The sequence below is a fragment of the Lactiplantibacillus songbeiensis genome (assembly GCF_005405125.1).
GTDB lineage: Bacteria > Bacillota > Bacilli > Lactobacillales > Lactobacillaceae > Lactiplantibacillus > Lactiplantibacillus songbeiensis.
In genome coordinates, this window is record NZ_BJDL01000023.1 from 1 (window position 1) to 57671 (window position 57671).

62 protein-coding genes, 7 tRNA genes, 1 pseudogene and 1 riboswitch (1 of these 71 running past the window's edge) are annotated in these 57671 nt (G+C 43.9%); of the genes and pseudogenes, 10 read left to right on the forward strand and 60 right to left on the reverse strand.

From position 1 onward, the window contains the following. Positions 1 to 775: 775 nt before the first annotated feature. The gene (gene pplA / locus FFM77_RS09360; RefSeq protein ID WP_137635512.1) at positions 776 to 1702 is read right to left on the reverse strand and encodes an extracellular electron transfer flavoprotein PplA; all 927 of its coding nucleotides are present in this window, start codon (positions 1700 to 1702) and stop codon (positions 776 to 778) included. Positions 1703 to 1989: 287 nt separating this feature from the next. Here pplA and FFM77_RS09365 point away from each other — a divergent pair, with 287 nt between their 5' ends. The 4 genes from FFM77_RS09365 (at position 1990) to FFM77_RS09380 (ending at position 6057) form a co-directional block, all read left to right on the forward strand. Next, positions 1990 to 3897 carry an NAD(P)/FAD-dependent oxidoreductase gene (locus FFM77_RS09365; RefSeq protein WP_137635513.1) on the forward strand — a complete coding sequence of 636 codons (1908 nt, stop codon included), beginning with the start codon at positions 1990 to 1992 and terminating at the stop codon, positions 3895 to 3897. 93 nt (positions 3898 to 3990) lie between these two features. Further along, positions 3991 to 4485 carry a NusG domain II-containing protein gene (locus FFM77_RS09370; RefSeq protein WP_137635514.1) on the forward strand — a complete coding sequence of 165 codons (495 nt, stop codon included), beginning with the start codon at positions 3991 to 3993 and terminating at the stop codon, positions 4483 to 4485. 6 nt (positions 4486 to 4491) lie between these two features. Further along, positions 4492 to 5061: a Gx transporter family protein gene (locus FFM77_RS09375; RefSeq protein WP_137635515.1), complete on the forward strand. Its 570-nt coding sequence runs from the start codon at positions 4492 to 4494 to the stop codon at positions 5059 to 5061. 6 nt (positions 5062 to 5067) lie between these two features. Then, a complete protein-coding gene (locus FFM77_RS09380; protein WP_137635516.1) occupies positions 5068 to 6057 on the forward strand; it encodes a polyprenyl synthetase family protein in 990 nt (329 codons plus the stop codon). Positions 6058 to 6280: 223 nt separating this feature from the next. On the opposite strand, the gene rplQ is transcribed toward FFM77_RS09380, so the two are convergent. The 32 genes from rplQ to rpsL form a co-directional block, all read right to left on the reverse strand. Next, positions 6281 to 6664 (reverse strand): 50S ribosomal protein L17, encoded by a 384-nt coding sequence (gene rplQ, locus FFM77_RS09385; RefSeq protein ID WP_137635517.1) that lies wholly within the window; start codon positions 6662 to 6664, stop codon positions 6281 to 6283. A 21-nt stretch (positions 6665 to 6685) separates the two neighbouring features. After that, entirely contained in the window at positions 6686 to 7630 is a 945-nt protein-coding gene (locus tag FFM77_RS09390; protein WP_137628537.1) for a DNA-directed RNA polymerase subunit alpha, read from the reverse strand. Positions 7631 to 7716: 86 nt separating this feature from the next. Further along, complete coding sequence (rpsK, locus tag FFM77_RS09395) at positions 7717 to 8106, reverse strand: 30S ribosomal protein S11 (protein WP_003641266.1); 390 nt, start codon at positions 8104 to 8106, stop codon at positions 7717 to 7719. A 24-nt stretch (positions 8107 to 8130) separates the two neighbouring features. After that, positions 8131 to 8496, reverse strand: coding sequence for a 30S ribosomal protein S13 (gene rpsM, locus FFM77_RS09400; protein ID WP_130845138.1), 366 nt, complete (start codon positions 8494 to 8496; stop codon positions 8131 to 8133). A gap of 29 nt (positions 8497 to 8525) precedes the next feature. Continuing rightward, positions 8526 to 8645, reverse strand: a complete 120-nt coding sequence (rpmJ, locus tag FFM77_RS09405) for a 50S ribosomal protein L36 (RefSeq protein ID WP_003638083.1) — start codon at positions 8643 to 8645, stop codon at positions 8526 to 8528. A 35-nt stretch (positions 8646 to 8680) separates the two neighbouring features. Next, positions 8681 to 8899, reverse strand: coding sequence for a translation initiation factor IF-1 (infA, locus tag FFM77_RS09410; protein WP_003638082.1), 219 nt, complete (start codon positions 8897 to 8899; stop codon positions 8681 to 8683). Positions 8900 to 9076: 177 nt separating this feature from the next. Further along, positions 9077 to 9727, reverse strand: a complete 651-nt coding sequence (locus FFM77_RS09415; protein WP_307722449.1) for an adenylate kinase — start codon at positions 9725 to 9727, stop codon at positions 9077 to 9079. A gap of 68 nt (positions 9728 to 9795) precedes the next feature. Then, complete coding sequence (secY, locus tag FFM77_RS09420) at positions 9796 to 11091, reverse strand: preprotein translocase subunit SecY (protein ID WP_137635519.1); 1296 nt, start codon at positions 11089 to 11091, stop codon at positions 9796 to 9798. Between the two features lies 1 nt (position 11092). Then, positions 11093 to 11524, reverse strand: a complete 432-nt coding sequence (gene rplO, locus FFM77_RS09425; RefSeq protein WP_137635520.1) for a 50S ribosomal protein L15 — start codon at positions 11522 to 11524, stop codon at positions 11093 to 11095. A gap of 31 nt (positions 11525 to 11555) precedes the next feature. Beyond that, entirely contained in the window at positions 11556 to 11738 is a 183-nt protein-coding gene (gene rpmD, locus FFM77_RS09430) for a 50S ribosomal protein L30 (protein WP_137606036.1), read from the reverse strand. Positions 11739 to 11751: 13 nt separating this feature from the next. Beyond that, a complete protein-coding gene (gene rpsE, locus FFM77_RS09435; RefSeq protein ID WP_137635521.1) occupies positions 11752 to 12252 on the reverse strand; it encodes a 30S ribosomal protein S5 in 501 nt (166 codons plus the stop codon). A 20-nt stretch (positions 12253 to 12272) separates the two neighbouring features. Next, on the reverse strand, positions 12273 to 12638 hold the full coding sequence (gene rplR, locus FFM77_RS09440) for a 50S ribosomal protein L18 (RefSeq protein ID WP_307722472.1): 366 nt from the start codon (positions 12636 to 12638) through the stop codon (positions 12273 to 12275). A 34-nt stretch (positions 12639 to 12672) separates the two neighbouring features. Continuing rightward, a complete protein-coding gene (rplF, locus tag FFM77_RS09445; RefSeq protein WP_137635523.1) occupies positions 12673 to 13209 on the reverse strand; it encodes a 50S ribosomal protein L6 in 537 nt (178 codons plus the stop codon). Positions 13210 to 13238: 29 nt separating this feature from the next. Further along, positions 13239 to 13634 (reverse strand): 30S ribosomal protein S8, encoded by a 396-nt coding sequence (gene rpsH, locus FFM77_RS09450; RefSeq protein ID WP_137635524.1) that lies wholly within the window; start codon positions 13632 to 13634, stop codon positions 13239 to 13241. Positions 13635 to 13667: 33 nt separating this feature from the next. Further along, on the reverse strand, positions 13668 to 13853 hold the full coding sequence (locus tag FFM77_RS09455) for a type Z 30S ribosomal protein S14 (RefSeq protein WP_137635525.1): 186 nt from the start codon (positions 13851 to 13853) through the stop codon (positions 13668 to 13670). A gap of 20 nt (positions 13854 to 13873) precedes the next feature. Next, entirely contained in the window at positions 13874 to 14416 is a 543-nt protein-coding gene (rplE, locus tag FFM77_RS09460; protein WP_137606041.1) for a 50S ribosomal protein L5, read from the reverse strand. 31 nt (positions 14417 to 14447) lie between these two features. Next, on the reverse strand, positions 14448 to 14759 hold the full coding sequence (gene rplX / locus FFM77_RS09465) for a 50S ribosomal protein L24 (protein WP_137635526.1): 312 nt from the start codon (positions 14757 to 14759) through the stop codon (positions 14448 to 14450). Positions 14760 to 14792: 33 nt separating this feature from the next. Then, positions 14793 to 15161: a 50S ribosomal protein L14 gene (rplN, locus tag FFM77_RS09470; RefSeq protein ID WP_137635527.1), complete on the reverse strand. Its 369-nt coding sequence runs from the start codon at positions 15159 to 15161 to the stop codon at positions 14793 to 14795. A gap of 42 nt (positions 15162 to 15203) precedes the next feature. Then, the gene (rpsQ, locus tag FFM77_RS09475) at positions 15204 to 15473 is read right to left on the reverse strand and encodes a 30S ribosomal protein S17 (protein ID WP_137635528.1); all 270 of its coding nucleotides are present in this window, start codon (positions 15471 to 15473) and stop codon (positions 15204 to 15206) included. A 22-nt stretch (positions 15474 to 15495) separates the two neighbouring features. Continuing rightward, positions 15496 to 15690 carry a 50S ribosomal protein L29 gene (gene rpmC, locus FFM77_RS09480; RefSeq protein WP_003638068.1) on the reverse strand — a complete coding sequence of 65 codons (195 nt, stop codon included), beginning with the start codon at positions 15688 to 15690 and terminating at the stop codon, positions 15496 to 15498. Beyond that, positions 15680 to 16114, reverse strand: coding sequence for a 50S ribosomal protein L16 (rplP, locus tag FFM77_RS09485; RefSeq protein ID WP_137635529.1), 435 nt, complete (start codon positions 16112 to 16114; stop codon positions 15680 to 15682). The genes rpmC and rplP overlap by 11 nt, the downstream gene beginning before the upstream one ends. A 2-nt stretch (positions 16115 to 16116) precedes the next feature. Next, positions 16117 to 16773 carry a 30S ribosomal protein S3 gene (gene rpsC, locus FFM77_RS09490; protein ID WP_137635530.1) on the reverse strand — a complete coding sequence of 219 codons (657 nt, stop codon included), beginning with the start codon at positions 16771 to 16773 and terminating at the stop codon, positions 16117 to 16119. 12 nt (positions 16774 to 16785) lie between these two features. Beyond that, positions 16786 to 17133, reverse strand: a complete 348-nt coding sequence (gene rplV / locus FFM77_RS09495; RefSeq protein ID WP_137635531.1) for a 50S ribosomal protein L22 — start codon at positions 17131 to 17133, stop codon at positions 16786 to 16788. An 18-nt stretch (positions 17134 to 17151) separates the two neighbouring features. Beyond that, on the reverse strand, positions 17152 to 17427 hold the full coding sequence (gene rpsS / locus FFM77_RS09500; protein WP_024624524.1) for a 30S ribosomal protein S19: 276 nt from the start codon (positions 17425 to 17427) through the stop codon (positions 17152 to 17154). 40 nt (positions 17428 to 17467) lie between these two features. After that, positions 17468 to 18307, reverse strand: a complete 840-nt coding sequence (rplB, locus tag FFM77_RS09505; RefSeq protein WP_137635532.1) for a 50S ribosomal protein L2 — start codon at positions 18305 to 18307, stop codon at positions 17468 to 17470. Positions 18308 to 18331: 24 nt separating this feature from the next. Next, positions 18332 to 18628, reverse strand: coding sequence for a 50S ribosomal protein L23 (gene rplW, locus FFM77_RS09510; protein ID WP_137635533.1), 297 nt, complete (start codon positions 18626 to 18628; stop codon positions 18332 to 18334). Continuing rightward, on the reverse strand, positions 18628 to 19251 hold the full coding sequence (rplD, locus tag FFM77_RS09515; RefSeq protein WP_137635534.1) for a 50S ribosomal protein L4: 624 nt from the start codon (positions 19249 to 19251) through the stop codon (positions 18628 to 18630). Before rplD ends, rplW begins: the two co-directional genes overlap by 1 nt. An 18-nt stretch (positions 19252 to 19269) precedes the next feature. Further along, on the reverse strand, positions 19270 to 19899 hold the full coding sequence (gene rplC, locus FFM77_RS09520) for a 50S ribosomal protein L3 (RefSeq protein WP_137635535.1): 630 nt from the start codon (positions 19897 to 19899) through the stop codon (positions 19270 to 19272). Positions 19900 to 19932: 33 nt separating this feature from the next. Further along, the gene (rpsJ, locus tag FFM77_RS09525) at positions 19933 to 20241 is read right to left on the reverse strand and encodes a 30S ribosomal protein S10 (protein WP_137635536.1); all 309 of its coding nucleotides are present in this window, start codon (positions 20239 to 20241) and stop codon (positions 19933 to 19935) included. A gap of 797 nt (positions 20242 to 21038) precedes the next feature. Continuing rightward, entirely contained in the window at positions 21039 to 23138 is a 2100-nt protein-coding gene (gene fusA, locus FFM77_RS09530) for an elongation factor G (RefSeq protein WP_137635537.1), read from the reverse strand. 142 nt (positions 23139 to 23280) lie between these two features. Next, positions 23281 to 23751: a 30S ribosomal protein S7 gene (rpsG, locus tag FFM77_RS09535; RefSeq protein WP_137635538.1), complete on the reverse strand. Its 471-nt coding sequence runs from the start codon at positions 23749 to 23751 to the stop codon at positions 23281 to 23283. A gap of 13 nt (positions 23752 to 23764) precedes the next feature. After that, complete coding sequence (gene rpsL, locus FFM77_RS09540) at positions 23765 to 24178, reverse strand: 30S ribosomal protein S12 (protein WP_137635539.1); 414 nt, start codon at positions 24176 to 24178, stop codon at positions 23765 to 23767. A gap of 334 nt (positions 24179 to 24512) precedes the next feature. Here rpsL and FFM77_RS14315 point away from each other — a divergent pair. Then, positions 24513 to 24662: pseudogene (locus FFM77_RS14315) on the forward strand (prepilin peptidase); the annotation flags it as partial. 48 nt (positions 24663 to 24710) lie between these two features. Further along, positions 24711 to 25133, forward strand: a complete 423-nt coding sequence (locus tag FFM77_RS14255; protein WP_263390727.1) for a hypothetical protein — start codon at positions 24711 to 24713, stop codon at positions 25131 to 25133. A 398-nt stretch (positions 25134 to 25531) separates the two neighbouring features. Here FFM77_RS14255 and rpoC read toward each other — a convergent pair whose 3' ends face one another. The 20 genes from rpoC to FFM77_RS09645 all read right to left on the reverse strand — a co-directional run bounded on the left by rpoC (position 25532) and on the right by FFM77_RS09645 (position 47959). Then, positions 25532 to 29173 (reverse strand): DNA-directed RNA polymerase subunit beta', encoded by a 3642-nt coding sequence (gene rpoC / locus FFM77_RS09550; RefSeq protein ID WP_137635540.1) that lies wholly within the window; start codon positions 29171 to 29173, stop codon positions 25532 to 25534. A 17-nt stretch (positions 29174 to 29190) separates the two neighbouring features. Continuing rightward, complete coding sequence (rpoB, locus tag FFM77_RS09555; RefSeq protein WP_171001596.1) at positions 29191 to 32811, reverse strand: DNA-directed RNA polymerase subunit beta; 3621 nt, start codon at positions 32809 to 32811, stop codon at positions 29191 to 29193. 236 nt (positions 32812 to 33047) lie between these two features. Next, positions 33048 to 33647 (reverse strand): TetR/AcrR family transcriptional regulator, encoded by a 600-nt coding sequence (locus FFM77_RS09560; RefSeq protein WP_137635542.1) that lies wholly within the window; start codon positions 33645 to 33647, stop codon positions 33048 to 33050. Positions 33648 to 34119: 472 nt separating this feature from the next. After that, positions 34120 to 36633: an ATP-dependent Clp protease ATP-binding subunit gene (locus FFM77_RS09565; protein WP_137635543.1), complete on the reverse strand. Its 2514-nt coding sequence runs from the start codon at positions 36631 to 36633 to the stop codon at positions 34120 to 34122. A gap of 17 nt (positions 36634 to 36650) precedes the next feature. Continuing rightward, positions 36651 to 37118, reverse strand: a complete 468-nt coding sequence (locus tag FFM77_RS09570; protein WP_137635544.1) for a CtsR family transcriptional regulator — start codon at positions 37116 to 37118, stop codon at positions 36651 to 36653. 430 nt (positions 37119 to 37548) lie between these two features. Then, a tRNA-Pro gene (locus FFM77_RS09575) sits at positions 37549 to 37622 on the reverse strand. Between the two features lie 55 nt (positions 37623 to 37677). Continuing rightward, positions 37678 to 37751: transfer RNA gene (locus FFM77_RS09580), tRNA-Pro, on the reverse strand. A gap of 7 nt (positions 37752 to 37758) precedes the next feature. Beyond that, positions 37759 to 37832: transfer RNA gene (locus FFM77_RS09585), tRNA-Arg, on the reverse strand. Positions 37833 to 37841: 9 nt separating this feature from the next. Further along, positions 37842 to 37927: transfer RNA gene (locus tag FFM77_RS09590), tRNA-Leu, on the reverse strand. Positions 37928 to 37935: 8 nt separating this feature from the next. Continuing rightward, positions 37936 to 38007, reverse strand: a tRNA-Gly gene (locus FFM77_RS09595). 25 nt (positions 38008 to 38032) lie between these two features. Beyond that, positions 38033 to 38105: transfer RNA gene (locus FFM77_RS09600), tRNA-Thr, on the reverse strand. 7 nt (positions 38106 to 38112) lie between these two features. Further along, positions 38113 to 38194: transfer RNA gene (locus FFM77_RS09605), tRNA-Leu, on the reverse strand. Between the two features lie 953 nt (positions 38195 to 39147). Next, positions 39148 to 40425, reverse strand: a complete 1278-nt coding sequence (gene serS, locus FFM77_RS09610; protein WP_137635545.1) for a serine--tRNA ligase — start codon at positions 40423 to 40425, stop codon at positions 39148 to 39150. 283 nt (positions 40426 to 40708) lie between these two features. Continuing rightward, positions 40709 to 41344, reverse strand: coding sequence for a deoxynucleoside kinase (locus tag FFM77_RS09615; RefSeq protein ID WP_137635546.1), 636 nt, complete (start codon positions 41342 to 41344; stop codon positions 40709 to 40711). A 110-nt stretch (positions 41345 to 41454) separates the two neighbouring features. Next, entirely contained in the window at positions 41455 to 42225 is a 771-nt protein-coding gene (locus FFM77_RS09620; protein WP_137635547.1) for a M15 family metallopeptidase, read from the reverse strand. Between the two features lie 298 nt (positions 42226 to 42523). Then, positions 42524 to 43972 carry an amino acid permease gene (locus tag FFM77_RS09625; protein ID WP_137635548.1) on the reverse strand — a complete coding sequence of 483 codons (1449 nt, stop codon included), beginning with the start codon at positions 43970 to 43972 and terminating at the stop codon, positions 42524 to 42526. A gap of 135 nt (positions 43973 to 44107) precedes the next feature. After that, a riboswitch (Lysine riboswitch) is annotated at positions 44108 to 44292 on the reverse strand. Between the two features lie 40 nt (positions 44293 to 44332). Next, a complete protein-coding gene (locus tag FFM77_RS09630; RefSeq protein WP_137635549.1) occupies positions 44333 to 44980 on the reverse strand; it encodes an acetolactate decarboxylase in 648 nt (215 codons plus the stop codon). Positions 44981 to 45001: 21 nt separating this feature from the next. Further along, entirely contained in the window at positions 45002 to 46684 is a 1683-nt protein-coding gene (gene alsS, locus FFM77_RS09635; protein WP_137635550.1) for an acetolactate synthase AlsS, read from the reverse strand. A 188-nt stretch (positions 46685 to 46872) separates the two neighbouring features. After that, complete coding sequence (locus tag FFM77_RS09640) at positions 46873 to 47397, reverse strand: Rrf2 family transcriptional regulator (RefSeq protein ID WP_137635551.1); 525 nt, start codon at positions 47395 to 47397, stop codon at positions 46873 to 46875. Continuing rightward, complete coding sequence (locus FFM77_RS09645) at positions 47384 to 47959, reverse strand: GNAT family N-acetyltransferase (RefSeq protein WP_137635552.1); 576 nt, start codon at positions 47957 to 47959, stop codon at positions 47384 to 47386. The genes FFM77_RS09640 and FFM77_RS09645 overlap by 14 nt, the downstream gene beginning before the upstream one ends. 63 nt (positions 47960 to 48022) lie before the next feature. Between FFM77_RS09645 and FFM77_RS09650 the strand changes: the two genes are divergently transcribed. Further along, positions 48023 to 48823 carry a lp_1002 family arylesterase gene (locus FFM77_RS09650; RefSeq protein WP_137635553.1) on the forward strand — a complete coding sequence of 267 codons (801 nt, stop codon included), beginning with the start codon at positions 48023 to 48025 and terminating at the stop codon, positions 48821 to 48823. A 465-nt stretch (positions 48824 to 49288) separates the two neighbouring features. On the opposite strand, the gene FFM77_RS09655 is transcribed toward FFM77_RS09650, so the two are convergent. Beyond that, positions 49289 to 49951, reverse strand: a complete 663-nt coding sequence (locus FFM77_RS09655; protein WP_137635583.1) for a phosphatase PAP2 family protein — start codon at positions 49949 to 49951, stop codon at positions 49289 to 49291. A gap of 265 nt (positions 49952 to 50216) precedes the next feature. Between FFM77_RS09655 and FFM77_RS09660 the strand changes: the two genes are divergently transcribed. Then, positions 50217 to 51233 (forward strand): LCP family glycopolymer transferase, encoded by a 1017-nt coding sequence (locus tag FFM77_RS09660; protein ID WP_137635554.1) that lies wholly within the window; start codon positions 50217 to 50219, stop codon positions 51231 to 51233. A gap of 329 nt (positions 51234 to 51562) precedes the next feature. Here the strand turns inward: FFM77_RS09660 and FFM77_RS09665 are convergent, their stop codons facing one another. The 5 genes from FFM77_RS09665 to FFM77_RS09685 all read right to left on the reverse strand — a co-directional run bounded on the left by FFM77_RS09665 (position 51563) and on the right by FFM77_RS09685 (position 55648). Continuing rightward, positions 51563 to 52018: a threonine/serine exporter family protein gene (locus FFM77_RS09665; protein WP_137635555.1), complete on the reverse strand. Its 456-nt coding sequence runs from the start codon at positions 52016 to 52018 to the stop codon at positions 51563 to 51565. 199 nt (positions 52019 to 52217) lie between these two features. Further along, positions 52218 to 53369: an RNA-guided endonuclease InsQ/TnpB family protein gene (locus tag FFM77_RS09670; RefSeq protein ID WP_137635556.1), complete on the reverse strand. Its 1152-nt coding sequence runs from the start codon at positions 53367 to 53369 to the stop codon at positions 52218 to 52220. A gap of 263 nt (positions 53370 to 53632) precedes the next feature. Beyond that, complete coding sequence (locus FFM77_RS09675; protein WP_137635584.1) at positions 53633 to 54376, reverse strand: threonine/serine exporter family protein; 744 nt, start codon at positions 54374 to 54376, stop codon at positions 53633 to 53635. Between the two features lie 168 nt (positions 54377 to 54544). After that, positions 54545 to 54745 (reverse strand): cold-shock protein, encoded by a 201-nt coding sequence (locus tag FFM77_RS09680; RefSeq protein ID WP_137617075.1) that lies wholly within the window; start codon positions 54743 to 54745, stop codon positions 54545 to 54547. Between the two features lie 255 nt (positions 54746 to 55000). Next, positions 55001 to 55648, reverse strand: coding sequence for a metal-dependent transcriptional regulator (locus FFM77_RS09685; protein ID WP_137635557.1), 648 nt, complete (start codon positions 55646 to 55648; stop codon positions 55001 to 55003). 734 nt (positions 55649 to 56382) lie between these two features. Here FFM77_RS09685 and FFM77_RS09690 point away from each other — a divergent pair. Next, complete coding sequence (locus tag FFM77_RS09690; RefSeq protein WP_137635558.1) at positions 56383 to 56727, forward strand: hypothetical protein; 345 nt, start codon at positions 56383 to 56385, stop codon at positions 56725 to 56727. 35 nt (positions 56728 to 56762) lie between these two features. Here the strand turns inward: FFM77_RS09690 and FFM77_RS09695 are convergent, their stop codons facing one another. Continuing rightward, on the reverse strand, positions 56763 to 57413 hold the full coding sequence (locus FFM77_RS09695) for a Crp/Fnr family transcriptional regulator (RefSeq protein WP_137635559.1): 651 nt from the start codon (positions 57411 to 57413) through the stop codon (positions 56763 to 56765). 87 nt (positions 57414 to 57500) lie between these two features. On the opposite strand from FFM77_RS09695, the gene FFM77_RS09700 reads away from it, so the two are divergent. Then, positions 57501 to 57671 carry the 5' portion of a hypothetical protein gene (locus tag FFM77_RS09700; protein WP_137635560.1) on the forward strand. 387 nt of this gene lie beyond the right edge of the window, so only the first 171 of its 558 coding nucleotides appear in the window; its start codon is at positions 57501 to 57503; the stop codon falls past the right edge of the window.

Below are 57671 nucleotides of genomic sequence, written 5' to 3' on the forward strand. Positions count from 1 at the left end.
CTGAACGACTTATCACCAGTAGTGTTCGAACAACAAACTGTTAAATTATAAGTTCCAACTTTTGGGGTACGCCTCAAAATCGGTCTTCAAAGCTGGCCTTGGCCTAAGTCCGAACAGACCACTCGCACTAAGGGCTGAGCATTTTAGAATCCAACCTCTCGGCTAAATAACTGAACTTTAAATAATCAATTATTAATTTTTTGATTCCCATTAGTTAACGTCGGGCGGCCCAGCATTGGCTCAGTGGTGTCGTTTATCTTAGTCGGTGATTTTCCGACTTAGATAAAGTCCGGCTTTCGAGACCGCACTTCGGCTCGAAACCGTGGCCACCACGTTCCAGCCGATTCTGGGCCAACCAGCGTGACAATTTAAATCAACTAGCACCAAACGTGATAATTAATTTCATCAATCACTAACAACGAGAATAGCTTACTTACTGTCAAACACAACACTAAATCAAAAATTAGCTTGCTTTAACCAAACCATCGTCCAAGAACCAACCTAACGCAGGGCGAACTGAATTGATGCTCAGTGGTGTCGTTTATCTTAGCTGGTGATTTTCCAGCTTAGATAAAGCCCGGCTTGTGAGACCGCCCTATGGCTCGAAAACGTGGCCACCACGTTCCAGCGTCAATTCAGTTCGCCCGAAGTGACACCCCTCAACCTAACCACAATTCAGTATTAAAGCTGACTTAACGAACAACTGCACAAGGAACAAAAAGGCCTGAGACGAATGGTCTCAGGCCTCAAAAAATGTTTTTAACTAAATTTAATGCTATTCAGCAAAGACCATGTTGTCGATTGAGATAGTCTTGGTGTCGCCGTTTTGAGCAGCGTTTTGTAGTTGTTCAGCATACAATACGAAGGTATTGGATGATTCAGTTGCACCAGTAACGACGTCAACCTTAGTTGGGTCACTGCTCTTAACCAATGACTTGTTCAAAGCTGGTTGATAAGTCTTAGGGTTAGTCTTTGAAATCTTCTTCATTTGCTTGTTGTAAGCAGCATCGTCAACTTTTGACTTGCCCTTCTTGTTAACTTGGTCAAAGGCTGACTTGGTGATCTTGTTGTTCTTAACAGTGATTGAGAAAGTATCACGGTAGCCATGTGAGTAGTTCTTTTCAGCTAACTTGTAAGTACCATCTTTCATCTTAGCGCCATTGTTAATCTTGATTGTAGCGGTGTCACCCTTTTGAGCGGCTTGGACTAATTGTTGGGCGTAGTTTTGGAACGTCTTTGATGATTCAGTAGCCCCTGAAACGACATCAATAGTTGAAACGTTCCCAGTAGCAGCAGCACCTTCCAAAGCCTTGTTTAACTTAGGTTGGTAAGTCTTAGGGTTAGTGCCAGAAACCTTCTTCATCTGCTTGTTGTAAGCAGTGTCGTCGACTTTTGACTTGCCCTTCTTGTTAACTTGGTTGTAATCTGACTTCGTAATCTTACCCTTACTATTAACGGTAATACTGAATTCAGCCTTGTAACCATGTGAATAGTTTTGTTCAGCGAGTTTATAAGTACCCGCTTTCATTTTGCTACCAGCAGTAAGTTTAGCTACCTTAGTTGTCTTCGCTGAAGATGATGATGAACTCTTCTTTGAGGATGATGATGAACTAGAACTTGATGAACTGCTCCCACAACCTGCTAATGCTAATGCGGAAATGGCAACAACTGATGCACCTGTAATAACTGACTTAAACTTCATAATATCCCACTCCTAACCTTTTTGTATGAAAATTCACATTAATCTTAACGTTTATTCCCAAGATAGTCAATCCTATTTTATAAAAATAATCGTATTCACAGTATACACCGCCCATATTGGTGGCGCTTTATTTATCGAAAGCCTAACTGGCCGGACAGTGCTTCAATATAATGTGATTTATTATGCATTCTAATCAATAATTCATAGACAAACGCTTCCATTACTTATATAATTGTTAGTGGAATTATTATTTTTTAACATTATTTATTCAAGGGAGTTGTTACGCAATGGCAAAGAAAAACGTTGTCGTTGTCGGCGCGGGTTTTGCTGGGGTTTACGCGACTAAGAAATTAGCCAAGCACTTTAAAAAGAATCCTGACGTTGAAATCACGTTAATTGACCGGCACTCGTACTTCACGTACATGACTGAATTACATGAAGTGGCGACGGAACGGGTTGAACCAGAGCATATTCAATATGATCTGCAACGACTATTTTCACGACGCAAGAATGTTCGTTTAGTAACCGATACCGTTAAGAGCATCGACAAAGACAAACAAACAGTTGTGACCGAAAATGGGAGCTACCAATATGATCAATTACTAATCAGCCTTGGTGGTGAATCCAATGATTTCGGGACACCGGGGGTCAAGGAACACGGGTTTGAACTCTGGTCCTTTGAACAAGCAATGAATTTGCGGGCCCACTTGGCCGCAGTTATTCGTCGCGGGGCGGCTGAACTTGATCCAGCCAAACGTAAAGCGATGTTGACCTTCACTGTTTGTGGGTCTGGGTTTACCGGTTCTGAATTAATCGGTGAATTAATCGAATATCGTGACGTTTTAGCACGTGATAACAAGTTGGATCCAAGCGAGATCACCTTACAATTGGTCGAAGCAGCACCAACTATTATCAACATGTTAAATCGGACGCAAGCTGGTAAAGCTGAAAAGTATATGAAGAAACATGGCGTTGATATCTTAACCAACTCCATGATTACTGAAGTCTTTGAAGACCACGTTACCTTAAAGGGTAAGGATCCGATTCCAACTTATACGTTGATTTGGACTGCTGGGGTTCGTGCCAACAGTGTCGTTAAAAACTTTAATATGGAAACTAACCCCCGTGGTGGCCGCTTAGTTGCTAATGAATTCATGCAAGCTAAAGATGCTAAAAACGTCTTCTTAGCTGGGGATTCAATGAGCTATCAAGAACCAGGTCAACCACGGCCAGTCCCACAAATCGTCCAAGGTGCCGAAGAAACCGCAGCGACGGCGGTTCAAGGGATTATCAAGAATATTGATAACACGGATACTGAAATCAAACCATTCAAGGGTGCTTATCAAGCTTCCGTTGATTCAATTGGTTCCAAGTATGCGGTTGCGCAAGTCTTAGATAACTGGAACGTTTCTGGCTTTATCGCCGTCTTATTAAAGCATGCGATTAACTGGTTATATTACGTTCAGATTTTCTCTGGCTATTACTTGTTCCAGTACTTCATGCACGAATTCTTCCGGACACGCAACCGTCGGAATGTCTTCCGCGGTTGGACTTCTCGAATGGGGAACGTCTTGTGGAGTGTGCCACTACGCTTCTTCTATGGGGCCATGTGGTTATGGGATTGCTGGACAAAGGTTCAAGGTTCCGAATCCTGGTTCACCGATAAGTTAAGATTACCATTTAGCTGGATTCAAGTTGCTGCCACGAGTGGTGCGAGCCAAGCTGCCACTAAAGCAACGAGTGGTGCCAGTGAAGCTGCCGGTGCTGCGACTAAAGCCACTAAAGGTGTCTTCAGTTTATCTTACATGTATGGTAAGGACCCATTGATGGTCTTTGAAAAATCACCACATTGGTTCGAATCAGTCACGAAGTTCTTTGTACCGAACTTGCAAACGGCCCTCTTCATGCAGAAGTTCATGACTTGTGTTGAAATTATCATTGCCTTATGTATCTTCTTTGGCCTCTTCTCATGGTTGGCTAACGCCATTACCATTGGTTTAGTTGCCGTCTTCTGCTTGTCAGGGATGTTCTACTGGGTCAACTTGTGGATGGTCTTTGCCGCCCTTGCCTTAATGAATGGTTCCGGCCGGACATTTGGTTTGGACTACTGGGTTGTTCCGTGGATGCAAAAGCACCTCGGTCACTGGTGGTATGGCAATGTCAGCTCCCATTACGATGCTGTCAAAACCCGCTAGATGCGTTATAATTAATTAAATAGTTTCCCGATGGTTCAAGGGTAGCTTTTACCTTGGACCATTTTTTATTCAAAATAACTTGGAGGTGCAACGATGAAACGATTGCGAACATCATGGCAAGTCTTTAAACGGTATCGCGCGATGATTCGGCCGTTTGATATTGTCATTATTGTCATTTTAATTATTTTATCGTTTACGCCATTGGCCATCTTCTCTTATCAACAACGTCAACAAGCGGTTCACGATGCACAGGTCGCTAAGCAATCTGCCAAAAAGACTGGCCGACATCTGCTGACCGCGGTTGTTTCACATAACGGGACTGTTTTAAAACGCGTTAATATCACTAATTTAAAACAAACGGTTCATTATACGTACCGTGACAAACATGGTGACTATAATCGCGTCACGTTTGAACCGAAACGCGTGGCGATTACCAAGGCTAATTGTTCTGATCAAGTTTGTGTTCGGCGTGGTTGGATTCATAAACCCGGACAGACTATCGTTTGTTTGCCGCATAAACTTTTAATTGAAGTCAAGTCTAGCACGGGACATACGACCTCGGGCGGAAATGGACTGGTTACGGAGTGATGGCTATTGAATAATTCGTTTGAACACTCAAATCGGACTCATCGTAATATTTATATTGCCCTGCTAGTTGCTCAGGGGGTCATCATTGGCATCTTAGAGCGGATGATTCCCTTCCCGTTTGCTTTTGCACCCGGGGCTAAGCTCGGCCTGGCAAATCTGATTACGATTGTCGCCATTTTTACCTTGTCATTTCGCGATGTCATTACATTGACTTGGCTGCGCTTAATTCTGACAGCCCTCGTTGGTGGCACGTTATCCACTTTTATCTATAGCTTTGGCGGAGCGTTTTTAAGTTTATTTTCAATGATATTGGTTAAGCAACTGGGACCCAAACGTGTCAGCATTATTGGGATTTCAGCGACCGGGGGCGTGATGCATAACGTTGGTCAATTGTTAGTCGCTAGCTTTATTGCTCAGACATGGACGGTCATGCTCTACTTACCGATTCTCTCGATCATTGGGCTAGCGGCCGGGATTGCCCTGGGGATTGCCGCTAATTACCTATTTACCCACGTGACGATTCTAAGTTATCTACGTTTTAATCACGAACAAGTCCCCAGTAAAAAAAAGGAGTAATTTTTCATGCAAGCAACGCAATTACATCCGCTATGGCGTGATTATCCCGCCCTGCAGCCCGAGTTGCAGCAGGTCATGCAACTGATGGATGACAATATCAATATTTCTGACCCGGCCATCACCGCGGCCATTTTAGATATGATTCACAGTGGCGGTAAACTGTTAAGACCTGCTTATTGCTTGTTATTCTCGCAATTCAAGCCGACTGACCGCCACCGGATGATTGCCCTCGCCGCTTCCTTAGAAACGCTGCACACAGCAACCTTGATCCATGATGACATCATTGACGATTCTAAGCTACGGCGTCATCAGGTCAGCATCCAGCAGCAGTTCGGTAAGGATGTTGCAGTCTATGCGGGTGACTACTTATTTGTGGTCGTCTTTAAGATCTTGTCACACTACTCCAGCAGTTTTCGGAGTATCCAATTGAATTCGGCCAATATGGAAAAGATTTTAATTGGTGAAATTCACCAAAAAGATCGGCATTTTCATACCGAAATCACTTTAGCTGACTACCAAGAACAGATTCAAGGTAAGACGGCTGAGTTATTCGCCTTAAGTTGTTTCTTAGGTGCTTATGAATCTGGTCAAAGCGAATTGTTCGCTAACCGGGCAAACAAAGCGGGGATGGCAATTGGGATGGCCTTTCAAATCTTAGATGATATCTTAGATTATCAGGAAACCAGTCAAGAGATTGGTAAGCCAGTCTTAGAAGACCTCGCAGAAGGTGTCTACACGTCGCCACTAATCTATGCCTTACAGACAGACTATCGACAACAACTAATGTCCCTCTTGCGTAAACAAGGCCAAATAACCCTAGCCGAGCGACAACAAGTGCAACGCTTAGTTATTGATGCTGGTGGTGTCATCAAAGCCAAACAACTGGCCAAGAAGTATACTAACACAGCGTTACGGACACTTAAGCATCTACCAGATGTTCCAGCGCGAGCGACCTTACTACAACTTACTCAACAACTCTTAGAACGTCATAATTAAACGCAACAAAAAAGCCTATCAATGAGCAGCACTCGCTGTTCACTGATAGGCTTTTTGTGTTAGTTGACCAACTTAACCAAGTCATAAAAAAATCACTTAAGACTGTGATGTGCCATCTATGTTCAACATAAATAACTTCCGAACTAGACTTAGTCACCTTTTGCGGTAACCACCATCATAGCGTCCGTCAACCACAATCCCAGTGATCCGTAAAACAATTTAATTAGTCAACGAGTTCCAAGACAACCATTTGTGCACCGTCGCCACGACGAGGCATAGTCTTGTAAATTCGTGTATAACCACCATTGCGGTCAGCATATTGAGGACCTAAGTCACTAAATAGCTTTTGCAAAGCAGTTTGTACAGTTACGTTGTCGCCATCTTCCTTAACATCAGCAACGATGTCCCGCATAAATGCAGCAGCTTGACGACGAGCGTGTAAATCGCCCTTCTTAGCCAAAGAAATCATCTTATCGGTCGTTGAGCGAACTTCCTTAGCGCGAGCTTCGGTGGTTTCGATGCGGCCGTTAACGATCAATGAACTTGTCAAATCACGAAGTAAGGCACGACGTTGTGAACTTGTACGTTGTAATTTACGGTAACTCATGAACGGATATCCTCCCTTGTATTAGTCTTCTTTGCGTAATGATAACCCGAGGTCAGCTAATTTTGCTTTAACTTCTTCGAGGGACTTGCGTCCAAGGTTGCGAACCTTCATCATATCAGCTTCAGTCTTGTTAGTTAATTCTTGAACCGTGTTGATACCAGCACGTTTCAAACAATTATATGAACGAACGGAGAGATCTAACTCCTCAATCGTCATTTCTAACATTTTTTCCTTATGCGTTTCTTCCTTCTCAACCATCACATCAGTGTTTTTAGCTTCATCAGTGAGGTTTACGAAGATGGAAAGGTGATCAGTCAGGATTTTGGCTGACAGACTAATGGCTTCACTCGGAGTGATTGAACCATTTGTCCAAACGTCTAAGGTTAACTTGTCAAAATCATCACGTTGACCAACCCGAGTGTTCTCTACTTGGTAGTTAACACGTTCAATTGGAGAATATAATGAATCAACAGGCAAAACGCCAATTGGCATATCATCTTCACGATGTTTGTTATCCTCAGCGGATACATAACCACGACCAGTATTAGCAGTCATACGCATATGGAAGTGTGCACCATCTGCTACTGTACAAATTGCCAAGTCAGGATTCAAGACTTCAACATCCGCATCACCAATAATATCACCGGCAGTAACGTTTGCTGGACCTTTGACATCGATTTCCAATGTCTTAGATTCGTCTGATTCTAGCTTAAGTGCGATCTTCTTCACATTCAAAATGATCGCCGTAACATCTTCTGTCACGCCTTCGATCGTTGAGAATTCATGAAGCACACCATCAATTTGAATACTAGTAACAGCAGCGCCAGGTAAAGAAGAAAGAAGAATCCGACGAAGTGAATTCCCTAAAGTTGTACCATAACCGCGTTCAAGCGGTTCTACAACAAACTTACCATAGTTGTCGTTTTCATCAATTTTATGAATGTTAGGTTTTTCAAATTCAATCATTCTTATCTTTTACCCCTTTCAAAACGCGTGGTGTTTAGTAGTTGTGCGTACAAAATGAAGTTTGCCCTCAAAATGAACGTCACAGATTAAACACGACGGCGCTTTGGAGGACGAGACCCATTATGAGGAACTGGCGTAACATCGCGAATTGCACTAACTTCCAAACCAGTGGCTTGTAAAGCACGGATTGCAGCTTCACGACCGGAACCAGGACCTTTAACAGCGACTTCAACAGTCTTCATGCCATGTTCCATTGATGCCTTAGCAGCAGCTTCTGCGGCCATTTGAGCAGCAAAAGGTGTTGATTTACGACTACCCTTGAAACCTAATGAACCAGCTGATGACCAGGCAATCGCGTTACCTTGCATATCAGTGATCATAACAAGTGTGTTGTTGAACGTTGAATGGATGTGAGCCACACCGGATTCAATGTTCTTTTTTACCCGACGACGACGGGTTGTCTTTCTAGTTGCCATAAAATTCGAGAACCTCCCTTTTTATTATTTTTTACGTCCAGCGATGCTGACTTTTTTACCCTTACGAGTACGGGCATTGTTCTTCGTGTGTTGACCACGAACGGGTAAACCACGACGATGACGCATACCACGATATGAGCCAATTTCTTGAAGTAACTTGATGTTCAAGCTAACTTCACGACGTAAGTCACCTTCAGTTTTGTAACCGTCAACGACGGCACGGATCTTATCTTCTTGTTCAGGAGTTAAGTCGCGTACACGAACGTCTTCTGAAACACCGGCTTCAGCAAGAATCTTCTTTGCAGAAGTATTACCGATACCGAAAATGTAAGTCAAACCGATGACAATACGCTTGTCACGTGGTAAGTCAATTCCTTCAATACGAGCCATTAAAATTTCACCTCCGACTTTAAGTTAAATTATTTACCTTGGCGTTGCTTATGCTTTGGATTAGCAGAGCAGATAATCATCACGCGGCCTTTACGACGAATAACTTTACAGTGTTCGCACATAGGCTTTACAGATGGTCTTACTTTCATGAATATTTACCTCCTATAAGGTACGAAGCGTCGCCCTATTTGAAACGATAGGTAATGCGACCCTTTGTTAAATCATAAGGTGACATTTCAACTGTAACCTTATCACCAGGCAGAATCCGAATGTAATGCATCCGAATCTTACCAGAAACGTGAGCTAAGATCTCAGCGCCGTTTTCAAGTTCAACCTTGAACATCGCGTTCGGCAATGTTTCTTTAATGGTGCCTTGAATTTCGATGACGTCTTCCTTTGCCAAATAGTGTCCCTCCTTATTGTATGGTTTCGTGCTACCACGATTTTGGTCCGCTTTTCGAACCAGTCGCTAATCATTTTTATGTTAAAAAAACATTAAATCATTCAACGGCTAAACCTGAATAAGTTTATCACAACGCCCTCTGAAAAGCAAATGACGCCGCTTTTAGACCCTTTTCGATTAAAGGTTATCAAGAATCGATTTGATATCTTGATAAACATCATCAATGTCGCGATCACCATCGACATTGTGAAGCAAGTTGGCTTTTTCATAGAAATCAATCAACGGTGTATTCAACTTAACGTTGACATCTAACCGATTCTTGACTGTTGCCGGCTTGTCATCATCACGTTGATAGAAATCATGGCCGCCACAAACATCACAAGTGCCTTCTACCTTAGGCTTGTTGTATAACTTATGATAAGTTGCACCACAAGTCCGGCAGATGAACCGACCGGAAAGTCGTTCGACTAACACACTAGGTTCAACATGGATGTTAATGACCCCGTCCAATGGCTTGTTCAAATCTTGGCCGATTTGTTGAAGCGCATGAGCTTGATCAATATTACGTGGATAACCATCAAGCAAGAAACCTTTGGCAGTATCAGCTTCAGCTAACCGTTCTTTGACGATGCCATTAGTGACTTCGTCTGGAACCAAGTTACCTTGGTCGATATACTTTTTAGCTTCCAGCCCCATTTTGGTTTCATTCTTAATTGCTGCCCGAAAGATATCACCCGTAGAAATATGAGGAATATCAAAATCTTCAAGGATTTTCTGTGCTTGAGTACCCTTACCGGCACCTGGTAGTCCCATCAAAATTAGGTTCATTGTTCCCATAGTTTTTTCCTCCTAAAATGCACAAATGTGTTGAGTCTCCCCAACACACTCGCTGATGATTAACGAATAAAACCGACATAGTCACGTTTCATCATTAACCCTTTAATTTGACGAATTGTTTCAAGGGCAACCCCAACAACGATCAGTAAACTCGTCCCGCCTAAACCAATTGATTCATCTAAGCCCCAGATATCTGACGCTAACAATGGAATCAAGGAAATTAATCCTAGGTAAAGGGCACCGACTGTACTTAATCGCATTAACAATTTTGATACCCAATCTTGAGTATCTTTACCAGGCCAAACACCTGGGATATAGCTGCCTTGCTTTTGTAAATTCTTCGATAGTTTTTCAGGATTGACCTGAACAAACGCATAGAAGAAAGTAAAAAGCACAATCAGTACGGTATATAAAATCGCACCGGGTGTCGACTGCATATTAAAGATACTTGTCAAAACGGTATACCAAGTATCGCCACCATGACTGGATTGGAAACCTAGTAAAATTGTTTGCGGTGTTGCAATAAACGAACTCGCGAAGATAACGGGAATAACCCCGGCAACATTCACCTTAAGTGGTAGGTAACTACTGTCAGGTGCACCAGCTGCACGCCGAGTATATTGAATTGGTACCCGATCATTAGCTTGTTCAACCCACGTTACAAACATAACGATGGCAATGACCAAGACTAACAAACCGAGGACGAACAAAATACTCTGCCACCATTGACTCTTAGCGACATTAACAAATTGTTCTTGGTAAATTTGATAAATCGATGTAGGTGTTCGAGCTAAAATCCCAGCAAAGATAATGATTGAAACCCCATTACCCATACCACGATCAGTGATCATATCTCCTAACCAAGTGGTAAACATCGCGCCACCGGTCAAAATGATCCCGATAGTTAAATATGTCGTCACACTTGGGTTATTAACCAACTTAAGTTGGCTCAAAGAGTTAAAACCAGCCGTAATCCCAATCGATTGAACGAAGGCTAAGGCAATCGTTAACCAACGGGTCGCTTGATTAAGCTTCCGTCGCCCAACTTCACCTTGTTTGCCCCATTCAACAAATTTTGGAACAATGTCCATTTGAAGCAATTGGACAATGATTTGTGCAGTAATGTAAGGGGATACCCCCATAGCAAGGATGGAATAATTTGTTAAACCGCCACCACTGAATGTATTCAGCATACTTATAAGTCCAGATGATGCAACGGATTGAAGCGCCTTTGCATTTACTCCTGGTACTGTGATATAAGAGCCAAGACGAAATACAATCAAAACGCCCAACGTGAACAGAATTTTATTCCGAATATCCTTAACTTTCAGAGCGTCCTTCATGGTAGTCAGCAAGTTAGATCACCTCAGTTTTACCGCCAGCAGCTTCGATTGCCTTAACAGCAGATTCGGAGAACTTGCTTGCCTTGACTGTTAACTTTTTATCAAGACTACCGTTGCCAAGAATCTTGACAGCAGCACTCTTCTTAACCAAGCCGGCAGCCTTTAATGATTCAGGCGTAACTTCTGCACCATCATCAAAACGGTTCAAACCATCAAGGTTGACAACCGCAAATTCTTTACGGTTGATATTAGTAAATCCACGTTTAGGAATCCGACGATACAATGGCATTTGGCCACCTTCGAACCCGACACGAACCTTACCACGCGCCTTTTGGCCTTTTTGACCACGACCAGAAGTTTTACCTTGGCCACTTGAGTCACCACGACCAATACGACGACGTGAAAAACGTGAACCTTCACTTGGTGTTAATTCATGTAACTTCATCTAGTAGGCACCTCCTCTTTTAATATTTTAATTACTTAATTACTTCAACATCAATCAAATGAGCGATGAGGAAGATTTGACCGCGAGTAGCTGCGTCATCAGGTTTAACAACTGAGCTGTTTACTCGACCTAAACCTAATTCCTTAACGATTTTACGTTGCTTAGGAAGACGATGAGCCGCACTGCGCACTAAAGTGATCTTTAATTGAGCCATGTTGTTTGTCCTCCTATTCAGCTAAATGTTCAACTGAAACGCCACGTAAAGCAGCGATCTGTTCAGCCTTCTTCAAACTCTTCAAGCCTTCAAACGTTGCGCGAACAACGTTAACTGGCGTATTGGAGCCAAGACGCTTACTAGTAACATCATCAATACCAGCCAATTCCATGACGGCACGAACAGCGCCACCAGCAGCAACTCCAGAACCTTCAACGGCTGGCTTCAACAAGATGCGTCCGCCACCGAAAACTCCGAGAGCTTCATGAGGAATGGTTGTACCGACCATAGGTACAGTGATCAAGTTCTTTTTAGCAGCTTCGGATGCTTTCCGAATTGCTTCTGGAACTTCTTGAGCCTTACCAGTACCGAAACCAACGTGTCCTTTGTGGTCACCAACGATTACCAATGCGGCAAAACGAAGACGACGACCACCTTTAACAACTTTAGTAATCCGGTTAATGGCAACAACATTATCGTCAAGATCTAATTTTGATGGATCAATGAAAGTCATGTGGTATTATTCCTCCTTTGTTAGAATTTAAGTCCGTTTTCACGGGCGGCTTCAGCTAAAGCTTGAACACGGCCGTGATATAAGTAACCGCCACGATCGAAAACTACATCAGCAATTTTCTTTTCGGCAGCTCGCTTTGCAACAATTTCGCCAACTGAAGCAGCTTTTTCACTCTTGGTGTTGCCAGTTACTTCGCTATCTAATGTTGAGGCACTTGCTAGCGTTACACCCTCTACATCATCAATAATTTGAGCGTAGATGTTTTTGTTTGAACGATAAACATTTAAGCGTGGGCGCTCAGCAGTACCAGAAATCTTACCGCGGACACGAGCGTGACGACGTTGACGTGTCTTATTCTTATCTGGTTTTGAAATCACAATAGTCACCTCTAATATATAGTATGGACAGCACTAAGCTGCATTATTTACCAGTTTTACCTTCCTTACGACGAACATATTCATCGACGTAACGAATCCCTTTACCTTTGTAAGGTTCAGGTGAACGAACGGCCCGAACTTCAGCAGCAAAGTCACCAACAGCTTGCTTACCAATACCAGAGATATTGATGTGCGTGTTGTCAGGAACTTCGATCGTTAAGTTCTTAGGCGTTTCGAATTCAACAGGATGTGAGTAACCAACGCTTAATACTAACTTTTTGCCTTGCAATTGGGCACGGTAACCAACACCGACCAATTGAAGGTTCTTAGTAAAGCCTTTAGTAACTCCTTCAACCATGTTGTTGACATTGGCACGAGTAGTCCCGTGTAATGCCTTCATCTTAAAGTCATCAGTTGGACGAGTGAAGTTAACTTCGCTGCCTTCAACTGACATCGTGATGTCACTAGCGATGTTCCGCGTCAAAGTACCTTTAGGACCTTTAACCGTAACGACTTCGCCGGCTTGTGACACTTCTACCCCAGCAGGTAGATTAATTGTTTTATAACCAATACGACTCACTTACTTGCACCTCCTGTCTTAATTATTTATTACCAAACGTAAGCTAAAACTTCGCCGCCAAGCTTCTTAGCGCGAGCTTCTTTATCAGTAACTACGCCTTCTGAAGTTGAAAGAATAGCAATACCTAAGCCGTTTAAAACCTTAGGAACAGCGTCAGCTTTGACATATGAACGTAAACCAGGCTTTGAAATACGTTTCAAACCACTAATTACACGTTCGTTGTCTTTACCATACTTCAAGAAGACACGGATGATGCCCTGTTTGTCATCATCGATATATTCAACGTCGCGAACAAAACCTTCATTCTTTAAAATTTCGGCAATGTTGCGTTTGATTTTTGATGCAGGAACTTCTAATGAATCGTGGCGTACCATGTTAGCGTTACGGATACGAGTCAAGAAATCTGCGATTGGATCAGTCATCATGAAAGTTTAACCTCCTTTAACTTGGGTTCGTTTTTACCAGCTGGCCTTTTTCATGCCAGGGATTTGACCTTTGTGGGCCAGTTCGCGTAAACAGATACGGCACAAGTGGAATTTACGGTAAACTGAATGTGGACGACCACAACGTTCGCAACGAGTATAGTTTTGAACAGCAAACTTCGCACCACGTTGTTGTTTAACAATAAGTGATTTTTTAGCCAACTTCGATTAACCCCCTTCGGTTATTTAGCAAATGGCATGCCAAATTGAGTCAACAACTCACGTGATTCTTCATCACTATCAGCTGTCGTAACAATTACAATGTCCAAACCGCGGACACGGTTAACATTATCATAGTTGATTTCTGGGAAGATCAATTGTTCACGGACACCCAATGTGTAGTTACCGCGACCATCAAATGAACGAGTACTTACACCATGGAAATCACGAACACGTGGTAATGAAACGTTGATCAACTTGTCTAAGAAGTCATACATACGTTCACCACGTAAGTCGACTTTGGCACCGATTGCCATACCTTCACGAAGACGGAAACCAGCGATAGATTTCTTTGCTCGCGTAACCAAAGGTTTTTGGCCGGAGATCAAAGTCAATTCTTCAACTGCTTCGTCTAAGTTCTTAGCGTTAGTAACTGCATCACCAACACCCATGTTTAAAACAATCTTAGCCATCTTAGGTACTTGCATTACTGAAGTGTAATTAAACTTATCCACTAATGCTGGGACGATTTCTTTTTCATATTGAGCTTTTAAACGGTTTTCCATGAAACTTGCTTCCTCCTTTCAGTCAGTAATATTAGTTTTCTAAAGCGTTGCCGGACTTCTTTGCGAAGCGGACACGCTTGCCATCTTCACGACGGACACCTAAACGAGTAGGTTCGTTGGTTGATGGGTCAAGGAACATAACGTTGGAAGCATCGATTGGTGCTTCGACATCAACGATACCGCCTTGAGGGTTAACGTTCGTAGGTTTTTGGTGTTTTTTGATCTTGTTAACACCTTCAACAACGACACGGTTCTTGGCAGAGATAACCTTTTTAATGGTACCTTCTTGACCACGATCCTTACCGCTGATTACACGAACTTTATCACCAGTTTTAATCAACATTAGGTTGCGCACCTCCTTATTTACGGTGTGTGACTACAGAACTTCTGGAGCTAATGAAACGATACGCATGAAGTCTTTATCACGTAATTCACGAGCGACCGGGCCAAAGATACGAGTACCTTGAGGGGTCTTGTCATCACGGATAATAACCGCAGCATTTTCATCGAATTTGATATATGAACCGTCAGCACGGTGCATACCAGATTTAGTCCGAACGATTACGGCCTTAACAACATCATGAGCTTTGACAACACCACCGGGTGTTGCTTGTTTGACAGTAGCAACGATGATATCACCAATGTTCGCAGTTTTACGACCAGATCCACCTAAAACTTTAATAGTTAGGATTTCACGGGCACCGGAGTTGTCAGCAACTTTTAAACGACTTTCTTGTTGGATCACAGTAAGTGTCCTCCCTTCATTTAATATTAATCAGCTAATAAACTAGATAATAACAGCTTTTTGAACGACGTCAAGTAAGCGGAAACGCTTTGTAGCTGATAAAGGACGAGTTTCCATGATCCGGACGATATCGCCAATATGGGCTTCATTATTTTCATCATGAGCCTTGTATTTCTTTGAATAACGAACACGTTTGCCGTAAACAGGATGATTCTTGTATGTTTCACGAACAACGACGATGGTCTTATCCATCTTATCTGAAACAACGCGTCCTTGGATAACCTTGCGGCTGTTACGAGTATCTTCACTCATTCGAGATTGCCTCCTTTATACTCTACTTGTTTAACTCTTGTTCACGCAACGCAGTTTTAATACGTGCGATATTCTTACGAACTTGCTTTAAACGAGCGGTGTTTTCGAGCTGACCAGTGGCCAATTGAAAACGCAAGTTGAAAAGTTCGTCTTTGTAAGACTTTTCTTTTTCGAGCATTTCAGTAGTGGACAATGCTTTAATTTCCTTAGCCTTCATCTGATTCGCCACCTACTTCCTCGCGCTTAATAATCTTCGTTCTTACAGGTAACTTCGTGCCGGCTAAGCGTAAAGCTTCGCGAGCAACTTCTTCAGAAACGCCACCGACTTCAAACATAACCTTGTTACGTTTTACTGGGGCAACCCAACCTGCAGGAGTACCTTTCCCATTACCCATCCGCACGCCGACACCTTTTTCAGTGTAGGACTTGTGAGGGAAAATTTTGATCCATACTTTACCGCCACGCTTCATGTAACGGTTCATAGCAACACGAGCAGCTTCGATCTGCCGGTTACTGATCCAGTGTGATTCCAGTGTTTGTAAACCATATTCACCGAAAGCAACTGACTTACCGCCTTTGGCTTCACCGCGCATTTTACCACGATGAACACGACGGAATTTTACCCGTTTAGGTACTAGCATGCTTATTTTCCTCCTTTATCTGCAGATTTCTTTTCTGGCAAGATTTCGCCACGGTAGATCCATGTCTTAACGCCAAGTTGACCATACGTGGTAGTAGCTTCTACCCAAGCGTAATCAATGTCAGCCCGTAACGTATGCAATGGAACCGTACCGTCTGAGTAAGTTTCAACACGTGACATGTCGGCCCCATTTAAACGGCCAGCAACTTGTGTCTTAATACCCTTAGCGCCTGAACGCATTGTACGTTGCATAGCACCACGCATGGCACGACGGAAAGCAACACGGCCTTCCAATTGACGTGCAATACTTTCACCAACTAATTTAGCATCTAAATCAGGTTTCTTGATTTCGATGATGTTGATGTGTACTCGCTTACCAGTTAATTCATTTAATTCTTTACGAAGTGCTTCAACTTCAGAACCACCCTTACCAATAACCATCCCTGGTTTAGCGGTATGGATTGAAATGTTTACGCGATTTGCAGCGCGTTCGATTTCAACGGTGGAGACGGAAGCGTCGGCAAGTCGTTTTTCAATATACTTACGGATACGTAAATCTTCGTTTAAGTAAGTTGCAAAATCTTTTTCAGCATACCATTTTGCTTCCCAGTCGCGAATGATTCCTACACGTAATCCGGTTGGATTTACTTTTTGACCCACGCGTTATCCCTCCTATTTTTCAGTAACTGTGATCGTAATGTGGCTAGTCCGCTTGTTGATTGGTGAAGCAGAACCTTTTGCCCGTGGACGGAACCGTTTTAAGGTTGGTCCTTCGTTAACAAAAGCTTCGCTAACGACCAAATCTTCACGATCTAAGTCAAAGTTGTTTTCAGCGTTGGCAACTGCTGAAAGTAGTACTTTTTCAACTACTGGTGATCCACCCCGTGGAGTGAACTTTAAGATTGCTAATGCTTCGGCAACGCTTTTACCTCTGATAAGATCGACAACTAGGCGGACCTTACGAGCGGCGATACGAACAGTTTTTGCAGTTGCGCGTGCAGATGTTACTTGTTCAGCCATTCTTTATCCTCCTAACTTTTACTTAGTTGTCTTATCGTCTGTACCATGACCATGGAAAGTCCGTGTAGGTACAAATTCACCTAACTTATGACCGACCATATCGTCTTGGATATAAACTGGGACATGCTTGCGACCATCATAAACAGCGATTGTGTACCCAATGAAACTAGGGAAAATTGTTGAACGACGTGACCACGTCTTAATGACAGATTTCTTGTCAGAATCAGATTGTGCATCGATTTTCTTCAATAAATGCGCATCTGCGAAAGGTCCCTTCTTTAAACTACGACCCATCTTGTGACCTCCTCTCGAGAGTTACAGTGAATTTCGACTATTAATGTTTGCCTGGACGACGACCACGAACGATAAGCTTGTTTGAACGAGCCTTCTTGTTCCGAGTCTTCTTCCCAAGGGTTTTCTTACCCCATGGCGACATTGGTGATGGATGACCGATTGGAGCCTTACCTTCACCACCACCATGAGGGTGATCGTTAGGGTTCATTACAGAACCACGAACCGTTGGACGTTTACCTTGCCAACGCGTACGACCGGCTTTACCAGAATTGATCAATTCATGTTGTTCATTACCAACAGTACCAATAGTAGCACGGCCAGTTAAGAGAACTAAACGAACTTCACCAGATGACAAACGCACAATGGCATATTTGCCTTCCTTACCAAGTAATTGAGCAGACGCACCAGCAGAACGTGCTAATTGGCCACCCTTACCAGGCTTCAATTCGATATTGTGAATAACAGTACCAACAGGAATGTTAGCTAATGGTAAGGCATTCCCAACCTTGATATCAGCTTCGACACCAGATTGAACTTGCATCCCAACTTCCAAACCTTTTGGTGCTAAGATATATGATTTTACCCCATCACCGTAAACTACTAAAGCAATGTTAGCAGTCCGATTAGGATCATATTCAATCGCTTTAACCGTAGCTGGAACTTCATCTTTAATCCGCTTGAAGTCAACTAAACGGTATTGTTGTTTATGACCGCCACCACGATGACGAACAGTGATGTGACCATAACTGTTACGACCGGCTGTATGACTTTGTGAGTCTAATAATGACTTTTCAGGTTTTGTCTTAGTGATTTCAGCAAAATCTGAAGCAGTCATATTACGACGGCCGTTAGTGGTTGGTTTATACTTCTTAATACCCACTAGAGTTACCTCCTATAAATAGATTTAGTCTTGATCTTTGTCGTTAAACAATTTAATTTCGTTTGAATCAGGAGTTAAGGTAACAACGGCCTTACGACGCTTCTTAGTGTAGCCAGCGTAACGACCTTGACGCTTAAGTTTCCCTTTAACGTTCATAATGTTGACTTTAACGACTTTAACATCGAAGATTTCTTCGATAGCTTTTTTAACTTGTGTCTTTGTCGCCTGTACGTTCACATCAAATGTGTAGCGCTTGTCGTCCAAGTTAGCCATTGATGCTTCAGTGATTACAGGACGTAAAATTACATCGCGTGCTTCCATTATGCGAGCGCCTCCCCTAATTGATCGAGGGCTTTTTGGGTAACGACTAATTTGTCGCTGTTAGCAACATCTAAGACGTTCACACCATTAGCTTTGATGATCTTAACATTTGGTAAGTTACGACCTGCCAAAGCAGCCTTTTCGTTGTCGGCTTCAACTAAAACCAAAGTCTTAGTATCCACATTGAGGTTATTTAATACGTTAGCAAATTCCTTAGTCTTTGGTTGGTCGAAAGCTAAAGTTTCAACGGCGACTAAGCTATTGTCCAATACTTTTTGTGAAAGGACGGACTTCAAAGCTAAGCGCATAACCTTCTTAGGTAATTTGTAGCTGTACGAACGTGGAGTTGGTCCGAAGACAATCCCACCTTTACGCCATTGTGGCGAACGGATTGAACCTTGACGCGCACGACCGGTACCCTTTTGACGCCATGGTTTCTTACCACCACCGCGACGAGCACTACGGTTCTTAACTGCGTGTGTCCCTTGGCGTAATGATGCTCGTTGCATCAAGATTGCGTCAAAGACGACGTTTTCGTTTGGTTCAACACCAAATACGGCATCGTTTAAGGTGACGTCACCATTTTGCGTACCGTCTTGTTTGAATAATGCTACGCTAGTCATGTATTATGTCCTCCTTCCTTATTTACTCTTTACAGATGTTTTAATCGTAACGAATGATTTGTTAACGCCAGGAACGTTCCCTTTGATCAACAATACGTTATTTTCAACGTCGGCCCGAACAACTTGCAAGTTTTGCATTGTCCGTTGGTGATTACCCATCCGACCTGGTAATTTCTTACCTTTGAAGACCCGGTTGATAATAGCACCTAATGAACCTGGGCGACGATGGTAACGAGACCCATGGGCCATTGGTCCACGACTTTGTCCGTCTTTATGAATATTACCTTGGTAACCATGACCTTTAGTGATACCCGTAACGTCAACGGCGTCTCCGGCTGCAAAGATATCAGCCTTGAGTTCGTCACCTACTGTGTATTCTCCAAGCTCAACATTACGAATTTCACGAATGAAGCGCTTAGGAGTCGTTTTTGCTTTTGCTGCATGACCTTGAGCAGGTTTGTTAGTCAAGACTTCACGCTTATCGCCAGTACCTAATTGGATTGCTTCGTAACCGTCATTTTCAACGGTCTTAACTTGCAACACAACGTTAGGTTGAACTTCGATAACTGTCACTGGGATTAATTCCCCGGCTTCAGTGAAGACTTGCGTCATTCCTACCTTTTTCCCTAAGATTCCTTTAGTGGTCATGAGTACACCTCCAATTAATTGATATATTTTGTATTAAAGCTTGATTTCAATATCTACACCGCTAGGCAAGTCTAATTTCATTAATGAATCGACTGTCTTTGGCGTTGGGTTAACGATATCGATTAACCGCTTGTGAGTCCGCATTTCGAATTGTTCACGTGAGTCCTTAAACTTATGTGGTGAACGTAGGACCGTGTAAATCGTCCGATCAGTTGGTAAGGGAATTGGACCAGAAATAGTAGCACCAGTTCTCTTTGCCGTTTCGACAATCTTATCAGCTGATTGATCAAGAATACGGTGTTCGTATGCCTTTAAACGGATACGAATTTTTTGCTTTGCCATTGTTGTGACCTCCTTCGTCTATTTTAAAAATAAGACTAGCTCCGTGAAAATTACCGCCACGTCCCATGACAATGTGGCCGGGCGTGTCGCAACCTTTCACATCAAAGCTAACTACGACTACTTGATGCCGGGGGGTACAATACTCCCCTTCTAAATACCAAGCACAATCTATAATAACTGAAAAGCTTTGTAATATCAAGTGTTTCCACACTTTTTTAGAACCATCGTTGTAAACCGTGTTACCTTTTTTGAACCAGCACCAATAAATGTAACATAAATTCAATTGAAATAGTAGTCCTTTCAGACTTTTATTTCTAGATTAGCGGTTAGCACGCATGGATTCACGCATACGTTTTAAAAATCACTGACCTACTGTGGCAACTCATTGCCAATTGGCTCAATCATTCCTGTTTGTCATAACGCACGACGTTATTTGCAATAATACGCTCGTTTAACGTGAGTTGCAAGCAGAACCACATCTTAATTTTAAAATACCGCGTGATTCGGTTAAGCAACGCCCACATGCTTTTTAATACCCCTGCCCTGCCGACTGTCATCCTTAATTTGTTTGCAAGGTCATCTTACTCGCGTAGGGGCTCAAGTTTAATTCAACGTTACTGTTTTTCAGTCACTCATCAAACGACCCATACGCTCTATTATAATAGAAGTAATTGACTTTAAAGCGATAGCGAAAGACGCCTGAGACCCTACTCAGCCGTCTTTAAGCTAGCATTATCTAATGAGCATACAAAAAAAGATGCTGAGTCTAAGACTCAACATCTTCTTTTTAATCAAGATTAATCTTCGACAGGAGTGCCGCCATTTTTCTTGATAATATCAGCTTGAACTGACTTAGGTACCTTTTCGTAATGATCAAAGCTCATTGTGAAGGTCCCACGGCCTTGCGTTGCAGAACGTAAAGTCGTTGCATAACCGAACATTTCAGCTAACGGTACAAAGGCATGGACTTCTTGAGCGTTCCCACGTTCTTCCATCCCTTCGATTGTCCCACGACGAGCGGTAACATGACCCATAACATCACCTAAGTAATCTTCTGGGGCCACGATATCAACCTTCATGATTGGTTCCAAAATAACAGGACCAGCACTCTTAGTGGCATTCCGTAAAGCTAATGAAGCGGCAATCTTGAAGGCTGCTTCACTAGAATCGACATCATGGTAAGACCCATCATAGAGTTTTGCCTTAACATCAACCAATGGATAGCCAGCTAACACACCGTTGGCCATAGCTTCCTTCAAACCTTGTTCAACTGAAGGAATGTATTCACGAGGAACAACCCCACCGACGATGGCATCTTCGAATTCGAAGCCTTTACCTTCTTCGTTAGGTGTAAATTCAACCCAAACATCCCCATATTGACCTTTACCACCAGATTGGTGAACGAACTTACCTTGGACCTTAGTTGCTTTCGTGAAGGTTTCACGATAAGAAACTTGAGGTGCACCAACAGTTGCTTCAACGTTGAATTCACGACGCATCCGGTCAACGATGATGTCCAAATGTAATTCACCCATCCCAGCAATTAAAGTTTCACCAGTTTCTTGGTTAGTTTCAGCCTTGAAAGTAGGATCTTCTTCAGAAAGCTTTTGTAAGGCAACGTTCATCTTATCTTGGTCAGCCTTAGTCTTAGGTTCAACGGCAACCTGGATAACGGGATCAGGGAATTCCATTGATTCCAAATGATATGGATGTTCAATGGAAGTCAATGAGTCCCCAGTAGTCGTGTTCTTCAAACCAATCGCAGCGGCGATATCACCAGAGAAGACTTCTGGGATTTCTTTCCGTTGGTTAGAATGCATTTGAAGTAAACGACCAACACGTTCACGTTTGTCTTTGGTAGCGTTCAAGACATATGAACCAGATTCCAAAGTCCCTTGATAAACTCGGATGAAAGTCAAACGACCAACGAATGGGTCAGTAGCAACCTTAAATGCTAAGGCAGCGAAAGGCTTATCATCACCGGCAACCAAGTCAACATCTTCATCAGTTTCAGGATCAGTGGCTTTATAAGGCTTAACATCAAGTGGTGATGGTAAGTAGTCAACAACTGAGTCCATCAACATTTGAACACCCTTGTTCTTGAAAGCTGAACCAGCTAAAACTGGGAAGAATTCAAGTGCTAAGGTACCCTTACGAATAGCGGCTTTGATTTCTTCTTTAGAAATTTCTTCACCACTAAGGTATTTTTCCATGATTTCATCATCGATATCAGCTAAAGCTTCGATCAAATCATCACGAGCAGCTTGGGCTTCTTCTTTGTATTCATCAGGAACGTCAACCGTATCCCATTCCGTACCAAGCTTATCTTCATCATAAAGATCAGCTTTCATTTCGATTAAGTCAATGACCCCTTCGAAATTGTCTTCGGCACCAATTGGTAATTGGATAGCATGAGCGTTAGCTTGTAAACGATCATGGATCGTGCTTACAGAGTACTTGAAGTCCGCACCAATTTTATCCATCTTGTTAACGAAAACGACACGAGGAACGTTATACGTTGATGCTTGACGCCAAACTGTTTCAGTTTGGGGTTCAACACCAGCTTGAGCATCTAAGACGGCAATCGCACCATCCAAAACCCGAAGTGACCGTTCAACTTCAACCGTGAAGTCAACGTGTCCTGGGGTATCGATAATGTTGATACGGTGGTTTTTCCACTGTGCAGTCGTTGCAGCAGAGGTAATGGTAATCCCACGTTCTTGTTCTTGGGCCATCCAGTCCATTTGTGAAGCACCATCATGGGTTTCACCAATTTTATGGATTTTACCTGTGTAGTACAAGATACGTTCGGTAGTGGTAGTCTTACCAGCATCGATATGGGCCATAATACCAATGTTACGAGTCTTATCGAGTGAAAATTCTCTTGTATTAGCCATTAGTAAAGTGTTTCTCCTCTCAAAATTAAATAGAAGTTATCAAAAACTTTTCTTAAAAAAATGACTACTATATGCTCACATATAATAGCCACCTTGTTGTTACGTTTAGTCAAAGGAACCCTTTAACCAAACCATGAAGATATTACCAACGATAATGCGCAAAGGCACGGTTGGCTTCAGCCATACGGTGAGTATCTTCCCGCTTCTTAACTGAGGCACCAGTATTGTTGGCAGCATCCATGATTTCACGAGCTAACCGGTCGGACATGGTATGTTCGCCACGTAAACGTGCATATTGAACGATCCAACGAAGGCCCAAAGTCGTTTTACGATCTGGACGAACTTCGATAGGAACTTGATAGTTAGAACCACCGACACGGCGAGCTTTAACTTCAAGTACTGGCATAACGTTCTTCATTGCTTCTTCGAAGACATCTAAAGGTTCGTTACCAGTTTGTTCTTTAATTTGATCAAACGCATCATACAAGATAGTTGATGCAGTCCCGCGTTTACCATCTAACATTAGGTGGTTAATTAAACGCGTTACTAACTTAGAATCGTACATTGGATCTGGCAAAACTTCGCGCTTTGCTGGTTGTCCTTTTCTTGGCATTTAACTTACCTCCCTATTCTTTTGGCTTCTTAGTACCGTACTTGGAACGGCCTTGGCGACGATCTTCGACACCGGCAGTATCCAAAGTACCACGGATAACATGGTAACGTACACCAGGTAAATCCTTTACACGACCACCACGAATTAAAACAACACTATGTTCTTGGAGGTTATGGCCAATACCAGGAATGTAAGCTGTAACTTCGATTAAGTTAGATAAACGAACACGTGCGTACTTCCGCAAAGCTGAGTTAGGCTTCTTTGGAGTCATGGTACCGACACGAGTCGCAACCCCACGTTTTTGTGGCGCTGGGTTCTTAGTTGCAACCTTCTTGTAACTGTTATACCCGAAGTTTAACGCTGGGGCATTTGATTTTGATACTTTAGACTTACGGCCTTTACGAATCAATTGATTAATTGTTGGCATGTTCTAAAGTGTCCTCCTTCCAAAAATGTCTGAGTTTTTAAGTCCACACATCCAGGTGGTTCTTTTTTTGATAAAAAAGAAGCCCGAATGGCGGCGATATTGTGCGCTAGAGCCGACCAGTCAGCATGTCTGTATTCCTATACAGGAATCTGTCTGCAAAAAGCACCTTTACTAGAATAGCATGATGCTTTAGGTGTGTCAACAAATGAAATCAAGTTTTCTTTGCGTAGTTACCTAATAGTTAGCGCAACTTTAGAAAGGTGGTCTCACTTTGTTTCTACTCATCAGTTATTATTTTAGTATCGGCGCTTGTCTCGGCTCATTCATTACTTGCATGGCCGAGCGCGTCAGTTATCAACAACCAGTCTTTAAGTCAACCGCGCGATCACAATGTCCCTATTGTAAACAAAACTTACGGGTTTGGCAACTCCTGCCATTAATAGGTGTCCTACTTCAACGCGGCCGCTGTTGGGATTGTCATCACCGCATCAACTTACGCTCCACATTAGTTGAACTGCTATGTGGCACCCTGTTGGCAGTCACCCTACCAACCGTTAGTTTGAGCTTAGTCCCATTACTGCTTGGTTACGGGGTGCTCTTATTCAACAGCCTCACCGATTATTTAACCTTTAGTGTCTATCCACTGACCTTAGTCTTACCAGCAAGCATTGGGTTGTGGCTACAACCACCCCAACTAAATGGACCGTTCTATCTGCTACTTGGCTTACTGCTAAGTTTGTATCTTCTCGCCAAATTCACGCACAAGTTTGGTCTGGGTGATGTGGATATCTTAATCATGCTGACTTTGCTAGCAACTCCAGCCGTTGTCTTAACGAGTCTGACGATTGCTGCTGTCGGCGCATTAGTCATTTTACTACTGGATCGACGACGTACCCATCTGCCATTCGTTCCCTTCTTAACCTGGGGATTTATCCTGTGTACACAGTTGGTGTGACTTCATACAATTTGGATTATCGATAACTCAGCTTCTATCCGCACAGTCATCAAAAAAACACAATGACCATAGATAGTATTAACTTGAAATGTAAATTGCCAGTTGCCATTTTATCCCCACCCGTTTTTTAAACTCAAACACTAATTAAAAAAATAGTTTGCACTCAGTTAACGTCGGGCGGGCCAGCATTGGCTCAGTGGTGTCATTTGACTTAGTCGATGGGTTTCCGACTTAGTCAAAGCCCGGCTTTTGAGACCGCCCTTCGGCTCAAAAACGCGGCCACCACGTTCCAGCCAATGCTGGCCCAACCAGAGTGGTAACCTTAGATTCAAAACAGCATTAATGACGACACAAAAAGGACGACCATCACTGGTCGCCCTTTTCAACATACTTAGCAATTACTTGCTAGCATCTTGTTCTTGCATTTGTTTTTCAAGGTCGCTAATTGAGTAAACCCCATCAGCCACGTTGCCAACTTCCTTAGGCTTGATATGCCGATAATTAGGCATCCCAGTCCCAGCAGGAATAATCTTACCAATGATGACATTTTCCTTAAGACCGATCAATGGATCGTTCTTACCACGAATAGCCGCATCAGTTAAGACCCGAGTTGTTTCCTGGAATGAAGCCGCTGATAAGAAACTGTTCGTTTCCAAGGCAGCCTTGGTAATCCCAAGAATAACTGGCCGTGACGTTGCTGGAATTCCACCAGCGATTAACGTTTTGTAGTTTTCATCCTTAAAGTCAGCAATATCCATCAAGGTCCCAGGTAAGACATCAGTGTCACCTGGATCCATGATCCGAACTTTACGGAGCATTTGACGAATCATGATTTCCACGTGCTTATCGCCAATTTCAACCCCTTGCATCCGATAAACCCGTTGGACTTCACGGAGCAAGTAGTTTTCAGTTGATAAGACATCGCGAACCTGAATTAATTGCTTAGGATCGATTGACCCAACGTTCAACGCAGCCCCACGGTGAATAAAGTCTCCTTCACTAACTGCCATACGAGCAGTCAATGGTAAGGTATACGTCCGGGTATCAGTTTCACCCTTAATCGTAACTTCCTTCGTCCGTTCAGCTGGGTTTTCTTCGATTGATTCAACTGTCCCAGTAACTTCAGTGATTTCGGCACGCCCTTTAGGATTCCGTGACTCAACAATTTCTTGAACACGAGGTAACCCTTGGGTGATATCGTCTCCGGCAACCCCACCAGTATGGAAAGTCCGCATGGTTAATTGGGTACCAGGTTCACCGATTGATTGTGCAGCCACAGTCCCAACGGCTTCACCGACTTCAACTTCGTCACCGGTAGCCATGTTACGACCATAACAATGTTCACAAACCCCATGCTTGGTATTGCAAGTAAAGGCAGAACGAATGGTGACTTCGGTAACACCGGCGTCAACAATCTTAGCAGCCAATTCTTCATCAATCATGACGTTGTTGCCAACAATTTCTTCATGTGTTTCAGGGTCAAAGACGGTCTTCATCGTGTAACGACCAAGAATCCGGTCATACAATGGCTCGATGACTTCGTTGCCGTCCATGATGGCTTCGATCCGCAAACCGCGATCCGTGCCACAATCCTTTTCACGCACAATAACATCTTGGGCCACATCGACAAGTCGACGAGTCAAGTAACCAGAGTTGGCAGTCTTCAAGGCCGTATCGGTCATCCCTTTACGAGCCCCATGGGTTGAAATAAACATTTCCAAGACAGACAAACCTTCACGGAAGTTTGACAGGATTGGTAATTCCATGATCTTCCCATTAGGAGCGGCCATCAAACCACGCATCCCAGCTAACTGAGTAAAGTTAGAAATGTTACCACGCGCACCAGAATCACTCATCATGAAGATTGGGTTGTCTGGACTGAAACTATCGATCAGCTTCTGTTGAATCTGATCCTTAGCGTCGTTCCAAACACCAATAACCCGTTCATAACGTTCGTCATCGGTAATTAACCCACGACGGAATTGTTTTGAAATTGTGTTAACTTGCTTATGAGCTTCATCGATAATCGCTGGCTTTTCTTTCAAGTCAGTAATATCGGCAACCCCAACCGTCAAACCAGACTTAGTTGAAATGTTGTACCCTAAGTCCTTCATCCGGTCAAGCAAGAGTGACGTTGCCGTCACATGATATTGTTTGTAAACTTCAGCGATAATGTCGGCTAAGAAGCCTTTCTTAAATGGCATGATAAGCTCCTGCGCATCTAAGAATTGATGAATATCTTCACCAGGCTTCAAGAAGTACTTGGCCGGTGTCCCATTAATCAAGTTATCATTAGTAGGTTCGTTCAAGTAAGCAAATTTACCAGGTAAGATGTTGTTAAAGATTGCTTTACCAACCGTCGTTACCAAGACCGTTTGCCGTTGTTCGTCAGTGAATGGCTTGTCAGGCATTGATGAAACTTGAATCCCAACCCGGCTGTGCATGTGCACATAACCAGCTTGATAAGCTTTTTGAGCTTCGTTCAAGTCTTTAAAGATCATGCCTTCACCTTCACGACCAACTTCTTCAGTCGTCAAGTAGTAGTTACCGATAACCATATCTTGAGATGGGGTAACCACTGGCTTCCCATCCTTAGGTGCCAAGATATGATGCGCCGCTAACATCAGCAAGCGGGCTTCGGCTTGGGCTTCATCTGATAAAGGTAAATGGATGGCCATTTGGTCCCCATCGAAATCGGCATTGTAAGCTTCACAAGCCAATGGATGTAACCGCATCGCTTTACCACTAACCAAGACAGGTTCGAACGCTTGAATCCCTAAACGGTGAAGCGTAGGGGCCCGGTTTAAGAGCACTGGATGTTCTTTGATGACATCTTCTAAGACGCCCCAAACATCGTCATCTTCACGTTCGATCTTCCGCTTAGCATTCTTGATGTTCGATGCTAATTCGCGTTTAACCAATTCTTTCATGATGAATGGCTTAAAGAGTTCCAACGCCATTGGACGTGGTAACCCCATTTGGTTCATCTTCAAGAATGGGCCAACATCGATAACTGAACGACCAGAATAGTCAACCCGCTTACCAAGTAAGTTTTGACGGAACCGACCTTGTTTCCCTTTTAACATATGTGAAAGGGACTTCAATGGCCGATTACCAGGCCCAGCAACAGGACGGCCACGACGACCGTTATCAATCAAAGCATCAACGGCTTCTTGAAGCATCCGTTTTTCGTTTTGCACGATAATTCCAGGCGCATTTAAGTCTAATAAACGCTTCAACCGGTTGTTACGGTTAATAACCCGACGGTACAAATCGTTCAAGTCAGAAGTGGCGAAACGCCCACCTTCCAATTGAACCATTGGCCGTAAGTCCGGGGGAATGACCGGAATAGCATCCATTACCATCCAAGCCGGTTCGTTACCAGAGGTTACGAAGGCTTCAATGATATCAAGACGCCGGACGGCCCGCGTCCGTTTTTGACCAGAAGCTTCTTTCAAAGCTTCCTTTAAATCACGTGCTTCTTTTTCAAGATCCACGTCATTTAATAACCGTTTGATGGCTTCAGCACCCATTTCAGCATCGAATTCGTTGCCGTATTGGGCTTTCTTTTCACGGTATTCCCGTTCAGAAAGCAATTGCTTCTTTTCCATTGGTGTATTACCAGGTTCGATAACCACGTATGAAGCGAAGTAAATGATTTCTTCAAGTGCACGGGGGCTCATGTCTAAGACTAAGCCCATCCGGCTAGGAATCCCTTTGAAGTACCAGATATGTGTCACTGGTGCGGCGAGTTCGATATGCCCCATCCGTTCACGACGGACTTTACTACGGGTAACTTCGACCCCACAACGGTCACAGACAATCCCCTTATAACGGATCCGTTTGTATTTACCACAAGCACATTCCCAATCCTTAGTAGGACCGAAAATCCGTTCGTCAAACAGACCGTCTTTTTCAGGTTTCAATGTCCGATAGTTAATGGTTTCCGGCTTTTTAACTTCGCCATATGACCAGCTGCGAATCTTGTCTGGGGATGCCAGACCGATTTGCATGCTCTCAAACTTGTTGACATCGATCAAAGGACCGACCTCCCTTTTTATTGATTATCTTGGTGCGCGTTAGTCGTTGCGTCGGCAGCTGGCTTTTCAGCTTTAGCGGCTTGATCAGCGGCTTTTTCTTTTTGTTCTTTTTCTTGCTGGAATTTGCTTAAAGCATCAACGTTAACGACATCATCATCGTCATCGTCCATATCCCGCAATTCGATTTCTTTGTCTTCAGCATCCAAGACCTTCATATCAAGGCCAAGTGCTTGTAATTCCTTAACCAAGACCCGGAATGATTCGGGAACCCCTGGCTTAGGAATTGGTTCGCCCTTAACGATAGCTTCGTAGGTCTTAACCCGACCAACCACGTCATCGGACTTGTAAGTCAAGATTTCTTGCAAGGTATAAGCAGCCCCATAAGCTTCCAAGGCCCAAACTTCCATTTCACCGAAACGTTGGCCCCCAAATTGCGCTTTCCCACCAAGTGGTTGTTGTGTAACTAAGGAGTATGGTCCGATTGAACGAGCATGGATCTTATCATCAACCATGTGACTAAGCTTCATATAATGCATGACCCCGACAGCCACTCGTTTGTCGAATGGTTCACCGGTCCGACCATCATAGACAATCGACTTACCGTCTTCATCAATACCAGCTTCACGAACAGCCTTCCAAATATCAGAATCACGAGCCCCATCAAAGACTGGTGTGGCCATGTGGATGCCTAACTTACGAGCAGCCATCCCTAAATGCAATTCCAAAACTTGTCCGATGTTCATACGTGAAGGCACACCCATTGGGCTCAACATGATATCAATTGGGGTCCCATCTGGCATGTATGGCATATCTTCTTGTGGCACAACGATAGAAACAGTCCCCTTGTTACCATGACGACCGGCCATCTTGTCACCAACTTGAATCTTCCGCTTTTGTGCAATGTAAACGCGGACCATCATGTTGACACCAGGTGAAAGTTCATCCCCGTTTTCACGAGTAAAGATCTTCACATCCTGGATGATACCGCCGCCACCATGAGGAACCCGCAGTGACGTATCCCGAACTTCGCGGGCTTTTTCACCGAAGATAGCGTGTAACAAACGTTCTTCAGCTGATAATTCAGTAACCCCTTTAGGCGTTACCTTACCAACTAAGATGTCACCGTCTTTAACTTCAGCACCAACGCGGATGATTCCATCTTCGTCAAGGTTCTTTAAAGCGTCTTCCCCAACGTTAGGAATTTCACGGGTCATTTCTTCAGGTCCGAGCTTGGTGTCACGCGCTTCTGATTCATATTCTTCAATATGGATTGACGTGTAGACATCTTCACGAACCAAACGTTCATTAATAATGATGGCATCTTCGAAGTTATAACCGTTCCAAGTCATGAAGGCAACTAATGGGTTTTGCCCTAAAGCTAATTCCCCACCTTCCATGGCTGGACCATCGGCTAAGACTTCGTCGTTATCAACGTGATCGCCAACTTTGACGATTGGCCGTTGGTTGTAGTTCTTACCACCGTTTGAACGACGGAACTTCATTAATTTATAGTTATCAAGTGAACCATCGTCACGCCGAACCCGGATTTCACGAGCATCAACGTATTCAACAGTCCCTTCATGCCGGTTGATCAAAGCGATCCCCGAGTCATGGGCGGCCTTATATTCAATCCCAGTCCCGATTAATGGGGCATGTGGATCAACTAACGGCACGGCCTGACGTTGCATGTTGGCACCCATCAAGGCCCGGTTGGAGTCATCGTTTTCCAAGAAAGGAATACATGCCGTGGCAACGGCAACCACTTGTTTAGGTGAAACGTCCATGTAATCGACATTTTCGATTGACGTTTCCAAGTTTTCTTCCTTATCCCGAGCTAAAACGGTGTCTTCAACGAAGGAACCATCGTCATTTAATGGCGAGTTCGCTTGGGCAATGACAAATTGGTCTTCTTCATCAGCCGCCAAGTAGTCAATCTTGTTCGTAACCTTATGGGTGGTCCAATCGACACGACGATAAGGCGTTTCGATGAACCCATAACGGTTAACTTTGGCATATGATGACAAACTGTTGATCAACCCGATGTTAGGACCTTCAGGCGTTTCGATTGGGCACATCCGCCCATAATGGGTATAGTGCACGTCTCGAACTTCATAACCGGCCCGGTCACGAGTCAAACCACCAGGTCCTAAGGCTGATAAACGCCGCTTATGCGTTAATTCACCTAAGGGGTTGGTTTGATCCATGAATTGAGACAATTGTGATGACCCAAAGAATTCCTTGATTGAAGCGACCACTGGCCGAATATTAATCAATTGTTGTGGCGTTACGGTTGCGGCGTCTTGAATTGACATCCGTTCACGAACAACCCGTTCCATCCGGGATAACCCGATCCGGAATTGGTTTTGCAACAATTCACCAACGGAACGAATCCGCCGGTTACCCAAGTGATCAATATCATCAGTTGAGCCGATACCTTCGCGCAAATCAAAGAAGTAGTTAATTGCCGAAATAATATCAGCTGGCAAGATATGCTTGTACTTGATATCAATGTTGGCATTACCAATCACATTAACGACTTTTTCAGGATCGTTTTCTGAATAGACTTTAACGACTTGTAAGACCATTGGGTTGGTGACAACCGCTTCATCAGAAGGAGTATACGTAATCGTCTTGAAATCGTCACGTTCCAAGTATGGTGCTAACTTAGCCATGACGTTCTTGTCAATCACATCACCCTTTTGCGCAATAACTTCACCAGTATCAGGGTCAGCTAAGGTTTCAGCTAAGGTTAGATCCATTAAGCGGGTCTTCATACTTAACTTCTTGTTCACCTTGTAACGCCCAACTGGGGCAAAATCATAACGCTTTGGATCAAAGAAGCGCGCTGTCAATAAACTCCGTGAGCTATCAGCAGTCTTAGGTTCACCAGGACGTAGTCGTTCGTAAATGTCCTTTAACGATTCTTCAACACGGGAATCGTCGGTATTCTTATGCACATCTTTTTCCAACGTTAACATCAAACTGTCAGTTTCGCCCAACATGTCGATGATGTCATCATCAGAACCAAAGCCTAAAGCCCGAACTAATTCGGTCAACGGAATCTTCCGCGTCCGGTCAATCCGAACGTATGAAATGCTCTTGGCATCCGTTTCAAGTTCTAACCAAGCGCCTCGGTTAGGAATAACCGTGGTGCCATAGCTAGGACGCCCATTTTTATCTAATTCTTCATTAAAGTAAACGCCGGGTGAACGAACCAATTGTGAAACAATGACCCGTTCGGCACCATTAATAATAAACGTCCCTTGTTCGGTCATTAATGGGAAGTCGCCAAAGAACACGTCTTGTGACTTAATTTCACCAGTTTCATGGTTGGTTAGTCGTAAAGTCACGTGTAATGGTGCTGAATAGTTCGCATCATGTTCACGGGCTTCATCGACGGTGTACTTTGGTTCTAGTAATTGATAGTCGACAAATTCAAGTGAAAGTTTCCCTGCAAAATCATCGATTGGCAAAATATCTTCAAACATTTCCCGGAGACCTTCATCCAAGAACCATTGGTAAGAATCGGTTTGGATTTCGATCAAGTTAGGCAAATCAAGAACTTCCTTGATACGCGCATAACTTCTACGGGTACGGTGTTTACCGTATTTAACTAAATGTCCGGCCAAGTTGTTCACCCCTTCTTATTATTCCGTGACTCGCCACTTCGATTCAAATATTACATTTGTGTTACAAATGCAGTTTGACCCGAATTTTGGGCATAAAAAAACCAAAAATAGTCATTTAAGTTGGCTATTTTTGGATTTATATTAACAAATCGCGCAGACAATAGATTGCGCATTTGTTCGAGTTCACGGTTACAGACAAGTTATAATATACAACTAAACTAGTTCAGTGTCAATAATTATCCTCGTTATTTCGAGTCAATCGCGACGCCAAATAAAATCATCTTAAGTAATGTTTGAATCTGAGTCCGCTCATCAGCTTGCGGATCACCAATTCGATGGAAGCTATTGAACAACGGGCTCAAACTCGTTAAGTAAAAGTTAGCGGCCATCGCCGGGGTCACCCCATCCTGCAAGTGTAGCTCCGGTTGCGCAAAGCAACGCTGTAATGGTTGCACATAGTCACTCATAAAGATGCCACCTAATTCACGCATATGCGTTGGTGATAACTCTTTAAAACTCGTGTGAATCAATGTGAACACATCAGCCGGATGCTTGTGTGTTAATAGTAATGAAACTTCTGTCAATTGTTCTAACGGCGATTCCTGCGACTGCGTCAAGATATCGGTAATCCCCTGTCGAACCTCATCGCCGACCGTGGTAATGACTGCTAGGAAAATGACTTCCTTATCCTTAAAGTGATGATAAAGAGCCGGCTGCGTAATCCCGATGGCCTTGGCAATGTCTCGTGTACTTGTCGCCGCATAGCCATGCTTTAAAAATAACTCGCGAGCCGCATCTAAAATGGCCTGATGGGTTTTCGCCAGCTGTTCCGCACGCGTTACCATGCACATCACCCTCCTTCCAAAGTTTCCCTAGTATAATTTACACCATTTTGTCGACGAGCGCGAGGGGGTGTTTGATGAATGGGCTAAATAAAATATGGTCTTTACGTAGTTGAATCAGATTGCCACTCTGGTTGGTCCAGAATCGGCTGGAACGTGGTGGTCGTGTTTGGAAGCCAAAAGTGCGGTCTTCCGATCCGGGCTTTATCTAAGTCGGAAAATCACCGACCAAGATAAACGACACCACTGAGCCAATTCTGGCCCGCCCGCCGTTAACTTGCAAAACTTGAAAAATTAACGATTAATTATTTTCAGTTCAGTCATTTAGCCGAGAGATTGGGTTCTAAAATACTCAGACGTGCCGTCAGCTTTGAGCAATAACCAACTGATAACCCTATCCAGCATCGACAGCTATCAATACAAAAAAGTCCAACGTCACCACATTAGGCAACATTGGACTTAGTCTGATTAACCTTTATTTCGAAGAAACGGTCGAACGACCATCTGACGAACTTGGTTGATTTTTAACATTAATGGTAATAACACCCTTGCTGGCACCAATCGTGACTTGATCGTCAACTTTGATTTCACCAGTTAATAAGGATTCACTTAAGCGATCTTCAACTTCAGCTTGGAGGGCCCGCCGAATCGGCCGTGCCCCGTATTCTGGATCAAAACCAGCTTTAGCTACGACGTCAATTGCCGCTGGCGTAATCTTAATCTTAATACCTTGTTGGGCAACCCGGTCAACAATTTCTTGCGCCATCAACTTCACGATTTCGTGGAGTTCTTCACGGTTCAAGGAATGGAAGACGATGGTTTCGTCAATCCGGTTCAAGAATTCTGGACGGAAAGCCTTCCGCAGTTCTTCTCGAATCGTGGTTGAAACAGCTTGGTAATCATTAGCCTTATCAACCGCACCGAACCCAACAGACTTTTCATCCCGTAAGGTCGTCGCACCTAAGTTAGACGTCATGATTAAGATCGTATTCCGGAAGTCCACTTTACGGCCTTTTGAATCCGTCAAGTAACCGTCATCCAAGACTTGCAATAAAATATTGAAGACATCAGGGTGTGCTTTTTCAACTTCATCGAAGAGGACCACAGAGTAAGGCTTTTGACGGACCTTTTCTGTTAATTGGCCCCCTTCGTCATAGCCGACATAGCCTGGCGCTGAACCAATCAAACGACTGGTTGAGTAACGTTCCATGTATTCAGACATATCAATCCGAATCATGTTGTCTTCGGAACCAAACATCGCTTCAGCCAACGCTTTCGCCAGTTCGGTCTTCCCAACCCCAGTCGGTCCAAGAAACATAAAGGACCCGATTGGCCGACTTGGATCTTTCAACCCACTCCGAGCCCGTCGAATCGCGCGAGCTACCGCTGAAACGGCTTCTGGTTGACCAACGACTCGTTCATGCAAAATCTTTTCCAAGTTCACTAACCGTTCGCTTTCAGATTTTTGCAATTGCGTTAACGGTACGCCAGTCCATTCAGCAACGACTTGAGCGATATCTTCGCCAGTCACTTCTAGACTATACTTAGGCGCATCGCCAGCAGCGGCTTCTGCATCGTGGTTAGCTTGCTGGGTCTCTAACCGTTGCTTGAGTTTCATTTCTTGTTTACGGATTTCAGCCGCTTGTTCGAAATCTTGATCCTCAATGGCTGTTTCCTTTTGTTGCCGCAAAGTGGATAACTTATCCCGGTTCTTGGACAGCTTGGTTGGCTTGTCCATCTGATCAATCCGAACCTTCGCAGCGGCTTCATCCATTAAATCAATCGCCTTATCAGGTAAGAAACGGTCGCTAATGTAACGACTAGATAAGGTTACCGCTTGGCTAACAGCTTCATCGGTGATATTAACATGATGATGGACTTCATAGCGAGGCCGTAAACCGGTTAAAATTTCAACCGCTTCGTCATTAGTTGGTTCATCAACCATGACAGTGGCAAACCGCCGTTCTAACGCGGCATCGGATTCAATATACTTTTGGTATTCATTTAAAGTGGTTGCCCCAATAGTTTGGAGTTCGCCACGTGCTAACGCTGGCTTCAAGATATTGGAGGCATCAATCGCCCCTTCAGCACCACCAGCACCAATTAAGGTATGCAATTCATCAATAAATAAGATGACATGCCCATCATTGTAGATTTCGTCGATCACTTTCTTCAAGCGATCTTCAAATTCACCACGATACTTGGTTCCAGCAACTAATGACCCCATATCTAGCATCATTAAGCGTTTGTCAGCCATATCACTTGGCACATCGCCAGCGATAATCTTTTGGGCTAACCCTTCCGCAATCGCTGTCTTCCCAACACCGGGTTCACCGATTAAAACCGGATTGTTCTTCGTCCGGCGTGACAAGATCTGAATGACCCGCTTAACTTCCTTAGCACGACCAACAACCGGATCCATTTGTTTTTCACTGGCTAATTGCGTTAAATCACGCGCTAATGAATCCAAAGTTGGGGTGCCTTCTGTGCGCTTGCCATTGCCACCACGGGCCGGACCATTACCTTTACGCTTGTTCATGGCATCACTGACACCCAACTTGCGTAAAACAACTTTGCGAGTTTGACCCAAATCTAAGTTTAAGTTCATTAAAATACGCGAGGAAAGGATACTCTCATCGGATAACATGGCTAACAGCAAATGTTCGGTCCCAATCTTATTGGCACCTAACCGCTTCGCTTCATCACCCGCCACAGATAAGATCTCCTTGGCTTTTGGTGAATATGGCAAATACGTGTCTTTACCAACATTGCTTAAAGTCCCGTAGCCAGTAAAGCGTTCGATTTCTTCACGAATATCGTCTTCCGTCACCGCGTATTGTTGTAAAACTTTATTAGCAATCCCATTCTTTTCAATGGCTAAAGCCAATAATAGATGTTCCGTGCCCACGGCTTGATGTTTAAAATACTTGGCCTGTTCTTGGGCCAAGACTAAGACACTTTTGGCACTGGGGGTAAATAGGTTATCCATTGCGTTTCCTCGCTTTCTTAGCTTTCATAGCGCAGATGGTTCAAAATTCCAATAATAATCCGCGCGCGTAAACTGTTCTCTAAATCATGATCGTCAACCCCTAAGGTATTGCGATCAGTTGCGACTAATATCAATTGCGCCTCGCGCTGACTTAAAACCTCATCTTCGTAGAGACTTTGAACAACCGCGTAGGCATCCCGCTGGGTGATTGAATCCCCAATCACTTGAATCAAGGTATCCAACACGTCAGCATCATCGACTAGGTTAACCTTTTCAATCCGAATATACCCGCCACCGCCACGCTTACTTTCAACTAAGTAGCCATTTTGAATGGTAAAACGAGTCTTAATCACATAGTTAATCTGCGAAGGTACCACGTTGAATAAATCCGCGATCTCAGACCGCCGAATTTCAACCTGCTCAGCGTCCGCCAAAATACTTTTTAAATATTTTTCGATGATATCGGAGATATTTTGACTTTGCATCTGAATCACCCTTTACATTATCTTTGACTAATATTGACTATTATTATACGAGGATAATCACAAATTGCAAAGAATAATACCTAAATGACGGCGGGAACCAACGCCCCACGGTTGTTTCAGCATAGCACGCCCCCGGCAAGCTTTCAATTGTTTGGACCAGGATTTTCGCAAATAAATGAGAATTACATTAGGGAATTCGTAACCGAGTCAATATAACTAAATTTATCCACCGAATGGCCCAGTAACGACTGTGTTTAACCACTTACTGACCAGCCATCCAGTTATCATTGTGTGACGGGTCATCGTCAAGATTTATCAAGATACTTAATTAAGTGACTCATTGCCTTAATCAAATCATCATTTAAATAAGGTCTTAAAAAGGCACAAAAAAAGCGTGACTGTATTCAGCCACACCAACCGTCTTTATTTATCGGGAAAACAGGATTTGAACCTGCGACCCCTACGTCCCGAACGTAGTGCTCTACCAAGCTGAGCTACTTCCCGTTAAAAAGATTAAATAAAAAGCCCTAGTTCAGAAAACTAAGACTGTTGTAATCGATCGGGAAGACAGGATTCGAACCTGCGACCCCCTGGTCCCAAACCAGGTGCTCTACCAAGCTGAGCTACTTCCCGATACCAATGCACCCAGTAGGAGTCGAACCTACAACCTTCTGATTCGTAGTCAGACACTCTATCCAATTGCGCTATGGGTGCAAATTAAAATGCCGAGGACCGGGATCGAACCGGTACGGTTATCACTAACCGCAGGATTTTAAGTCCTGTGCGTCTGCCAATTCCGCCACCCCGGCAAATTAAAAGCGGAAGACGGGATTCGAACCCGCGACCCCCACCATGGCAAGGTGATGTTCTACCACTGAACTACTTCCGCAAATTAAAAGCTATTAAGTTGTAAATGCCGACTAGAGGATTCGAACCTCCGACCTCCTCATTACTAGTGAGATGCTCTGCCAACTGAGCTAAGTCGGCATGATAGTGCGGGTGAAGGGACTCGAACCCCCACGTCGTAAGACACTAGAACCTAAATCTAGCGCGTCTGCCAGTTCCGCCACACCCGCATGATCTTATTCATGCCGTTGTCGCGACTAACAACCTTACTTAATTACGCCTTTTGACAACTATTTAACTTTATCATGATGTTAAATGCTTGTCAACGTTTTTTTTAATTTTCTGGATAAACATGCTTTTTCAATGAATAAAAACTCATGTTTTTTCCGACAAGAAATATTATAGCACTGCTTTTGAATTTAGCAAACCCTTTTTCTAAAAAAAATTGAATTAAGCCTAAAGGACTGTCAGATTTCTTGCAACAACGGGCTTTTGCTGATGATGATTTTGAATTATGACTAGCTGCTAAGTGCTGACAACCGGCCTCAGTTAACAGTCCCGTTCACCTCACCAACCGTGATCGTGCCCCTTCCAACCTCATACCAGCTTTATCAGCCACCTTTTCTCAGCGTGCCGTTACAATCAGTTGCGACACTAATATTAACGTCAAACTGATTAATTATTCAACCTTGCCCGCTGACGATTTAATCCAGCATGACTTTATAAGTCTGCTTATGCTTGGGGCTAGTTGGTTTAAATTGCCACTCTGGTTGGCCCAGAATCAGCTGGAACGTAGTGGCCGCGTTTTCTAGCCACAGTGCGGTCTTGAAAGCCGGGCTTTAGCTAAGTCGGAAAATCACCGACCAAGATAAACGACACCACTGAGCGAACTCTGGTCCGCCCAGCGTTAGTTAATCAAGATTAATGATTATCTATTGTCGACCACAAATTTAGCCGAAAAGTTAGTTACTAAAATGCTCAGCTGTGGCGTTGGCCATCGTGCGAGTGTTCTGCTCGGCCTTAGAGTTTTGAAGGCCTCAACCTTAACTTCAAAATAACCCATGGCGTTCCAACATTTTAGCAACCAACCGTCAGGCGGCAATTTCAACTAACGCCGAGCATATATCAACTGATTTAAGCGTAAAAAAAGATCGCCAATGAAGGCGATCTTTCAAGTTAAGCATTAAGCTTGTTTTTCAATTTTAGTTTTACCATGCATGTAAGGTACCAAAACATCTGGGATCGTAATTGACCCATCTTCGTTTTGGTAGTTTTCCATAATCGCAGCAACCGTCCGACCAACTGCTAAGCCACTCCCGTTCAACGTATGAACGAATTGAAGCTTGCCGTCGTCATCTCGGTATTGGATATGGGCCCGGCGTGCTTGGAAATCAGTACAGTTCGAGCAACTTGAGATTTCACGATACTTGTCTTGTTCTGGGAACCAAACTTCCAAGTCATGCGTCATCGCAGCAGTAAAGCTCATGTCACCCGTGGTTAATGTAATCACGTGATATGGCAAATCGAGCTTCTTCAATAATGATTCTGCATTATTGGTCAACTTTTCAAGTTCATCCCATGAATCTTCTGGCTTCGTGAACTTAACCATTTCAACCTTATTGAATTGGTGCAACCGGATCAACCCTTTAGTATCACGACCGGCACTCCCGGCTTCTTCACGGAAGGCTGGTGATAAGGCCGTAAAGTAAACGGGTAACTTTTCAGCTGGAATCACTTCGTCACGGTAGTAGTTGACCAATGGCACTTCGGCTGTTGGAATCAAGCTTAAGTCCTGCGTCGTAATCCGGAAAGCGTCATCCTTAAACTTAGGGAATTGGCCGGTTCCATACATTGATTCATCAGTTACCATATATGGTGGCAAAACTTCTGTATACCCTTCGGCTTCATGTTGATCCAAGAAGAAGTTATAGACAGCGCGTTCCAACTTAGCGCCATCACCGATGTAGTATAAGAAACGGCTACCAGAAACTTTAGCTCCGCGTTCGAAGTCCAAGATACCTAAGTCTTCGCCAAGTTCCCAATGGGCTTTAGGTTCAAAATCAAACTTCCGTGGTGTCCCGATGCGACGTAATTCAACCGCATCTTCTTCTTTTAAGCTAATTGGCACATCTGGATGCGGCACATTCGGCAAATGGGCTGCCATATCTTGCACTTGGGCATCGGCTTTGCGACGATCATCATCTAACGTCTTGATTTCGGCACTAACTTGTTGCATTTCAGCGATTTGGGCACTGGCGTCTTCTTTATTCCGCTTTAATTGTGAAATTTCACCAGAAACTTGGTTCCGCGTCGACTTCAACTGTTCACTCTTGGCAATCAAGTCCCGGCGATCAGCATCGGCTTTGATCAAGTCATCAATCTGACTAGCAGCCACACCCCGGTGACCCAGCTGTTCTTTGAAGAAATCTGGTTTTTGACGAATCATTTTAACATCTAACATGAAAAAATCCTCCTTGACTAGCGATAAATTTAGATAAAAAAACAGTCTCTCCTCCCAATTGGGACGAAGAGACTGCAATTCGCGGTACCACCCAAGTTCAGGATCATCATGATCCCACCCTTAAACGGATAACGGCTCTGCCGTGCAGTATTACCTGCCCACTTTGTCGCGTCGGAGTTTCGACACCCGGTTCACACCATCCACCGGTTCTCTGACTGTCTACTTAAAACGCGCCGTGTTTAATATTCTTCTATACTATAAGGCATGTGCCACAAAAAGGCAACTAGCTTAAGCTGGCAACCTTATCATCGATCAACTGGATCACGTGTTGACGTGCATCGGCATCGGCGACGAAATCTAACTTATCACCATCGATTTGCATCTTCGGACTGTGATCATAGTTGGCATACCACTGGTCATACCGGTCATTCAGCGTCTGATAATACTTATATAACGCTGGGTCTTGATCGATTTGTTCATAAGAACGGCCCCGCTTTTGGATTCGTTTTAACATCGTTTCAAACGAAATATTAATATGAATCAATAAGTCAGGACTCTTTTGATGCGGTGCTTCCGGCAATTCTTGCATCATGTTATTTAATAAGGAATCGTAAATATCAACTTCCGTACTCGTGGCCCGGCCTAAATCACCATTTAAATGGAATAAGAGTGAGTCTTCGAAGATTGAGCGATCGAGGACATCTAGGTCGTTGGCAAAAGCGGACTTGATACTACCTAAGCGTTTATTCAAAAAGTAGATTTGTAATAAAAACGCGTATTTTTTCGGGTCCTTATAGAATAATGGCAAAATAGGATTGTCATCGACTGATTCGTAGAACGCTTTGGAACCAAAATGGTCCGCTACCAAATGCGTCAAACTAGTCTTGCCGGCACCGATTGTTCCTGACATTACAAGCATGGGGTTCTCTCCTTTTTAACGTACAATATTGTCTAGTTTCATTTAAAGCAACACTACATATTGTACGCACCCCGTCACCAAAATGCAATATCTGGTTGATATTTCCTAAATTACTTAGCGGCCTTTTCACGGGCTTTTAGCAAACTAACATATTGTTCGAGGGTTAAGTTGTGGGTCGTCATAAAGGCCGCACTCTTTTTACCTACATAACGGAAATGCCATGATTCATAATCAATCCCAGTTGACTTGGCGCCGCTCTTTGGAAATCGCAAAACAAACCCATAGTCTGGCGCATGCTTAATTAACCATTGTTGCCCTTTAGCTTTATCAGAACTGGATAAGAGCTGACTGTTATGGGCATTGAACCAACTGGTATTCATCACATCCGCGGCTAAGCCGGTCTGATGTTCACTCGCCCGTGGAATCGCCACGTATTCTTTCGTCAACTTCAAGGCCTGCTTTTCAGTCTTACCCTGTGCCTCATAATTCTCAATTGATTCATTCCAGACTTCTTTTTGATATTGGACAGACCGATAACCGGAGACTAAGGTGGCTGGATAACCGGCTCTTTCAGCGCCATTTAAAAAGGCGGTTAAGGGACTGACGATTGATTTGCGGACCGTGACCCCACCGACCGTTGCTTTATGAAACGTTAATTCATTATATTTGTGCCACTTATTGACCACGATCAGATTAGCATCGGTCGACTTAACACCCTTCGGTAACGCCTTAATCAGCTTTTGTTGTTTACTTTGGGTGGCGGTGGTCTTCACCGCACTCGTCTGATGGCCTTTGCTGCTAGCATTAGATGCCGAACAGCCGCCGAGCATCCCAGCCAATGACACTAAGGCCAAGCTCTTCAAAATCACATTCTTTAACATTATCTTCTCTCTGCCTTTCAACTTTCAGCGTAGCATACTCACACAACCGCATTCAGCTAATCACAATTATTTTGAAGTTACTTAACTATTCTGTAATATTTTTTGATTAACGTCAACTTAAGCTCAGATTACAATCATAATAAAAGACGAATTCACACCGTTAATGTGGTAACTTTCTTTAATTACCCTAACGCTGAGCTTGTTGCTGTTTGGTGCTATGGATGATTAGCAGTTTTCTCCAGGCTCCACAAGGTACAAAAAAGCGACTAAGCAAATTGCCCAGTCACTTTTAAACTGATTATTGATCTAAATGATGTTTGCTTAAATCAACTTTATCTAACGGAATCAGCTTTGTATGATACCGAATCTTGTAATAGAAGAACAGGATAATAAACAACGGGATACTCATGTAAGTGACCCCGATGGCTTGCCAATCCCAAGTCGCAAAGGAATGCAAGTCTTGGCCGATGATAACGACCATACATAAGAAGAACGCGAACAATGGGCCAAATGGGAATAATTTGGCATGATACCGCAATTCACTCACATGGTGGCCTTGCTTAATAAACGCTTGGCGGAATCGCAGATGTGAGATGGCAATCCCTAACCAAGCAATAAACCCGGTTAACCCACTCGCTGAAACTAAGAACAAGTAGATGCGATCACCGAACAAGCTTGAAAGGAAAGTTAACAAGCCAATGACCGTCGTCCCGAATAACGCCATAATTGGGATTCCACGGCGGTTGACGCGCCCAAAGGCTTTCGGAGCATACCCTTGTAAGGATAAGGAATATAACATCCGGGTTGAGGCGTACATCCCCGAGTTAGCGGCTGACAAGACGGATGTCAAGATAACGGCATTCATCACACTCGCCGCGGCGGCTAGCCCAGCCCGCTTGAAGACTAACGTAAAGGGACTGATGGCGATATCCGATGCTGAAGATCCCAATAGGTCTTTAGACGTATACGGAATAATCGCCGCAATGACGAAAATCGCTAAAATATAAAATAGTAAGATCCGCCAGAAGACTTGTTTGATGGCTGCTGGAATACTCTTTTCCGGCGTCGCTGATTCTCCAGCGGTAATCCCTATCAATTCGGTCCCTTGAAATGAGAACCCCGCCACAACGAAGACGCTTAAGATTGTAGGAATGCCACCGACAAACGGCGCCTTTTTCATTGTAAAGTTACTTAAGCCAGTCGCATGACCGCCCATAATCCCGAAGATGGTCAGTACCCCAACGACTAAGAAAATTAACACGGTCACCACTTTAATCAAGGATAACCAATATTCGGTTTCACCAAATGACCGTACAGAAAGGGCATTGATTGTAAAGATCAAGACTAAGGCAATCAGACTAAAGACCCAGCCCGGAATTTCCGGCAGCCAGAATTGCATGACAATCGCGGCCGTACTAATATCGACCGCTAACGTAATCGCCCAATTAAACCAATAGTTCCAGCCCATCGCAAAGCCCAACGCCGGATCAACGAATTGGGTCGAATAGGTAGAAAATGAGCCTGAAACGGGCAAGTAGGTCGCCATTTCACCTAAACTGGTCATCAAGAAATAAACCATGATTCCAATCCCAACATATGCTAACAAAGCCCCACCTGGACCAGCCGTTGAAATTGCGGAACCGGATGCCACAAACAAGCCGGTTCCAATACTACCACCTAAAGCAATCATGGAGAGATGGCGCGTCTGTAACGAGCGCTTCACTTCATGCTGTTGTTCTTCTGCCAAAGCAGCTACCTCCAAAAAATTTTGATTTATATCTAAAAGTGTTCACACCGATTCAGTGACCAGTGACCAAAATAAAAAGTCCCTTTGCAAACTGCGCAAAAAGACTTAATCAGATGGTTACCTAATGCTGATTTCATCGTCGATAGCGCCCCGCAGCGAAACTCCCGCTGCGACAGTCCTTGATTTATTCAACCAAGGCCCAACCTTAACTCGGGTGACCCGGGTTAAGATTTCGGCGATTGCCCCGTTCATTCAAGTTCATCGCTGGTCACTCCAGCTCCCTTGAATTACTATTGTTAATCGCGTCCTCTTCTTTCGATATACTCAACCATTATACAAAACCAACTGTGGTTTGACAACCTATTGTCGACGATTTAAAAACTGTTGATCGTGAGTCGGCGTCACGATTTGCAAGGCATTTAAGGCTTGCAACTGAACAACCCCAGTATCAATCCGATAACCACTGACATGACCGCCAAAACGGTGATCTTCATTTAGAAAATGTAAATGAAAGCCGGTTTGGGTCACGCCATGATAAAAGCTCGGTACATAATATCCGACCAAGGTCCCGGTAACGTTATGCGCCTCGAACTGGCGTTGGGCCGTTTGATCGGTCACCGCTGCGGAACGATTGACCGCCAACTGCATGGTTGCAAACGTCCCAGTCACTCGTAGCGCGACTAACACATTCTGATACGGATACAGCGAAAGTAGTTGCTGTTCAAAAACATGTTGATCAACATTTTCAAAAGTTTGCTCAATCGTTGGCTGGTTAGCATGTACCATCGCAAATGGGACTTTGACCGTGCCAGCTAAGGCTTGGGTCTTCCCGTTAGCTTGCGATTGATACGCTTGCCCATCTAAGATCGTCACATCGCCTGCTAACTGATCAGCGGCGCCAATCCCAGTATCACCGTGTGTTAATAACTGTGCTAACGTCTGATTACCCGCCACTACGCCTGCTTTTAGCGCAGCAACGGTACTATGTTGATATAATGTTGTTGCCATAAATTAGCCTTCTTTTCAATTTTAATAAAATTGATCAGGTAGCATCGTTTGGCCGAGTGCCTGATTATCGGAATAATCAATCGGAATATCGACAATGACTGGCCCATCCGTTGCAAATGCTTGATCCATCACTTTTTCCAAATCTTGTGGTTGATCGACACGTAAACCAGTCGCGCCAAAACTCTCCGCATACTTCACGAAGTCAACCGGGCCAAAGCTGACCGCAGCGTCTTGACCATACTTCATCTCTTCTTGGAACTTAACCATATCATAGTTACCATCATTCCAAATCAATTGAACGATGTTTAAATTCAAGCGTACTGCCGTTTCTAGTTCTTGCCCAGAAAAGAGGAAGCCACCATCGCCTGCAACTGAAACGATTTGCGTATTTGGGCGCACTAACGCTGCCGCAATCGCCCAAGGTAACGCCACGCCTAAAGTCTGCATCCCGTTACTGAACAACAAGTGCCGAGGTTCATAACTCCGGAAATGCCGGGCCATCCAGATGTAGAAGCTCCCAACATCCACGGTCACCGTCATCTCGTCAGTCACCCGCTTTTGCAAAGCTGAAATCACGGATAATGGATGGTTTAAGCCAGACTTTTCATCAATATTTGGCACGAAATCACGCGTTTGCAACCGTTCTTGCAAGTCACCCAAATAAGTCTTCGCGTCATCACTAATATCATACCCTTGCATATAGGGTAACAAAAAGTCGAGGGTTTGGGCAATATCCCCAACTAATTCAGTCTCTGGTTGGAAGTTATGGTCCAGTTCAGCCCGCATGGCATCGATAACCACGATCCGGGCTTTGCCTTCCGCATTCCAGTTCCGTGGTTCATATTCGATTGGATCATAACCAATCGCAATCACTAAGTCAGACTTCTTTAAGAGCATATCCCCTGGTTGGTTCCGGAATAAGCCGACGCGGCCAAAGAAATGTTGAGCTTCTAGGTCACGTGAAATAACCCCGGCTGCTTGGAACGTTTCAACAACTGGCAAGTTCGCTGCTGTCACTAAATTCCGAATGGCTTTGGTTACTTCTGGTGAAGAAGCCCGCATCCCTACTAATAAGACGGGTAACTTAGCAGCTTTGATCTTTTGTGCCAATAACGTGGCTTCGACTGGACTAGCTGGGCCAAGCTTCGGCGCTTGCATCGGTTGAATCACCGAACTGCGTACTAATGAGTCCGTCACATCTTGAGGGATGCTGACAAAGCTGGCCCCTTGTTTAGCAGCTACGGCTTCTTGATACGCATTCGCTAAGACTTCTGACACATTTTCTGGTTCTTGAACTTCAGCGCTATACTTCGTAATCGGTTCGAACAACGCCGCGTTATCCATACTTTGATGGGTCAAACGTAATAGATCGGCCCGTTGAACTTGTCCAGAAATGGCCAAGACCGGGTCACCTTCAGCTGTCGCCGTAACTAAACCCGTAGCTAAATTACTAGCCCCAGGACCAGAAGTTGTCATCACAACCCCTGGCTTCCCAGTAATCCGGCCAATACCGGCCGCAATAAAGGCCGCGTTTTGTTCGTGACGCGTCACGATCAACTTGGGGGCTTTCGGATTCACTGGATGTTCCAGCCGTTCAAAGACCCGATCAATCTTGGCGCCGGGAATCCCGAACACATACTTAACGTTGTGGTTAACTAAACTGTCGACGATCGCGTCGGCACCATAATACTTTTTATCTGCCATTTTTTTGTTCGCTCCTGTTTGTGAAAATTATTGTTAGAATACCATAGATAGACGTGTAATAACAGCGTTTCCGTTCTTGTGAAAAAGGTTATCTGCTTGGGCTAAACCACTAAAACGTGTTCCCCCTTGCTTTTGCCGTGACAGGTTGCCGTAACCGCATACAATTTCAGCTAACTTTGTAGTGTCACTCACTTATTCCCCCGCATGTGGGCTAATAAGTCATTCAACAACCCCATTTTATCGGCCGTTTGATCATTCCAATCTAAGACTGGAATCTGTGGCACCACTAGTAACTCCTTAATTAAGGTGGCTATTTTTTGTTGACTCAAAAAATCCAGCCACCGTTGATCGGCTTGTGAAAAAATCGCATTGACGACTTTCGTCCCTTCATCGGCCACTGGTTCCACATCTTTAAAGACTTGATCAAAGTAGCCGTGATCTGGAAAGGTATGCAACGGTCCTTCAATCGCCAAGACCACGTCTTTAATGGTGATTTTTTCAGGTGAACGCGATAGGCGGACCCCGCCATTGTTGCCACTCGTTGAGGCCACCAATTCAGCCACGACCAACTTACGAATAATCTTGCGTAAATAAGTGGCTGAACCACCAATACGGTCATGGATGGCCGCTGACGTCAATGGAATATCGGGGCGTTGCGTCGCCAACAACACGAGAATACAAGCGGCCTGTTCAAAAGATTTAGCCAGCTGCATGGTCGTCGCCTCCCACTGTGGCTTGTGGTGCCAACTGTTCAAAGAAGAGTTCCGTTTGACCAGCCCCAAATTGCGCATAGCTTGGATGTGTGACTTGATCGTACTGCTCAAAACCGGCATGCTCTAAAATATGCCGTGAAGCAACATTGGATGCTAAACAACTGGCCGTGATACGCGCCAACTGTAAATCTTGAAATCCATAACGTCGCAATAAATGCACCGCCGCTGTCATATAGCCTTGATGCCAGTAGTTGGCATTTAACATATACCCCATATCCATTTGGCGTGGTGCCGGTTCGCCTTGATTATTCATCCGCTCATACAACCCAACACTGCCGATAACTTTATCAGTTGCCACCAAAACCATCGCAAAAACTTGCGGTTGCTGTAACTGCCGCCCTAATAAATACTGTGCTTCCATCATATCATTGACCGGTGTAAAACCAGCATTGACCGCAATATCGCGATTTTGCACCATTTCAAAATAGTCGGCCACGTCGGTCACTTGAAATGGGCGGAGTCGGATTTGTTCATTATGTAAATTCGTGGTCACCATTAACATATCGGTCCCACCTTTCTTACGTTATAATGATCCTGTATCAACAATATCAATTGAGGTGATTGCATGCAAGTGATTCAACAAAAATTAGCCGCACCGCATGTCGAACTGGTCGGCTTATTGCGTGATCCAGATCAAAATGCCCATTTAACCAAGCTCCCCGCGATCATTATCGTTCCCGGTGGCTCGTATACCCATATTCCGCGTGAACAGGCTGAAAGTTTGGCCCTAGCTTTTGCTGGGCACGGCTATCAAGCCTTTTATTTACGGTATTCCTTTGTCAATGAGCATGTTCCGCTCGGCTTAAACCCGGTTTGGGACTTAGGACGGGCTATTCAACAACTCCATCAACATGCCGAGGCATGGCAACTAGACCCTGATCAAATTACAGCGGCCGGCTTTAGCGTTGGCGGTCATATCGTGGCCCTATACAACGACTACTGGCACGATCAAGTCGCTGAAAAACTGCAAGCGCCAGTAGCTGAGTTAACACTGGCTAATACGATTTTAAGCTATCCAGTCATTAGTCCATTGCTTGGCTTCCCTAAAGATGCGGCTACTCTAGCTAAATGGACGACTGAGCCGCAACAATTAGCGGCTGAACAACACGTTAATGCGAATAACCGGCCAACCTTTATTTGGGGCACCACCGATGATCCCATCGTTCCGGCCCAAAATGCCTTAGCTTATGCGACTGCCTTGGCTACCGCTAATATTACTTATGAACTACATCTTTTCCAACATGGTCCCCATGGCTTAGCGTTGGCTAACTCACAGACCGCTTGGAAACCAGACGCCAAACAGCCCCACGCCGCGCATTGGTTGACCTTGGCCTTAGAATGGTTAACTGCTCAACGCGAGGGCTAGCAAGTGTCAACTACTACGCTTGGTACTAGTTGAAATTGTCGCCTGCCGGTTGGTTCCTAAAACGCTGGAACGCCATGGGCCATTTTGAAGCCAAAGTTCGGTCTTCCAAACTGGCCTTGGCCTAAGTCCGAGCATTTTAGGAACCAACCTCTCGGCTAAATTTGTTGATTGAACATTTTATAAATATCGACTAACTAACGGCGGGCGGGCCAGAATTGGCTCAGTGGTGTCGTTTGACTTAGCCGGTGATTTTTCCGGGTTAGTCAAAGCCCGGCTTGTGAGACCGCTCTTCGGCTCACAAACGTGGCCACCACGTTCCAGCCGATTCTGGACCAACCAGAGTGGCAATTTAAACCAACTAGCACCAAGCGTGTCATCTACTATATAAGGTCACTTTCCAAATTTACTTGATCATCATAGGCACAAAAAAGGTCGTTACTGTCTTTTCAGCAACGACCTTTTAATTTATAAGTACGACCGGTAAAACAGTCGCCATTTTAATAATTTCCGGGCATATAAAACGTATAGCCATTCCATCACTTCTAGCCAAACCCAGCCTAGTAACAGCGCCCCGACTGTATCAGTCGGATAATGGGCCTGCAAGTAGACCCGCGACAACATGACTAGAATCAGCCAAGCCACACTAGCTGCTTGCAACGCATCGGCCCAACGATAACTAGGTAACTCCGGCACAACCAAAATAACCACTACGGAAACTAACATAAACGTTCCTAAAACGTGACCACTCGGATAACTATAGCCCGTATCTGACGCCAGATGTCCTAATGGCCGGGCTCGTGCCACTAAATGCTTAAAAATAAACTCGAAGATATTCCCACCAGCAAGTAATGCCAGTGCCCAGAACGCTTGAATTTTATATTTAAACCCATACAGCACAAAGGCCAATATGACCATCCACACGATATCGCGCCCTGGTGAAGCTAGCCACGAAATCACGGTGAACACGCCCGTAAAGAACCCGTTTTGCCAGACTGTCACAATGGACGTTACCCCGGCATCAAGTAGATCAATGCCAACCGCACCATCACTAATAAAATAGCTCAGATAGGCAAATAGAATGACTGCAATGACAAATTTGACCGGCCGACTACGCGACTTATCGATCATCAAGACAAGAACCCCCATTAATTTAGCAATTATGGAAATTATACCATAACCCCCGCCGTCACCGTAGTATCGCCATCAATTTGTTAGTGAACATTAAAATATCTCAAAGATATCAAAAATTTATCGTTTATTAATATAAAAACAGTTATTATTGGTTTGACCTTAGAAATTTTCGGTATTTTTTTCAAACTCAATTAAGTTTCAGATAATGGGGAAAAATGCTAAACTATGGGTAGTCTTTACATAACCAATGGAGGAAATGTTCATGGAAGATATGCCAAGCAGATCACAGATGCATCAACAGGAAAGCCCAAACGGCGGCGGTCCCAAGAAGAAACATCCCGTTCGTAATATTATTTTAATTGTTATCGCCGTGTTAATCGTGGGGATTGGTGCCTTTGCAGCACGGACGTACTTTAACGCAAAAAACGCCGCTAAAATCGTCTATCAAAGCAGTGGCATTAAGAAGTCTCGGAATACCAGTGCCGTCTTAAACGGTAAGAAGCCGGTTTCCATCTTGTTACTCGGGACTGATACTGGGGCCCTCGGTCGAGATTATAAAGGCCGAACTGATACGATCATTGTGGCAACTATTAACCCGTCGACTAAAACGACCACGTTAATGAGCTTGCCACGAGATTCAGAAGTCGCAATCTCTGGTTTTGAACAAGATTTCCCAGCTAAATTAAACGCAGCCTATGCTTATGGGAGTGCCGGGACAACCATCAAGACGGTTCAAAAATGGTTGAATGTGCCAATTGACTACTACGCTTTGATCAACATGGGTGGTATGAAGAAAGTTGTTGATGAAATCGGCGGCGTGGATATTTCGCCAATCCGGACCTTTAGCTATGAAGGTTATCATTTCGTCAAGGGCAACAAAGTGCATATGAACGGCGCCAAAGCCTTAGCCTACTCACGGATGCGTTATGACGATCCATTAGGTGATTACGGTCGGCAACAACGGCAACGGCAATTGATTACTGCCATTATTAGTGAAAGTGCCAACGCCACTAACTTGATGAAGCAAGGATTCATGAAGTCCATTGCCAAACAAACGCGGACTGATTTAACTTTTGGTAACTTAACGAGCATTGTCACGAATTACCGAACTGCCACTAAGAACATCGTCTCTGACCATGCCCAAGGTAGCGGTAAGATGCTTGATGGCCAATCATTTGAAGTCGTCCCACAATCTGAAAAGCAACGGGTTACAAACGTCTTACGGAAGTCACTTGATCTAAAAGCAGCGACGACCGGTGAGAAATACGCTAACAAATAATCACTAAATAACGCCAAAGTAAAAGCATCGCGGACGAATAAAAGTCCCGATGCTTTTATTTTTTGCGTACTCAATGTTTGGCGCTATTCAAAATTGCCGCCTGCCGGTTGGTTTGTGGTCGACAGTAGATCATCATTAATTATCGTTAACTAACGCCGGGCAGGCCAGAATTGGCTCAGTGGTGTCGTTTATCTTGGTCGGTGGTTTTCCGACTTAGATAAAGCCCGGCTTTCGAGACCACCCTTCGGCTCGAAAACATGGTCACCACGTTCCAGCCGATTCTGGCCCAACCAGAGTGACAATTTAAGCCAATTAGCACCAAGTATGGCTTATAACAATTTAAATCGTCGCCATTGTAACAAACAAAAGGCAATTAACCGGTTAAATAACTCCGCAACCAGAAAACCGACTGCAATCGCCCCAGTAATCGTCACGACTTGTAACGTAAAGCCGATTGCGGCTCGATAATTACCCAATGCAAAGTTACGAACCATCTGATAGGCTTGGCTCCCCGGCACAAATGAGACCAGACTGGGAATATTAAAGATTATCGAGGGCATTTTCTTATAATGTGCTGCTAAATTACTTAACACGCCAATCCCGACTGAACCAATAAAGCTACCTAAAACGACCCCACCATCAAATACTTGCACGATTAAGTAGGCACCCCAGGTTAGCGTGCCAATCCAACCGGCAATATTGAGGGCACGCCGAGGGATATTAATAATTAGTCCAAAACCAAGGACGGCAATATAGGCTAATACGAGCTGACCGAACCAATTCATAGCGTCCCCTGCTATGCAAAACATGGAGAAATGTAGAAAAACATTACTGATTTCCACATTTGGAAAGGTTGCATATTTCCTTTCTTTTATTTTGCTTACTACCGTTATAACGTTGGTATTCCAGTATTTCTAGTTAGAAATACCACATTGACCAGCTATGATAGTTTAAGGGCTAAGCCAACCCCTTCGTTTTTATTTTTTAGATCAAAGCTAATAGATTGGCCACGGCGTTTTCGTCACGCTCAAGTTTAGCCCCACAATGGTAACAGTCATATTCATTATGTCGAGTACCATGCCAGCGATTGCCTTGTAAACCAACTTTGTCTTCGCCTTGCTTAGTGAAGCCACAAACTGAACAACGCTGTGTGGATGGATAAAGTCGATCTGCTAGGACCAACCTTTTTCCATACCATTGGCATTTATAAGTCAGTAGCTGACGGAAATAACCAAACATCGAGCGATGCAGACCTTTCGATGCGACATGGGTCATCTGCATTTCCTTCACGGCTAGGTCCTCAATCACAATCGTGTCAAATTGAGTAACCAGCATGGTCGTAAACTTATGCATCAGGTCATGCTGGCAATCAGCAACTTTACGATAGTCTCGTTGCAACTTGTTTTTCGTTGCAAGATAGGCTTTCGTTTTAGTTGCTTGTTTCCCATTAACTTGACGTTTACGTGCCAATTGACGTTGATAGAACTTAATCCGGCTGTATAAACGCATCAACTTGAAGGGCAGTGTTTTTAACACACCTAACGTATAGTTTAAGTGACCGACATTCACATCTACAGCTGTCACTTGATTTGTCTTAACTTTCGGCTTAATTGTCACTTCAAGATTCAGGCAGGCCCAATAGATACCATTTTCACGATAAATACTAACAGACTTTAACTTACCGCTTAAATCCACCTGTTTATTGAAGCGAATGTCGTACCAATCCTTGACACCACGTGGCTTATCCAACCGTAATTTACCCGCGACTAACTTAGAACGGTCAGTTTTGAAGCCTTGGCGCGGTGCTCGCTTGGACTTGAATTTTGGTCGCCCCCAATCAGGTTGAGCTTGATCAAAAAAATTCTGCCAGGCGGTTCCTAAATCAGCAACCGCTAATTGCAAGGTCCGAGCTGATAAGCCATATTGCCAATCGGCTTTGTTTGCTACTAATTCATTGCGTACCAATCGTGGATTAGGTTTCGAATTATCGTCAGCATTTAAGCAATAGGCTTCGTATAAGTCATTCCAGGTTGCCAGTGCATTGTTCCAGCAATAGCGTCGATAATTACATAAATCATTGAGTACCATCTGCATATGATTGTTAGGAGATAATCTGACCTTCTGGGTTCTAATCATACTAATAAGCACCTCAACATCGATAAAAGTTAGCGTAAACAATCATTCATTACGTTACTCAATCAATATAGCATAATAACTCGAAGCTAATCCTGATTTTACACAATCTATACCTACTTTACACGATTAATACAAAGGTAGCTGGCCATTGTGGTGATCAATCCATACTATCCAACTCCATGTTTGCTTTCTTTAGATAATATGAGCATTTTTCTATAAAACACCATGTTTTACTATATTTTAGCTAACAGTTATCGTCCTCCTTAAAAAAGTGTGATGACCACGGCAATGCCAAAACCAAGCGCCGCGGCACTAATCATCGCTTCAACAGCCCGCGCCGGACCACTCACAAAATTACCGGCTAAAATATCACGTACTGCATTCGTCAATGGCACTCCGGGGACTAGCGGCATTAATGCCCCGATAATAATATCGTCGACATTCGTCCCCCACCCCCATTGAACCAACCATTCCGCCGCAACTCCAATCACTAGTGCAGCGACTAATTCGCTCAAAAATTTAATTTTTAAATAACGGTTCAATAAGTAAAAGACTAAGTAACCGACAACCCCAATCACAACGGTCGGCCAAGTATTCTCGACTTCGTGCCGAAACATGATCATCAACGGCCCACTGACTAATGCCGCTCCAACCAATTGTAGCCAGAGTGGAAATGACCGTGACGCTTGATCTAATTGATTGAGTCGCCGATGTAAGGTGGGCAAATCAATGGTCTGATCGGCGAAAGCCCGTGAGAGCTGATTAACTTGCGCGACTTTCTCCAAATCAATCGTCCGCTTATTGACCGCAGCAATCTGAGTCGCATTCCGCCCTTGAATCGACATCATCACACCAGTAATTGTCACGTAAGTATTGGCTTGCACGACGCCAGCATTTTGGGCAATGCGAATCATCGTATCATCGACCCGTGAAATCTCAGAACCATTTTCAACCATGATTTTACCGGCTTTTAAACAAGTCGCAATAATTAATTCATCCGTGGTCATCATCCGACTGGCCCCCTACTTTTTAATACTTTAACTTTAAGCTAAAAACGGTCAGTCGCCTACCCTAAATCATTAAAAAACGCAAAAAAAATCGGCCAACGAAGTTTCCTTCGTCAGTCGATTTTCCGAAACTCCTATAAAGTAGGAGTTAGCCGTTTAAGCTGTTAATTAGTCTTTTGTAACGTTAACTGCTTGTGGGCCACGATCGCTTTCTTCAACGTCGAATGATACAGCTTGGCCTTCTTCAAGAGTCTTGAAGCCGTCTTCTTGGATAGCTGAGAAATGTACGAATACATCGCTACCGTTTTCGCGAGTGATAAAACCAAAGCCTTTATCGGCGTTAAACCATTTAACTGTTCCATGTTCCATAATAAAAAATCCTCCTAGTGCTTTTTTGCACATATAAATTGATGTATATCATGATTCGGTGCAAATGGGGATAGTTTATTGAAACGATCTGACCAAAATTACCTAACCAAGCTACAAGAGTAATTGTAGCATATTGTTATTGAAAAGGATAGTGAATCCGACGAATTCCCTAAAATTCTTTATAACTGGATAAAAAAAGCGGAATATAAACGCTACTTTTACGCAGTTTGTTCAGGATGGTATGAATGATTGATGCTACTTAACAAATATATTATGGGCCGCTTTGTAACTTACCGGAATCTGTTCCCCGGTGGCTTTCACTTCGATTGTCACTGGTCCTTCAAACGGATCATGCTTAATCACGGTGACGTCCTGACCAATCTTCAATTGAATGTCGTGTAAATAAACCAGCAAATCATGATTATCAATGAAGCGTTCAATCACAACCGCTTGACCATCTTCCGTATCAGCTAACGCCGTATGACTGTCTTCCGTATAATGACCATCCTTATCAGGAATTGCCCCACCATGTGGGCAATGAGTCGGATGATCCAAGAAGTCTTCCAGTGAATCCACTAAGCGTTCACTCGTCACATGTTCCAAAACTTCCGCTTCTGTATGCACGTCCGGTAAGTCATAACCCAGCTTATCAACTAAGAAATCTTCCCAGATTCGATGCTTACGAACCAAAGTCTCCGCATAGCGAATGCCTTTTTTGGTTAATGAAATCCCAGCGTAAGGGGTATGCTTGGCTAACCCTTCTTGCACCAGCTTACCGACCATTTCCGTTACGGAACCAGCCGCAATGTCCAAGCTAAGCGCAATCTGCTTATTGGACACCTTCTTCTTTGTACCGCCAAGTTCGAAAATAATTTTTAAATAATCTTCCTTCATGGGGGTCATGAATATTCGTCACCTCAACTAATTAATCTAAATCGTCATTTTTAATGATAGTGCAATTATCGTACTACATTTACACTTTTTTTGCTACTGATACCGCATTTGGTACTGGCCAAGATAAAGCTTGTCACTCTAGTTACGTTTGGTGCTAGTTGAAATTGCTGCCTGCCGGTTGGTTCCTAAAATGCTGGAACGCTGTGGGCCATTTTAGGAACCAACCTCTCGGCTAAATAACCGAACTGAAAATAAACAATTGTTAACTTTTTAACAGCTGTTAATTAACGTCGGGCGGACCAGAATTGGCTCAGTGGTGTCGTTTATCTTAGTCGGTGATTTCCCGACTTAGATAAAGCCCGGCTTTCGAGACCGCTCTGTGGCTCGAAAACGCGGCCACCACGTTCCAGCCGATTCTGGCCCAACCAGAGTGGCAATTTAAACCAACTAGCACCAAACGTACTCTGGTTGACTAAATTTATTTTAGCCAATCAGCAGACGGCCATCTTGACTGACACCAAATACTTACAACTGACATTTCTAAATTGCCTAACGCTGTCCATAACTGGACCAGCTAATTTAATTATTAAACCGCCTGACTAATTACGTTAGCACGCTTGCAGCTTAGTAATCATCGTGCCATAATTAAATTGTAGCGCAAACCAGTCACTTTTGGTTGCAACCGTTTTAAATTTCTTGAATTTTACCGGTAGCTTGCGTCAATACTAAGGAGGAACCGCATCGTGAATGATGATGCTCAATTATCCATTACCCAATTAAATGATTCTTTGCAACACAAAGCTGTTGAAGCCTTTGCTGCGTTTTATCAACGTCTTTTTGATGCTAATAATCTCGAACTTATGTCCAATTATCCGGTCGTCAACTATATGACTGACATCAACGAACATTTGAACTTATCTCGCTTTATGACTAAAGATCAACGTATCTCAGATAGTGTTGACTTTTCCTACCAAGATTACTTAAGCTTGATTGACAAGTTAGACCAGCCCTACTTTGAAAGTGGCAATCCCGCTCAGACCTGGGACGAATGGTATGCTAGTCACTTCGCTCAAGTATCCAAATCTTAATTTTTTTAATGAGGTCGAGCCAGTTAGGTTCGGCCTCATTTTTCGGTTATCGTAATCTGACGCCCTTTAATTTCAAGCAGTCCTTCGGCAACCAGCTGGCGTAGTTGGCGACTCAATGTTTCCGGCGTAATGCCTAAAAAGCTCGCTAGCTCTTTTTTCTTCTCAGGTAGTTCAAACGGATTTGCCTGTTGTTCTTGAGCGACTTGCTGTAAGTAAACTAAAATACGGTTTTTCGACTTTAAATTACCTGTGAGCGCACTGACCGACTCTAAGGCCGTTAGCCGATCCCCCAAAATATTCAACAAATTCAACGCCACTTGTGGAACCCGCTGCATCAAGTCCTGAAAGTCAGCGCGACCAATTGAACAAATCCACGTATCTTCAACCGCTTCAGCATAATTAAAATGTTGTCGCCGCACGAACAACGCGGCCTCACTATCAATAGCCCCTGGCCGCAGCATATAGAGCACCTTTTCTTTACCATTAGCATTCAGTTGATAGACCTTCACCCGGCCTTGATCCACAATCAACATCCGTTCTAACGGTGTCGTTGGTGCATACAACTGGGTGCCACGCTTGACCAACTGCTGGTGAACCGAAATTTTGACCAGTTCCTCAATATCCGTATCCGCTAACCCCTTAAAGATTGGCGCTGCTTGCACACATTTAAAGGCCGAATGTGACATTTTATCACCTTTTCTTGATAATTATCAATTTTTTAAATTCACATCTAGTATACACTAACTTTATCAACTAACGGAGGCTTTGAACTTATGAAAATCTATCGTGCAGAACTTGTTCCACTAAACGCTAATGCAATTGGTACAGCCGCTCATGGTCAGGCAGTGTTAATCGAAAACGGCGCTAACTTGACGATCAACTTAGAGTTATTCGATACCCCAGCAAATATCCAACATTGGGAACATTTCCACGGCTTTCCAGAT

Excerpts from the sequence above, each read along its gene's own strand:
- pplA (WP_137635512.1), bottom strand. The coding sequence starts at position 1,702 with ATGAAGTTTAAGTCAGTTATTACAGGTGCATCAGTTGTTGCCATTTCC.
- FFM77_RS09365 (WP_137635513.1), top strand. The coding sequence starts at position 1,990 with ATGGCAAAGAAAAACGTTGTCGTTGTCGGCGCGGGTTTTGCTGGGGTT.
- FFM77_RS09370 (WP_137635514.1), top strand. The coding sequence starts at position 3,991 with ATGAAACGATTGCGAACATCATGGCAAGTCTTTAAACGGTATCGCGCG.
- FFM77_RS09380 (WP_137635516.1), top strand. The coding sequence starts at position 5,068 with ATGCAAGCAACGCAATTACATCCGCTATGGCGTGATTATCCCGCCCTG.
- rplQ (WP_137635517.1), bottom strand. The coding sequence starts at position 6,664 with ATGAGTTACCGTAAATTACAACGTACAAGTTCACAACGTCGTGCCTTA.
- FFM77_RS09390 (WP_137628537.1), bottom strand. The coding sequence starts at position 7,630 with ATGATTGAATTTGAAAAACCTAACATTCATAAAATTGATGAAAACGAC.
- rpsK (WP_003641266.1), bottom strand. The coding sequence starts at position 8,106 with ATGGCAACTAGAAAGACAACCCGTCGTCGTCGGGTAAAAAAGAACATT.
- rpsM (WP_130845138.1), bottom strand. The coding sequence starts at position 8,496 with ATGGCTCGTATTGAAGGAATTGACTTACCACGTGACAAGCGTATTGTC.
- rpmJ (WP_003638083.1), bottom strand. The coding sequence starts at position 8,645 with ATGAAAGTAAGACCATCTGTAAAGCCTATGTGCGAACACTGTAAAGTT.
- FFM77_RS09415 (WP_307722449.1), bottom strand. The coding sequence starts at position 9,727 with ATGAACCTAATTTTGATGGGACTACCAGGTGCCGGTAAGGGTACTCAA.
- rplO (WP_137635520.1), bottom strand. The coding sequence starts at position 11,524 with ATGAAGTTACATGAATTAACACCAAGTGAAGGTTCACGTTTTTCACGT.
- rpmD (WP_137606036.1), bottom strand. The coding sequence starts at position 11,738 with ATGGCTCAATTAAAGATCACTTTAGTGCGCAGTGCGGCTCATCGTCTT.
- rpsE (WP_137635521.1), bottom strand. The coding sequence starts at position 12,252 with ATGACTTTCATTGATCCATCAAAATTAGATCTTGACGATAATGTTGTT.
- rpsH (WP_137635524.1), bottom strand. The coding sequence starts at position 13,634 with ATGATGACTGATCCAATCGCAGATTTCTTGACTCGTATCCGTAACGCT.
- rplE (WP_137606041.1), bottom strand. The coding sequence starts at position 14,416 with ATGGAAAACCGTTTAAAAGCTCAATATGAAAAAGAAATCGTCCCAGCA.
- rplX (WP_137635526.1), bottom strand. The coding sequence starts at position 14,759 with ATGTTGATTAAAACTGGTGATAAAGTTCGTGTAATCAGCGGTAAGGAT.
- rpsQ (WP_137635528.1), bottom strand. The coding sequence starts at position 15,473 with ATGAGTGAAGATACTCGTAACAGCCGCAAGGTTATCCAAGGACGCGTT.
- rpmC (WP_003638068.1), bottom strand. The coding sequence starts at position 15,690 with ATGAAGGCTAAGGAAATTAAAGCATTGTCCACTACTGAAATGCTCGAA.
- rplP (WP_137635529.1), bottom strand. The coding sequence starts at position 16,114 with ATGCTAGTACCTAAACGGGTAAAATTCCGTCGTGTTCATCGTGGTAAA.
- rplV (WP_137635531.1), bottom strand. The coding sequence starts at position 17,133 with ATGGCTGAACAAGTAACATCTGCACGCGCAACTGCAAAAACTGTTCGT.
- rpsS (WP_024624524.1), bottom strand. The coding sequence starts at position 17,427 with ATGGGTCGTAGTTTAAAGAAGGGACCTTTCGCAGATGCGCATTTATTG.
- rplW (WP_137635533.1), bottom strand. The coding sequence starts at position 18,628 with ATGGAAGCACGCGATGTAATTTTACGTCCTGTAATCACTGAAGCATCA.
- rplD (WP_137635534.1), bottom strand. The coding sequence starts at position 19,251 with ATGACTAGCGTAGCATTATTCAAACAAGACGGTACGCAAAATGGTGAC.
- rplC (WP_137635535.1), bottom strand. The coding sequence starts at position 19,899 with ATGACCACTAAAGGAATCTTAGGGAAAAAGGTAGGAATGACGCAAGTC.
- rpsJ (WP_137635536.1), bottom strand. The coding sequence starts at position 20,241 with ATGGCAAAGCAAAAAATTCGTATCCGTTTAAAGGCATACGAACACCGT.
- fusA (WP_137635537.1), bottom strand. The coding sequence starts at position 23,138 with ATGGCTAATACAAGAGAATTTTCACTCGATAAGACTCGTAACATTGGT.
- rpsG (WP_137635538.1), bottom strand. The coding sequence starts at position 23,751 with ATGCCAAGAAAAGGACAACCAGCAAAGCGCGAAGTTTTGCCAGATCCA.
- rpsL (WP_137635539.1), bottom strand. The coding sequence starts at position 24,178 with ATGCCAACAATTAATCAATTGATTCGTAAAGGCCGTAAGTCTAAAGTA.
- FFM77_RS09560 (WP_137635542.1), bottom strand. The coding sequence starts at position 33,647 with ATGGTAACGCGTGCGGAACAGCTGGCGAAAACCCATCAGGCCATTTTA.
- FFM77_RS09565 (WP_137635543.1), bottom strand. The coding sequence starts at position 36,633 with ATGGATAACCTATTTACCCCCAGTGCCAAAAGTGTCTTAGTCTTGGCC.
- FFM77_RS09570 (WP_137635544.1), bottom strand. The coding sequence starts at position 37,118 with ATGCAAAGTCAAAATATCTCCGATATCATCGAAAAATATTTAAAAAGT.
- serS (WP_137635545.1), bottom strand. The coding sequence starts at position 40,425 with ATGTTAGATGTTAAAATGATTCGTCAAAAACCAGATTTCTTCAAAGAA.
- FFM77_RS09615 (WP_137635546.1), bottom strand. The coding sequence starts at position 41,344 with ATGCTTGTAATGTCAGGAACAATCGGTGCCGGCAAGACTAGTTTGACG.
- FFM77_RS09620 (WP_137635547.1), bottom strand. The coding sequence starts at position 42,225 with ATGTTAAAGAATGTGATTTTGAAGAGCTTGGCCTTAGTGTCATTGGCT.
- FFM77_RS09630 (WP_137635549.1), bottom strand. The coding sequence starts at position 44,980 with ATGGCAACAACATTATATCAACATAGTACCGTTGCTGCGCTAAAAGCA.
- alsS (WP_137635550.1), bottom strand. The coding sequence starts at position 46,684 with ATGGCAGATAAAAAGTATTATGGTGCCGACGCGATCGTCGACAGTTTA.
- FFM77_RS09640 (WP_137635551.1), bottom strand. The coding sequence starts at position 47,397 with ATGCAGCTGGCTAAATCTTTTGAACAGGCCGCTTGTATTCTCGTGTTG.
- FFM77_RS09645 (WP_137635552.1), bottom strand. The coding sequence starts at position 47,959 with ATGTTAATGGTGACCACGAATTTACATAATGAACAAATCCGACTCCGC.
- FFM77_RS09650 (WP_137635553.1), top strand. The coding sequence starts at position 48,023 with ATGCAAGTGATTCAACAAAAATTAGCCGCACCGCATGTCGAACTGGTC.
- FFM77_RS09655 (WP_137635583.1), bottom strand. The coding sequence starts at position 49,951 with ATGATCGATAAGTCGCGTAGTCGGCCGGTCAAATTTGTCATTGCAGTC.
- FFM77_RS09660 (WP_137635554.1), top strand. The coding sequence starts at position 50,217 with ATGGAAGATATGCCAAGCAGATCACAGATGCATCAACAGGAAAGCCCA.
- FFM77_RS09665 (WP_137635555.1), bottom strand. The coding sequence starts at position 52,018 with ATGAATTGGTTCGGTCAGCTCGTATTAGCCTATATTGCCGTCCTTGGT.
- FFM77_RS09670 (WP_137635556.1), bottom strand. The coding sequence starts at position 53,369 with ATGATTAGAACCCAGAAGGTCAGATTATCTCCTAACAATCATATGCAG.
- FFM77_RS09675 (WP_137635584.1), bottom strand. The coding sequence starts at position 54,376 with ATGACCACGGATGAATTAATTATTGCGACTTGTTTAAAAGCCGGTAAA.
- FFM77_RS09680 (WP_137617075.1), bottom strand. The coding sequence starts at position 54,745 with ATGGAACATGGAACAGTTAAATGGTTTAACGCCGATAAAGGCTTTGGT.
- FFM77_RS09685 (WP_137635557.1), bottom strand. The coding sequence starts at position 55,648 with ATGACCCCCATGAAGGAAGATTATTTAAAAATTATTTTCGAACTTGGC.
- FFM77_RS09695 (WP_137635559.1), bottom strand. The coding sequence starts at position 57,413 with ATGTCACATTCGGCCTTTAAATGTGTGCAAGCAGCGCCAATCTTTAAG.